General features: G+C 71.8%; 34 protein-coding genes and 1 pseudogene. 15 read left to right on the top strand and 20 right to left on the bottom strand.

Features of this window, described 5'->3' with window-relative positions:
- Positions 1–146 precede the first annotated feature (146 nt).
- On the bottom strand, positions 147–728 hold the full coding sequence (locus tag AB0M20_RS00175; RefSeq protein WP_364291232.1) for a cob(I)yrinic acid a,c-diamide adenosyltransferase: 582 nt from the start codon (positions 726–728) through the stop codon (positions 147–149).
- Positions 729–769: 41 nt separating this feature from the next.
- Between AB0M20_RS00175 and murA the strand changes: the two genes are divergently transcribed.
- Entirely contained in the window at positions 770–2,056 is a 1,287-nt protein-coding gene (murA, locus tag AB0M20_RS00170) for a UDP-N-acetylglucosamine 1-carboxyvinyltransferase (protein ID WP_364291229.1), read from the top strand.
- A gap of 71 nt (positions 2,057–2,127) precedes the next feature.
- Here murA and AB0M20_RS00165 read toward each other — a convergent pair whose 3' ends face one another.
- Entirely contained in the window at positions 2,128–2,487 is a 360-nt protein-coding gene (locus AB0M20_RS00165; RefSeq protein WP_364291226.1) for a hypothetical protein, read from the bottom strand.
- Between the two features lie 124 nt (positions 2,488–2,611).
- On the opposite strand from AB0M20_RS00165, the gene AB0M20_RS00160 reads away from it, so the two are divergent.
- Positions 2,612–3,460 (top strand): 3-hydroxyacyl-CoA dehydrogenase family protein, encoded by an 849-nt coding sequence (locus AB0M20_RS00160; RefSeq protein WP_364291223.1) that lies wholly within the window; start codon positions 2,612–2,614, stop codon positions 3,458–3,460.
- Between the two features lie 6 nt (positions 3,461–3,466).
- Here AB0M20_RS00160 and AB0M20_RS00155 read toward each other — a convergent pair whose 3' ends face one another.
- The 7 genes from AB0M20_RS00155 to AB0M20_RS00125 form a co-directional block, all read right to left on the bottom strand.
- Positions 3,467–4,243 carry an ABC transporter permease gene (locus tag AB0M20_RS00155; RefSeq protein WP_364291247.1) on the bottom strand — a complete coding sequence of 259 codons (777 nt, stop codon included), beginning with the start codon at positions 4,241–4,243 and terminating at the stop codon, positions 3,467–3,469.
- Between the two features lie 86 nt (positions 4,244–4,329).
- Positions 4,330–5,187, bottom strand: a complete 858-nt coding sequence (locus AB0M20_RS00150; protein ID WP_364291220.1) for an ABC transporter ATP-binding protein — start codon at positions 5,185–5,187, stop codon at positions 4,330–4,332.
- A 14-nt stretch (positions 5,188–5,201) separates the two neighbouring features.
- Positions 5,202–6,755, bottom strand: a complete 1,554-nt coding sequence (locus AB0M20_RS00145) for a right-handed parallel beta-helix repeat-containing protein (RefSeq protein ID WP_364291217.1) — start codon at positions 6,753–6,755, stop codon at positions 5,202–5,204.
- Between the two features lie 101 nt (positions 6,756–6,856).
- The gene (locus AB0M20_RS00140) at positions 6,857–7,588 is read right to left on the bottom strand and encodes a hypothetical protein (protein WP_364291214.1); all 732 of its coding nucleotides are present in this window, start codon (positions 7,586–7,588) and stop codon (positions 6,857–6,859) included.
- Positions 7,575–10,172 (bottom strand): FtsK/SpoIIIE domain-containing protein, encoded by a 2,598-nt coding sequence (locus AB0M20_RS00135; protein WP_364291211.1) that lies wholly within the window; start codon positions 10,170–10,172, stop codon positions 7,575–7,577. Before AB0M20_RS00135 ends, AB0M20_RS00140 begins: the two co-directional genes overlap by 14 nt.
- A 57-nt stretch (positions 10,173–10,229) precedes the next feature.
- Entirely contained in the window at positions 10,230–11,579 is a 1,350-nt protein-coding gene (locus AB0M20_RS00130; RefSeq protein WP_364291208.1) for a hypothetical protein, read from the bottom strand.
- A 25-nt stretch (positions 11,580–11,604) separates the two neighbouring features.
- On the bottom strand, positions 11,605–12,195 hold the full coding sequence (locus AB0M20_RS00125; protein WP_364291205.1) for a DUF4126 domain-containing protein: 591 nt from the start codon (positions 12,193–12,195) through the stop codon (positions 11,605–11,607).
- Between the two features lie 57 nt (positions 12,196–12,252).
- Between AB0M20_RS00125 and nucS the strand changes: the two genes are divergently transcribed.
- Positions 12,253–12,912, top strand: a complete 660-nt coding sequence (gene nucS, locus AB0M20_RS00120; RefSeq protein ID WP_364291202.1) for an endonuclease NucS — start codon at positions 12,253–12,255, stop codon at positions 12,910–12,912.
- Positions 12,913–12,919: 7 nt separating this feature from the next.
- Here the strand turns inward: nucS and AB0M20_RS00115 are convergent, their stop codons facing one another.
- From AB0M20_RS00115 to AB0M20_RS00105, 3 genes are read right to left on the bottom strand one after another with little or no spacing between them, the layout of a single operon-like run.
- On the bottom strand, positions 12,920–14,407 hold the full coding sequence (locus tag AB0M20_RS00115; RefSeq protein WP_364291199.1) for a DUF6297 family protein: 1,488 nt from the start codon (positions 14,405–14,407) through the stop codon (positions 12,920–12,922).
- Positions 14,404–15,039: an ABC transporter ATP-binding protein gene (locus AB0M20_RS00110; RefSeq protein WP_364291196.1), complete on the bottom strand. Its 636-nt coding sequence runs from the start codon at positions 15,037–15,039 to the stop codon at positions 14,404–14,406. Before AB0M20_RS00110 ends, AB0M20_RS00115 begins: the two co-directional genes overlap by 4 nt.
- Positions 15,040–15,052: 13 nt before the next feature.
- Entirely contained in the window at positions 15,053–16,540 is a 1,488-nt protein-coding gene (locus AB0M20_RS00105; protein WP_364291193.1) for an aldehyde dehydrogenase family protein, read from the bottom strand.
- 89 nt (positions 16,541–16,629) lie between these two features.
- Between AB0M20_RS00105 and AB0M20_RS00100 the strand changes: the two genes are divergently transcribed.
- Both AB0M20_RS00100 and AB0M20_RS00095 read left to right on the top strand, forming a co-directional pair.
- Complete coding sequence (locus AB0M20_RS00100; protein WP_364291244.1) at positions 16,630–16,911, top strand: hypothetical protein; 282 nt, start codon at positions 16,630–16,632, stop codon at positions 16,909–16,911.
- A 10-nt stretch (positions 16,912–16,921) separates the two neighbouring features.
- Entirely contained in the window at positions 16,922–17,722 is an 801-nt protein-coding gene (locus AB0M20_RS00095; RefSeq protein ID WP_364291191.1) for an alpha/beta hydrolase, read from the top strand.
- A 132-nt stretch (positions 17,723–17,854) separates the two neighbouring features.
- Here the strand turns inward: AB0M20_RS00095 and AB0M20_RS00090 are convergent, their stop codons facing one another.
- The 4 genes from AB0M20_RS00090 to mce all read right to left on the bottom strand — a co-directional run bounded on the left by AB0M20_RS00090 (position 17,855) and on the right by mce (position 22,695).
- Complete coding sequence (locus AB0M20_RS00090) at positions 17,855–19,012, bottom strand: AI-2E family transporter (protein ID WP_364291188.1); 1,158 nt, start codon at positions 19,010–19,012, stop codon at positions 17,855–17,857.
- A 19-nt stretch (positions 19,013–19,031) separates the two neighbouring features.
- Positions 19,032–20,459: a Laminin subunit beta-1 gene (locus AB0M20_RS00085; protein ID WP_364291241.1), complete on the bottom strand. Its 1,428-nt coding sequence runs from the start codon at positions 20,457–20,459 to the stop codon at positions 19,032–19,034.
- 205 nt (positions 20,460–20,664) lie between these two features.
- Entirely contained in the window at positions 20,665–21,981 is a 1,317-nt protein-coding gene (locus tag AB0M20_RS00080) for a DivIVA domain-containing protein (RefSeq protein ID WP_364291185.1), read from the bottom strand.
- A 249-nt stretch (positions 21,982–22,230) separates the two neighbouring features.
- Entirely contained in the window at positions 22,231–22,695 is a 465-nt protein-coding gene (gene mce / locus AB0M20_RS00075) for a methylmalonyl-CoA epimerase (protein ID WP_364291182.1), read from the bottom strand.
- A gap of 59 nt (positions 22,696–22,754) precedes the next feature.
- Here mce and AB0M20_RS00070 point away from each other — a divergent pair, with 59 nt between their 5' ends.
- Together AB0M20_RS00070 and meaB are read left to right on the top strand one after the other, a co-directional pair.
- On the top strand, positions 22,755–23,939 hold the full coding sequence (locus AB0M20_RS00070) for an acetyl-CoA C-acetyltransferase (RefSeq protein ID WP_364291179.1): 1,185 nt from the start codon (positions 22,755–22,757) through the stop codon (positions 23,937–23,939).
- Entirely contained in the window at positions 23,929–24,894 is a 966-nt protein-coding gene (meaB, locus tag AB0M20_RS00065) for a methylmalonyl Co-A mutase-associated GTPase MeaB (RefSeq protein WP_364291238.1), read from the top strand. Before AB0M20_RS00070 ends, meaB begins: the two co-directional genes overlap by 11 nt.
- Here meaB and AB0M20_RS00060 read toward each other — a convergent pair.
- Positions 24,877–25,473 (bottom strand): PadR family transcriptional regulator, encoded by a 597-nt coding sequence (locus tag AB0M20_RS00060; RefSeq protein ID WP_364291176.1) that lies wholly within the window; start codon positions 25,471–25,473, stop codon positions 24,877–24,879. The two genes, meaB and AB0M20_RS00060, sit on opposite strands and share 18 nt — an antisense overlap.
- Before the next feature lie 63 nt (positions 25,474–25,536).
- Here AB0M20_RS00060 and AB0M20_RS00055 point away from each other — a divergent pair, with 63 nt between their 5' ends.
- Positions 25,537–26,697 (top strand): NAD(P)/FAD-dependent oxidoreductase, encoded by a 1,161-nt coding sequence (locus AB0M20_RS00055; RefSeq protein WP_364291173.1) that lies wholly within the window; start codon positions 25,537–25,539, stop codon positions 26,695–26,697.
- 16 nt (positions 26,698–26,713) lie between these two features.
- On the opposite strand, the gene AB0M20_RS00050 is transcribed toward AB0M20_RS00055, so the two are convergent.
- Positions 26,714–27,544, bottom strand: a complete 831-nt coding sequence (locus AB0M20_RS00050) for a hypothetical protein (protein ID WP_364291170.1) — start codon at positions 27,542–27,544, stop codon at positions 26,714–26,716.
- Between the two features lie 47 nt (positions 27,545–27,591).
- On the opposite strand from AB0M20_RS00050, the gene AB0M20_RS00045 reads away from it, so the two are divergent.
- Entirely contained in the window at positions 27,592–29,259 is a 1,668-nt protein-coding gene (locus AB0M20_RS00045) for a methylmalonyl-CoA mutase family protein (protein ID WP_364291167.1), read from the top strand.
- Here AB0M20_RS00045 and AB0M20_RS00040 read toward each other — a convergent pair.
- The gene (locus AB0M20_RS00040; protein ID WP_364291164.1) at positions 29,256–29,816 is read right to left on the bottom strand and encodes a helix-turn-helix domain-containing protein; all 561 of its coding nucleotides are present in this window, start codon (positions 29,814–29,816) and stop codon (positions 29,256–29,258) included. The two genes, AB0M20_RS00045 and AB0M20_RS00040, sit on opposite strands and share 4 nt — an antisense overlap.
- 59 nt (positions 29,817–29,875) lie before the next feature.
- On the opposite strand from AB0M20_RS00040, the gene AB0M20_RS00035 reads away from it, so the two are divergent.
- The 4 genes and pseudogenes from AB0M20_RS00035 to AB0M20_RS00020 all read left to right on the top strand — a co-directional run.
- Positions 29,876–30,280: an SDR family NAD(P)-dependent oxidoreductase gene (locus AB0M20_RS00035; RefSeq protein WP_364291235.1), complete on the top strand. Its 405-nt coding sequence runs from the start codon at positions 29,876–29,878 to the stop codon at positions 30,278–30,280.
- Positions 30,277–30,768 (top strand): hypothetical protein, encoded by a 492-nt coding sequence (locus AB0M20_RS00030; RefSeq protein WP_364291161.1) that lies wholly within the window; start codon positions 30,277–30,279, stop codon positions 30,766–30,768. Before AB0M20_RS00035 ends, AB0M20_RS00030 begins: the two co-directional genes overlap by 4 nt.
- Positions 30,769–30,832: 64 nt before the next feature.
- Positions 30,833–31,765 (top strand): tetratricopeptide repeat protein, encoded by a 933-nt coding sequence (locus tag AB0M20_RS00025; RefSeq protein WP_364291158.1) that lies wholly within the window; start codon positions 30,833–30,835, stop codon positions 31,763–31,765.
- 14 nt (positions 31,766–31,779) lie between these two features.
- Positions 31,780–32,682 (top strand): annotated as a pseudogene (locus tag AB0M20_RS00020) (arginase family protein); the annotation flags it as partial.
- A 980-nt stretch (positions 32,683–33,662) separates the two neighbouring features.
- Here AB0M20_RS00020 and AB0M20_RS00015 read toward each other — a convergent pair.
- Positions 33,663–35,612, bottom strand: a complete 1,950-nt coding sequence (locus tag AB0M20_RS00015) for a penicillin-binding transpeptidase domain-containing protein (RefSeq protein ID WP_364291155.1) — start codon at positions 35,610–35,612, stop codon at positions 33,663–33,665.
- A 294-nt stretch (positions 35,613–35,906) separates the two neighbouring features.
- Between AB0M20_RS00015 and AB0M20_RS00010 the strand changes: the two genes are divergently transcribed.
- Both AB0M20_RS00010 and AB0M20_RS00005 read left to right on the top strand, forming a co-directional pair.
- A complete protein-coding gene (locus AB0M20_RS00010) occupies positions 35,907–40,853 on the top strand; it encodes an NAD-glutamate dehydrogenase (protein WP_364291152.1) in 4,947 nt (1,648 codons plus the stop codon).
- Between the two features lie 30 nt (positions 40,854–40,883).
- A partial coding sequence (locus AB0M20_RS00005; protein WP_364291149.1) for a cation transporter occupies positions 40,884–41,884 on the top strand: 1,001 nt, incomplete at its 3' end.

The following is a 41,884-nucleotide window of genomic DNA, read 5'->3' as shown; positions in this document are numbered from 1 at the left end:
TACAAGCTGCAATTAAAGAGACATCAAAATACTCGGTTAAGTCGTCCGATTATTTAACAGGAAACCATGAACCGCCGGGGTCGCCAGGGCGGGCCCAGCCGCGCCGTCAGGGCGGCCCGGCGCACAACTCGACCTGAGGCCGCTCACTAGGCCTGTCGTGTGCCCCCACCGGGGACCCACTTCACGTCGCCGTCCGGGTTCGCCGCGCGGGCCAGAATGTAGAGCAGGTCGGAGAGCCGGTTCAGATACTTGGGCGGCAGATCGCGGGTGCGCTCCGGGTCGGCCGCCCGCGCCGCCCACGCCGACCGCTCCGCCCGCCGTGCCACGGTGCGGGCCACGTGCAGCAGTGATGCGCCGGGGGTGCCGCCGGGCAGCACGAAGGAGTCCAGCGCCGGCAGCCCTTCGAGGTATTCGTCGCACCAGCCCTCGAGCCGGTCGACATACGCCTGGGTGATCCGCAGCGGGGGATAGGGCGGGTCGTCGGCGATCGGGTTGCACAGGTCGGCGCCCACGTCGAAGAGGTCGTTCTGCACCGCGGTCAGGACCGTCCGCACGTCGGGCTTGAGGTTGCCCAGCGCCAGCGCGACGCCCACCGCGGCGTTGCACTCGTCGGCGTCCGCGTAGGCCGCGATTCGCGGATCCGTCTTCGCGGCCACCTCGTTGTTGCCCAGCCTGGTTTCGCCGGCGTCGCCGGTGCGGGTGTAGATGCGGGTGAGATGAACGGCCATCCCTCCACCCTACGGACCGGCGGCGGCGACGCACCCCTACCATGGCGCGGGTGGATGTGATCCGTGTGAAGGGTGGTGTGCCGCTCGCCGGTGACGTGCGAGTCGGCGGCGCCAAGAACTCCGCGCTCAAGTTGATGGCGGTCGCGCTGCTGGCCGAGGGGCGCAGCGTGGTGGAGAACGTGCCCCGGATCACGGACATCGCGATCATGGCCGAGGTGCTCCGGCGGCTGGGCTGCGACGTCAGCCTCGACGGCGGTGTGGCGTCCATCGAGGTGCCGTCCGAGCCGGGCAGCGAGGCCGACTACGACCTCGTGCGCCGGCTGCGCGCGTCGATCTGCGTCCTCGGCCCCCTGCTGGCCCGCCGCGGCTACGTGCGCGTCGCCCTGCCCGGCGGCGACATGATCGGCTCCCGTGGCCTCGACATGCACGTCTCCGGCCTGGCCCGAATGGGCGCCGAGATCTCCGGCGAGCACGGCTTCGTGATCGCCTCGGCGCCGGCCGGGCTCCGCGGCACGAAGATCTGGCTGGACTTCCCGAGCGTCGGCGCGACCGAGAACCTCCTGATGGCGGCCGTGCTGGCCCGGGGCGTCACCGAGATCGACAACGCGGCGCGCGAGCCGGAGATCGTGGACATCTGCGAGATGCTCACCGCGATGGGCGCCCGGATCGACGGGGCCGGCACCTCGACGCTCGAGGTGGAGGGCGTCGACGCGCTCAAGCCGGTGCGGCACACCACGGTCGGCGACCGGATCGTCGGCGGCACCTGGGCGTTCGGCGCGGCGATGACCCAGGGCGACGTCACCGTGCACGGCGTGCGCCCCGAGTTCCTCGACATCGCGCTGGACAAGCTGGTCACCGCGGGTGCGGTGGTCGAGCCGGGCGACAACCAGTTCCGGGTACGCATGAACGAGCGCCCGAAGGCCGTCGACATCGTGACCCTGCCCTTCCCGGGCTTCGCGACCGACCTGCTGCCGATGGCGATCGGGCTGGCCGCGGTGGCCGAGGGCTCCTCGCTGATCACCGAGAACATCTTCGACGGCCGCTTCATGTTCGTGAACGAGATGGTCCGGCTCGGCGCCGACATCCGCACCGACGGCCACCACGCGGTGGTGCGCGGGCGGGCCCGGCTCTCCGGCGCGCCGGTGCGGGCCACCGACATCCGGGCCGGCGCCGGGCTGGTCATCGCCGGGCTGTGTGCCGAGGGCGTGACCGAGGTCGGCGAGGTGCACCACATCGACCGCGGTTACCCCGACTTCGTCGCCGACCTGGCCAACCTCGGTGTCGAGGTGGAGCGGGCGGACGTGCCGGAGCCCACGTTCGACTTCTGAGCCCCCCTGCGGGCGGCGCACGGCCCCTGCGGGCGGCGCACTCTCAGCTGAGCCCACGCGGCGGCGCACGCTCAGCTGTTGAGCATCCGCCGGCGGGCGGCTTCCAGCTCCTCGGCGAAGACGAGCACCGCCACCCGGCCGTCGCGCCGCGCGCCGGCGGTCGCCCGGATGCCGGCCTCCGCCAGCAGCAGCCGGATCTGGTCGGCCTCCTCCGGGTCGTCGGCGACCGCGGCGGCGCAGAGCAGTCCGAAGTCGTCGGGGTCCGCGCCCGGATCGGCGAAGATCGACAACTGGTCGTAACGCTCGCCCAGCGGGTCGTCGGCCCGCTCGATCCACTGCAGGCCCATCCGCCAGAAGACGAAGCCGAGAGCGGCCACGACACCGACGGCCAGCAGGGGTCCGAAGAGGTACCAGCCGTCGCTCGGGGCCATGGGCACAGTCTGGCATCGAAGATCACCGGAAACCCGAGATTTGCCCCGATCGAGGTGCTGAGCTTTCGTTAAGGCAGCCCACTAGGCTGGGTCTGCTCTGTCGGAGAAAAGGGGAGGACACACCATGGCGGGTCGGCTCGCGGTCATCGGGTCGGGCTTGATGGGTTCCGGTATAGCGCAGGTCTCGGCGCAGGCCGGCTGGCAGGTCACCATGCGGGACATCGATGACGCCTCGCTCAACCGGGGGCTGACGGCGATCCGCGACTCGCTGGGCAGGTTCGCGGCCAAGGGCAAGATCGCCGAGGAGGACGTCGAGGCGACGCTGGGCCGGATCAGGACGACCACCGATCTGGACGCCGCTGCGGACGCCGACGTGGTGGTCGAGGCCATCTTCGAGCGGGTCGAGGCCAAGCACGAGGTGTTCCGCACGCTCGACAAGATCTGCAAGGCCGGGGCCGTGCTCGGGACCAACACGTCGGCCATCCCAATCACACAGATCGCGGCGGTCACCAGCCGGCCCGAGGCGGTGGTGGGCATCCACTTCTTCTCGCCGGTGCCGATGATGAAGCTGGTCGAGCTGGTCCGCGGCTACCAGACCTCGGACGACACGCTGGCGGCGGCGCGCAACTACGCCGAGGAGGTCGGCAAGACCTGTGTCGAGGTGAAGCGGGACGTGGCCGGCTTCGTCTCCAACCGCCTCTTCTCCGCGATCCTGATCGAGGCGATCAAGCTGGTCGAGTCCGGCGTGGTGTCGGCGGCCGACCTCGACACGGTGATGAAGCTGGGCTTCGGCCACGCGATGGGTCCGCTGGCGACGGTCGACCTGACCGGGCTGGACGTGATGCTGAACGCGGCCACCAACATCTACCGCGACACGCAGGACGAGAAGTTCTTCCCGCCCGAGCTGCTGCAGCGCATGGTCACGGCCGGCGACCTGGGCCGCAAGACCGGCAAGGGCTTCTACACCTACTAGATCTACCTAGCCGTCGCGCTTGGTGGTCCAGCGGAAGGTCGTCAGGCACAACGCCAGGGCCACCAGGCACCAGACGCCGAGCACGATCGCGACCGTGCCCAGGTCGTAGGAGCCGCTGGGCTCGCGCGGCCCGAACGACGCGGGCAGGAACACCGATCGCAGCCCCTGGCACATCCACTTCAGCGGGAACACCGACGCCAGGTTCTGCATCCAGCTCGGCAGCTGGGTGAAAACGAAGAAGACACCCGAGATGAACTGCAGGATCAGCGCCACCGGCGTGACGACCGCCGGGGCGCTGCGACCGGTGCGCGCCAGCGAGGAGAAGGCGACCCCGCACAGCGTGCAGGCCGTGATGCCCAGCGCCGACACCCACAGGAAGGTCAGCCACTTGGTGCCGGTGTCCGGCAGGTCGAGCCCGAAGAGCAACGTCGCCACGGTCAGCAGGATCACCGTCTCCAGCACCGCGATGAAGGCGACCATCAGCACCTTGCCGACGAAGTAGACCCAGCGCGGCATCGGCGTGCCGAGCAGCCGCTTGAGCACGCCGCGATCGCGTTCCATCGGGATCTGGATCGCCAGCGCCTGGAACCCGGCGGTCATCAGCCCGGTGGCGATCATCCCGGTCACGAAATATTGCGTGAACTTCACGTCCCCGGCGATCGTGCCCTTGAAGATCGACCCGAACACCAGGATCAGGATCGCCGGGAACGCCAGCGTGAACATCACCTGCTCGCGGCTGCGCAGGAACTGCCGGATCTCCAGCCCGCCCTGCGCCAACCCCAGCTTGACCGCGTCCTGTGCCGGCCTGCGCTCTGCAACGCGGCGACCCTCCTCCGCCGTGGCCCCCGCCGTGGCCTCCCCGCTCCCGCTCACGCCGCACCGATCATCTCGAGGTAGACGTCCTCCAGGGTCGGCCTGGTGACGGTCAGGGCCGGTACCTCACCGCCGTAACGCGCGGCCAGGTCGGTGATCAGGGCCGTCGGCGCCGCGCTCTGCGCGCTCTCCCAGACCCCGTCCGGGGTACGCCACGAGACGGTCGCCAGTGCCTCGTCACGGCTGCCGAGCAGCCGGGGCGTGTCGACCGCGATGAGGCGACCGGCCGCGATCACGCCGACCCGGTCGGCCAGCGCCTCCGCCTCGTCGAGGTAGTGCGTGGTCAGGACGATGGTCGTACCCGACGATCGGAGGTCTTTGATCAGGCCCCAGAACTCGCGCCGGGCCTCCGGGTCGAAGCCGGTGGTCGGCTCGTCCAGGAACAGCAGCTCGGGCCGCCCGATGATGCCCAGTGCCACGTCGAGGCGCCGCTTCTGCCCGCCGGACAGCGTGTGGGTGCGCGCCCCGGCCTTGTCGCGCAGACCCACCCGCGTGATGACCGTGCCGGGATCGTCGGGCGAGGAGTAGAAGCGCGCGAAATGCCGCACCACCTCGCCGACCGTGAGCTCGTCGAACTCGCCGGTGCCCTGCAGCACGATGCCGACCCGCTGCCGGAAGGACTCCGTGCGACTCGCCGTCGCCGGGTCGGCGCCGAGCACCGTGACCTCGCCGCCGTCGCGCTTGCGGAACCCCTCGAGGATCTCGACGGTCGTCGTCTTGCCGGCGCCGTTGGGGCCGAGCAGGGCGAACACCTCGCCCCGCCCGACCTCGAGATCGATGCCGTCGACCGCCGCGCGGTCGCCATAGACCTTGCGCAGCCCCCGCACGACGATCGCGGCATCCCCGTTGTTCACAAGGCGAACACTACTCACCAGGTCTGACGAAAACCGATGTCCGTCCCGTCGGAGGCGGTGCCACGGGCCGGCGACCCCGGCTCGGTGTAGTAGTCGTCGGTGGTCCCGGCGCCGGACACGAACTCCGGGTTGATCACGCGGCTGTTCGGGTCGTGGCCGGCCGCCTGCCAGGCGCTCAGGCTCCTGGACGATCCGTTGAGCCGGAACCGGTCCTGGCTTCCGGTGGTGCCGTAGAAGATGTTGCGGTCGCTCGAGAAGGAACTGACCGTGGCCGTGTTCAGGTCCACGAAGCGCCCGGCGTCGCGAACGATGTTGTCGAACACGTCGAAGTCACCGATCTTGCTCTCCGGCGATTCGTTGCTGGTGCCGAACGAGACCGCCGAGCCGGGGATGCGGTCGATCGTGTTGTGGTGGATGTCCACGTGCTGGACGCGTTGCGTGAAGATCGCGTTGCCGCACTTGTCCCCGCTGTTCAGATCGAAGAAGACGTTGCGGCGGATGACCACCGACTCGGTGTCGGGCCAGGTGCGGTTGTGGTAGCCGACGTTGATGCCGAAGCAGCTGTTCCACACGCGATTGTTCGCCACCAGCACGTTGCGGGCGCCGACGTGCACCACCATCGCGCCACCGCCGCGGCCGCCGGTCACGTTGCTGAAGCCGTAGAACTTCTGGTTCGCGGCGTTCGGGTCGTCGGTCTGCGGGGAGACGCTGCCGGCGATCGAGACGTACCGGCAGCCCTTGATGTCGACCCCCTGCTCGACCTGGCCGTAGTGAGCCGGATCGGTCCAGAACCGGTTGTCCCGCACGATGATGTCGATCGGTGCGTCGGCGTCGGTCGCCGCGCCGGTGTATTCGCACTGCATGCCGTCGCCGCTGTTGTTGTAGAGCCGGTTGCCGGCGATCCGCACCCGGGACGCCTTCGCGACCACCGCGACGCCGTGCGCGTCGTCCAGCGCGCCGGTCGCGTCGTATCGGAAGTTGTCGCCGATCTCGTTGGTCTCGACGGCGACGTCGTCGCCGGCGACGTAGACGCCGGCGCCGCCCGCGCCGTCGTGCACCCGGCTGTTGCGGAACACGACGTGGTTCGCCGCCGCGGCGATCACGACCCCGCTGACCACCCGGTGGGCCAGGTCGAAGTCGAGGCCTTCGGCGATCCAGTAGGCGTGGTTGAACCAGAGCGCGGACTTGGTCGCGTTGAGATGCAGCCTGGTCGCGCCCGGGGTGCCTCGAATGACGATCGGCTCGTCCGCGTCGCCGGAGGCGGCCGTGACGGCCTCCGCGTCGTTGTAGTCGCCGGGCGCGAGGCAGGCGACCATGCCCTTGGTCAGGCGGGGCACCGCGAACCTGAGGGTGGCCCACGCACGGGACGGGTCGCGGCCGTCGCCGGAGTCGACGCCGTTCTCCGCGAGGTAGACGTCGCAAGTGGACTTCGCGTGCGCCACGAAGGCCGTGTCGGGCTCGGCGCGGGCGCCCGCCACGACGTCGGCGGTGGGCGGTCCGGGTGAGAACGCGGCGGTGGGTGTGGGCAGGAGCAGTGGCAGCGTGGCTGCGAGAACGAGAGCATTCATGCGCGCCCTGCTGCCCGAAGGATCACCCCGACTAACCGTCGTCTATCGGACGTATCGCATCGCCGTTCTGGTCGATCGGAGCAGGGAGGGCGTCCCGCCGCTCAGTGGGAGGCGGCGAAGGACAGCGACAGCAGGGTCGCCGCGATCATGCCGCCCAGCAGGGTCAGGCCGATCCCGCCCACGTCCAGCCGCGCCTGCAGGCGGCGGTGCGCCAGCGCCGCCGCGACCGGCACACCGGCCGAGGGTGCGATCAGGAAGCAGAGCCAGCCGGCGCCGCGGACCAGCGCGCCGCCCGGCACGTCGGCGCCGCCCATCGTCACCAGACCCGCCGCCAGCAGTCCCATCGCCCCCGCGATCAGCGCGCCCAGCACCGGCAGCAACGGCAGGACCCAGCGCGGCAGCGAGCGGCGGGACGGCGGGCGGATGGTGTCGTCGATCCGGGCCGACGCGCGGGCCAGCAACGCCCGGGCCGACTCGCGCGGCGGCTGCGCCTGGTCGGAGGGCCGGCGTTGCAGTGCCACCCGGGGCAGCGACTCGATCGCGGCCGGCTCGGGCATCTCGCCCAGTGCGCGTACCCGCAGGCCCCGCGCCCGGCGCAACTGGTCCCACAGCCGCGCCGCCTCGCGGTCCACATCCAGCACCTGGGCGGCGGCCGCGGCGGCCCACCGGTCGGCCGCCGCCGCCTCACCCTCTGCCCGGGCCAGCTCGCCCGCCGCCCGCGCGGTGCTGTCCTGATAGGCCTGTTCCGCGCTCTCCAGGTCGGCGTCCCGGCGGCGGGTGATGTCGGCCAGCGCGTTCATCATCAGCTGGTAGTCGCGATCACGTGTGGTCACTGTTCACCTCGTAAGGGACGATCACTTCGGGGACGCGGTGCACGGAACGGTCGAAGAACAGCGCGCGGCGGGGGCGGGGATACCAGGCCGGGCCGCCGGGTTGCGGGCAGAGCGGGCTGAGGTCGGCGCCCTGGACGTCGAGCGCGACCCAGGCGCCGATCGTGTCGAAGCGCGCCCCGACGCCGCCGAGGTCGTCGCGCAGCCGGGCCACCGAGCGCCACCAGCCCAGCACGTGGGTCCGCGATCCGGGGCCGTCGGCCAGCATGGTGCGCAGGCGGTCCTTGTGGTGGTGGTGCCCGATCGCGTCGAGCGCGTACCCGATGACGTAGTGCGGGGTGTCCGAGGGCGCCACCTCGAAGAGCTGGTCCACATCGGACTCGTCGTACCAGTCGGCCTCCGGCAGGGCGGCCACCAGGCGGGCGGCCGCGGAGGAGTCCACGGCGCGGGGACAGACGATGCTGAAGTGCGCCGGGCCCTGGGCGGCCAGCGAGAGGGCCGCCGACGCCAGGATGTCGCCGGCCTCGTCGCTGCGCGTACCCAGGATTGCGAGGTTGCGGCCCGGCATCCGGCCCAGGCGCAAGCGGGCCGGCCTGGCCGCCACATCGATCCGCTCGCCCAGCACCGCGCCGGGCGACGCGCCGCCCGTCTCCGACGACGAGAACGACGGCAGCCGGGGGATCGCGTCGCCGTCGAACAGGCGCGGCGGCTCGCAACCGTCCGGCCGGGAGTGCCACAGCCGGCGCTGGAGCGTACGCCAGGAAAGCCGGTCGGAAGCGTCCGGCAGACGCACGATCTGATTTGCTCCGGCAACGCCGGAGTCGACGTTGACCACCGCGTGGAACCGCGGGATGACCGCCGCGGCCAGGTTCTGGTCGGCCAGGATCCGCCGCGCCTTGGGCAGCGCGATCCGCAGCGTGAACTGCCCGATCAGGCCGGACCGGCCCCACAGCGCCTCGATCCCGGACACGTCCTGCGACGCCAGCACCAGATGGATGCCCTGCGAGCGGCCGCGGCGGGCGAGGTCCTCGAGCAGCGTGACCGCCTCGTCGGCGACCGCATCCCGCCCGGCCAGCAGCACCTGGAACTCGTCGATCACCGCGACGATCCGGGGCCAGTGCCCGTCCGGGTCCTCGGCCCGCAGCTCGGCCAGCTTCGACGCCTCGTGCCGCTTCGCCGCCTGCGCCCGTGCCCGCAGCTCGTCGCCCAGGTGCCGCAGCAGCGCCAGCCCGAACTCGCGGTCGTTGTTGACGTTCACACCGGCCAGCCGCACCTGCGGCAGCCAGCTCGGGTCGCGCGGCCCGGGGGCGAAGCGCGCGAACGAGACGCCCTCCTTGAAGTCGAGCAGGTAGAGCGCCAGCTCCTCGGGGCCGTAGCGGGCGGCGAGCGAACCCAGCCACGCGTAGATCAGGTTGGTCTTGCCGGAGCCGGACGGGCCGCCGATCAGCGCGTGCGGCGGGTCGTCGCCGAGCGGCACCTCGACCAGCTCGCCGTCCGGGCCCTCGCCGATCGGCGCGACCAGGCCGTGCGCCGACGACTCCGTCCACAACTTCTCCGGCTCGAGGTCGCTCAGCCGGGCCGGCGGCGGACCTTCGCGGAGGCGCTCGGCGGAGGCGCGGCAGAACGCCGCGATGCGGTCGGCCGGCGGGGGCGGGTCGAGGCGGACCGGCAGAGCGCCGGTGGTGTCGCAGGTCGCGGTGCCGTCGCGCACGGCGATGCGCTCCACCGTGGGGTGCGGCGCGAGGTCCCAGCCCCGGACGATCAGGTGTACGCCACAGGCGACGCCGGCGCGCACGATGCGGTCGAGCTGCGCCCGCTGCGCCGCGGTGATCTCGTCCGCGCTCGCCGGGTCGACCAGCAGCACGACGACCCGCCACGGCTCCGGCCGGGCGGACTGCGGCCCGGCGCCGGCCGCGGTCAGCTCGGCCAGCGACGCGTACTCGCCGGCCAGCACCGTCTCGTTCACCCGGCAGATGTGCTCGACCAGGTCGTCGAGCATCGCGCTGAGCCCGCCCGGTCCGACGAACGAGAGCCCGAGCGGCGCGAACGCGGCCAGTGTCCCGCCGAGCTGCTCGGGGTCGTAGACGGTGAGCCTGACGTCGCCCGGCCGGGTCGTGCCGAGCGCCCGCAGCAGCAGGCCGGAGATCACGCCGTCGACCGCGATCTGCTCGCCGCTCAGGTTGAGGTGGGCGGCGTCCAGCAGGGGGACCAGGCCGGGCATCGTGGTGTTCTCGACGGTCAGGGTGCCGATCCGCAGCAGGGCGGCCCGGTCGGCCTCGGTCGGCGCCCACATCCGCCAGGGTGATCCGGCGGCGCCCGGCGCGCAGAGCGCGGCCACCGAACCGGCGTTGCCGGCCAGCGCGCCGATCTCGCTCTGGAAGCGGCGCAGGACGCCGGTGCGGGCGGCGTCGCGGGCCTCGGCCAGCTGGTGGAGACAGGTCGCGTACGCATCCCGGACCAGCTTCTTCCGCCGCAACGCCTCGGCCCGCGCGGTCTCCGCCGCGGCCAGCACGGCGCGGGCGGTCCCGCGCGCCTCGGCCAGCTCATGGCGGACCGCGGCGACCAGCGCGTTTCGGTGGTTACCCACGAAGTGCCCCGAAAATCACGATGGGGGATTTTAACCGTTTTCGTGATTTCTAACCGTTTATGTGCTGCGTGTCGGCGGTGCGGCGAGCGAGCCCGCCCGGGTGAGCCAGCGGGGGTCGGTACGCATCAGCTCGTTCCACAGCCGCGCGGCGACCATCTCGGCGCCCTCCCGCTGCCACTCCCGCAGCGACGACCGCGGCACATACCGGCGGAACCAGTCGAGCGCCCGCCGCGCGTCCCGGTCCAGCCCGTCGGTCTCCGGGTGCCGCTCGTACGGCCGCAACCCCAGCACGCAGCAGTAGTACAGTGCGTTGTAGTGCCGCCAGTCCTCGCCGATCCCGAAGAGCCCGTCCGGCTTGATCCGCGCCACGCTCTCCTGCAGCACCGCCCGCAGCTCCAGCGCCCGGGCCAGTGGCTTCTCCGCGTTCTGCCCGGTCAGCCGGCGGTCCACCGTGGGCAGGTCGATCAGCGGGCTGCGCAGGAGCCGGCCCAGGTCGCCGTAGTCCTCCAGGGCCCGCTCGGTGAGCCGGCGGAACTCCTCCTGGTCCAGCGCGATCAGGGTGTGCCGTTCGCGCCGGCGCGGCATCGCCTCGGCGAGCAACAGCAGCGCCGCCCGGTCCTGCCGCAGCCGGTCGTCGTGCGGGAAGGCGATCCGGTCCAGGAAGCGGCGCGTCGGCCCGACCAGCCCGGAATACCCCATCACCCCGGCGACCAGCACGAACTGCAGGATGAGCACGAGCCGGTTGTCCCGCACGGCGAGCATGGTCAGGGTGGACAGCCCGCCGACGACCAGCGCGCCGGTCAGCGCGGACACCGCTGACCTGCGCAGATCAGGCAGCAAACGCTCTCCGGCGTCCAGCGCGTCGGCGGCCGCGACGAGGTAGCCGAGGATCATCACGTCGACCGCCATCGCGGCCAGCACCAGGGCGGGCGGGCCCAGGCTCAGCGGCAGCAGCAGGACGACCAGGCCCAGGGCGTAGAGCAGGGCGGCAACCGTCACGGCGAGCGGCATCGACCGTGGGCGCACCTTGTCGCGGAACCGCCAGAGCAGCACCAGCCCGCCCAGCAGCGGCGCCAGCGACACCAGGCGGCCGGCCGCGGGCAGCGCGATCACCACGGCCAGGAAGACCGCGGAGAGCACGATCCAGCCCCGGTCGATCTGCACCCGCTCGGGCATCTCGTCGGGCAGCATGCCGATCGCCACCCCGGCCCAGACCAGCGCGGGCAGGCAGATCAGGATCTCGGCGACCGTCCCACCCGGAGCGACGGTCCAGGCGGCGACCCCCACCGCGTACGCCACCAGGGTGGTCGCCGTGCGCCAGAGCACCCGGCGGCGCGGATCGCGGCCGATCAGGTAGCACGCCAGCCAGCACGTCAGTGCGAAGGCGGGTACGGCGATCGCGGGCACGGACTCCAGTCAACCAAACCAGGTCCTACGTGAGAACACCCCGGCGTGCCCGCCGCCTGCGGAACACCCAGATCGCGGAGGCGATCATCAGCACCAGCCCGAGCAGCACGAGGATCGGCAGCAGGATCGCCAGCACCGACAGGACGATGCTCGAGAGGTCCTCGGCGGTGCTGGCCACGGGCGCGCCGACCCCCGCGGTGGTCGCGTTGACGACCGGCCGCGACGCGGCCTTGACGCCGTGGACACAAAGGGCGATGAGTACGCCGGCCGCCACCGGAACCCACTGGTGCGAGCCGAAGAAGCTGCCCGGGTCGGACACGGTCACGGTCTGCGACGACGATCCGGCGCCGAACGCGAGCCCGCCGGCTGTCGGCCGCACGACGGTCTGCACGACGTCGTTGACGTGGTCGACCACCGGGATCTTGTCGGCCACGACCTCGATGGCGAGCAGCACGGCCAGGATCGCGACGACCCAGCCGTTGGACAGCCACTGCCAGCCCGACGGCAGGTCGATGAGGTCGGAATAGCGTGCCAGGAGGCCCATGGTCAGCAGGGGGATGTAGGCATTGAGTCCGGCGGATGCGGCCAGGCCGGTGCCGGTCAGCGCTTCGAGCACGATCTCAGCATGGCACCGCCACGCACGTCACGCTCCGTCGGCCGCTACCCTCGTCGGGTGCGCCTGGTCATCGCGAAGTGCTCCGTGGACTATGTCGGCCGGCTGTCGGCCCACCTCCCGCCGGCGGTGCGACTGCTGATGGTGAAGGCGGACGGCTCGGTGTCGATCCATGCCGACGACCGCGCGTACAAGCCGCTGAACTGGATGAGCCCGCCCTGCAAGCTGCAGGAGGCGCCGGGCGTCTGGAAGGTGGTGAACAAGGCCGGCGAGGAGCTGCGGATCACGCTGGAGGAGATCTTCCAGGACACCTCGTACGACCTCGGGGTCGACCCCGGCCTGGTGAAGGACGGCGTGGAGGCCCACCTGCAGGAGCTGCTGGCGGCGCATCCGGAGACGTTCGGCGAGGGCTGGGTGCTGGTCCGGCGCGAGTTCATGACCGCGATCGGCCCGGTCGACCTGCTGTGCCGCGACGCGGACGGCGGCGCGGTGGCGGTGGAGGTCAAGCGGCGCGGCGAGATCGACGGGGTCGAGCAGCTGACGCGTTACCTGGAGCTGATGAACCGCGACCCGCTGCTGACCCCGGTGAAGGGCGTCTTCGCGGCGCAGGAGATCAAGCCGCAGGCTCGGGTCCTGGCCACCGACCGGGGCATCCGCTGCGTGGTCGTCGACTACGACAAGCTCCGCGGCATGCAACGCGACGAGCTGACGCTCTTCTAGCGCTCTTCTAGCGTTTGGCGAGCTGGACGCGGTCCGCGCTGGTGGTGCCGGCGATGTAGGCGCGGGCGCCCAGGGCGCCGAACGCCGCCTGGACGAGGATCAGCGTCCAGCTCAGCTGCGTGTCCGACGCGATGGCGATCAGGGCCGGCACGCCCAGCAGCAGGGCGTCGAAGCCCGCCAGCGACGCCAGGGTTGGGCCGGTCGAGACCGTTCCCATCGGGGTGTCCAGCGGCAGCAGCGCGTTGTCCACGAAGCCGACGCGGGCCTTGCGCACCGCGGCCACCGCGCCCACCGGGCCCAGCACCAGGCCGAGCAGCCACCACGGGCCGGCGGGCAGCGCGTCCAGCAGCTGCAGCATGAGCAGCGCCGCGGACGACCACAGCCCGGCGATGACACCGGGGACCAGCAGGCGCTGGGTGATCGCCTGGCGGGAGGACAGGCCGAGCATGCGCAGCATGAACGGGTTCGCGGCGTCGGAGCGCACGGTGGCGGTCGACGTGCCGGCCGCCACGAAGCCGCCCGCCAGGATGCCCAGGCCCAGCAGCCAGGCCGGGGCGTGGGTCAGCAGCGCCGGCAGGGCCGTAGCGCCCAACAGCCACAGCAGGCGGCGCGGGCGGCGCAGGGCCAGGCGCAGGTCCTGAGCGGTCAGCACCGGCAGGCGACCCCAGAGCGGGGCCGAGCGCAGGCGGCGGCGGGCCCAGTAACGGCGCTCGATCATGTCCACGACGAACGACGGCTCCACGCCGAAGGCCGAGTCGGCCAGCGTGCCGGCCGTCTTGGCCGCCTCCAGGATGCGGTCGTTCGGGGTCAGGCCGATTTCGCGTACGCGGAGCAGGAAGAACGCCACGACGAGCACCGCGACCGCACCGGTCAGCGGGACCAGCAACGCGATGTGCGGCCACCCGCTCAGCGGGCCGGGCGCCGCCCACACCGAGTCCAGCACCAGGCCGGCCAGACCCGCCGCGACCAGCAGATAGGCGATCTGGTCGACGACCAGCCCCCACCACCGCCCGGCCTGCGCGCCCAGCGCGACCAGCAGCACCGCGAGGCCGCCCAGCGCCGCCAGCGCGAACAGCACCGCGGGGACCGGCCGCGGCCCGGCGTGGCCGAGGATCAGCGCACCGCCGAGCCCGCCGGCGACCAGCGCGGCAAGGGCGGTCAGCCGCAGTGACGGCATCAGCAGCTGGCGACGGCTGACCGGGCTGGTGAGCAGCCACGACGCCGCCGGCCGCCCGATCGCGAGGGGACCCAGCCGGCGCATCGCCAGGAAGAGCAGGCCGGTCAGGGACGCGGTGAGCGAGACACCGGCCAGGAACGAGAACGTGGGGGTGGCCGGCCAGATGAACTCGCGCAGCCGGTCGAACACCATCCCGCCGACGATCAGCACGAACAGCACGGCGAAGTAGAAGTTGCCGAGGCGCTCGCCGCGTTCGCGGTGCGACGCCTGGGTGCGGCGAATCCAGCGGCGGACCGGCGCGAGGGCGACGGTGGTCACTGCAGCGACTCCATCGTGGTGATCTCGGCGCCGGAGTTCAGGGCGAACGTGTCGTCGTGGCTGGCCATCAGGATCGAGCCGCCGGTCTTCAGGTATTCCGCCAGCAGCTCGGCGACCAGCAGCCGGCCGTCCCGGTCGAGGCGCTGCTCGGGCTCGTCCAGGATCAGCAGCGAGCTGGGCCGCAGCAGGGCGATCGCCAGGGTGAGCCGCTGCTTTTGACCCGACGACAGCGACGGCGGGATCGCGTCGCGGTGCCCGGCCAGGCCGAACCGGTCGAGGGCCTCGTCGATGCCCGCCGCGAGCGGGTCCTGGCCGTGGGCCCGGCAGACCAGCTCGGCGTGCTCGCGGGTGGTCAGGCCCGGATACCAGGTCGGCGGCTCGACGGTGGTGACGACCGCCCGCCAGAAGTCCGGTGTGGAGCCGGGCGAGCCGCCGAACACCCGCACCTCGCCGGAGTCCGGCTGCTGGAGCCCGGCCACGCAGCGCAGCAGGGTGGACTTGCCGATGCCGTTCTCGCCGGTGACGCAGACCCCCTCGCCGGCCGGGACGATCAGGTCGGCGCCGGTCAGCACGGGCGTCGAGCCGTAGCCGACCACCAGGTCGCTGACCTCGACCGCAGGGTGATCCGCCACGGTGTCGAACGTATCAGCGGCGATAAAGCATCTTGAGCGTCTTCACGATTCGCTGCACCTGGGCGGGCGTGCGCTCGAAGGTCATCGACGGCAGCAGCGAGGGCCCGCGGCGCACGGTCACCGCCTTGGGCCGGGCGAACTCGCGCAGCCCGTCGTCGCCGTGGATCCGGCCGAAGCCGGAGTCGCCCACGCCGCCGAACGGCAGGTTGGCCATGCCGACGAAGCTCAGCGTCGAGTTGACCGCGACCATGCCGCTGCGCAGCCGCCGGGCGATGCGGATCGCGTTCGCCTTGCCGAACACCGCGCCACCCAGGCCGTACGGGACCGCGTTCGCCTTCTCCACCGCCTCGTCCGCGTCCCGGACCTTGGTGATCGTCAGCGTCGGGCCGAACGTCTCCTCCCGGATCGCCAGCGCGTCGTCGGGCACGTCGACCAGGACGGTCGGCTTCACGAACGCCCCGTCGACCGAGTCCCGCCCGCCGAGCATCGCCTCGCCGCCACGGGACAGCGCGTCGTCGATGTGCCGGCCGATGATCTCGGTCTGCTTCGGCATGGTGATCGGGCCGATGTCCTCGCCGACCCGCAACTTCGCGGCCCGCTCGGTGACCGCCGCGACGAAGGCGTCGTAGACCGGCGCCACCACGTACGCCCGCTCGATGCCGATGCAGGTCTGGCCGGCGTTCGTCATCGCGCCCCACACCGCCGCCTCGGCCGCGGCCGGCACGTCGGCGTCGGCGTCCACGATCAGCGCGTCCTTGCCGCCCGCCTCGATGAGCACCGGGGTCAGCGTCTCGGCGCAGGCGGCCATCACCTTCTTCCCGGTCGCGGTCGACCCGGTGAACGCGAGCTTGCCGACCCCGGCCCGGCACAGCCACCCGCCGACGTCGCCGAGCCCGTGCACCGCCTGCAGCACCGGCTGCTCGGGCACCACCTCGCCGAACGTGTCGATCAGCCACTGGCCCACCACCGGCGTGTACTCGCTCGGCTTGAACACGACCGCGTTGCCGGCCGCCAGCGCACCCGAGATCGACCCGATCGGGGTCAGCACCGGGTAGTTCCACGGCCCGATCACGCCCACCACGCCGAGCGGCTGGTACTCCAGATGCCCGGAGTGCTCGAGCAGTGCCAGGCGGCTGCGGACCCGGCGTGGCCCGAGCACCCGCTTGGCGTTGCGGGCCGCCCAGTCGATGTGGTCGATCGCCGCGCCGACCTCCACGACCGCGTCCGCGACCGGCTTGCCGCCCTCGAGGCGCATCAGCTCGGCGAGCTCCTCGATCCGCTCGGCGATCAGCGCGCGCCAGCGCAGCAACCGTTCCTTGCGGCCGTCGAAGCCGAGCCCGGCCCACCATGCGGCGGCCGTGCGGCCCCGGGCCACCGCCGCGCCGACCGCGGGCTCATCGGCGACCGGCACGCGGCCGGCCTCCGCCCCGGTCGTGGGGTTCGTGGAGATCAGCAGGCCGTCCTCGATCGCCGGGACACCCGGCGTGCGCGTCGCCGTCATGAACGTGAGCTTAGTTCGCGGACGTATTCTTGGTAGCCGTGAGCCCTCGTCGAAATCGTCCCAAGCGCGCGGAGAAGAATCCGGCGCCGCTGACCGACGAGCGGGTCCGCAAGGGCGTCGAGGGCGTGCAGCAGTATCAGGACGGCGAGTGGATGGTCCGGTCGATCTTCGGCGGGGCCGCCTCGAAGGCGTACCGCTGCCCGGGGTGCATGCAGGAGATCCGCCCGGGCGTGGCGCACATCGTGGCCTGGCCGGTCGACGGGCGCGGCGACGAGACCGACCGCCGGCACTGGCACTCCGGCTGCTGGCGGGCGCGTGACCGGCGCGGCCCGGGGGTGGAGCGGTCGCGGAGTGCGCCGCGATATGGGTGAAGATGGCGGGGTGAGCAATCCGATCCGCGCCAACAGCGTGCTGCCCGCCCGGCGTACCGACATCGAGCTCGAGACGGCCGACGGCCTGACGCTGGTCGGTGAGCTGGCCGTCCCGCTCGACCGGCCCCCGTCGGCGACGGTGGTCTGCCTGCACCCGCTGCCCACCCACGGCGGGATGATGGACAGCCACGTCTTCCGCAAGGCCGCGTGGCGGCTGCCGGCCCTGGCCGGGCTGGCCGTGCTGAGGTTCAACACGAGGGGTACGAGCAGCGTCCGCGGCACCAGCGAGGGCGCCTTCGACAACGCGGTCGGCGAGCGGTACGACGTGGCCGCGGCGATCGAGTACGCGGAGTTCGAGGATCTGCCGGACATCTGGCTGGTCGGCTGGTCCTTCGGCACCGACCTGACCCTGATGCACGGGCTCGATCCGGCGATCTCCGGCGCGATCCTGCTGTCGCCGCCGCTGCGCTTCTCCGAGCCTTCGCATCTCGAGACGTGGGCGGCGTCGGGCAAGCCCGTGGTGGCCCTGGTGCCCGAGAAGGACGACTATCTGCAGCCGCCGGAGGCCACCGAGCGCTTCAAGGCGATCCCGCAGGCCGAGGTGATCGGGGTGCCGGGGGCCAAGCACCTGTGGGTGGGCGACGCCGAGACGGTGCTCGACGAGATCGTCCGCCGGGTGGCGCCGCAGGTCCCGACACCGCTCCCGGCAACGTGGGACGGCCCGATGGAGCAGGGCGACGCGAAGGCCTACGCCGACCGCACGGTCGCGTCCTTCGCCGACGTCCCGGTCCCGAGACCGCTCGCCGAGTAGTGGTAGCCCACGCACGTATTCGGGGCCTGGATGCGTGGCTGGGCTACCACTGTTTGCTTGCGCTCGGTGCCGCAAGCGAGAAGTGGTAGCTCACGCACGTATTCGCCGCCTGGATGCGTGGGTGGGCTACCACTATCTGCGTTCGGCGGCCGGGATGACGACCTCGCGGCCGATCAGCTGGATCGCGGCGACGATGGGGATCGCGGCCAGCGCGCCGATCACGCCGAAGAGCGCCGCGCCCAGCAGCGCCGCCACCACCGCGGCCACATCGCTGACCGCGACCGAGCGGCGCATCACGTTGGGATAGATCAGGTAGTTCTCCACCTGCTGGTAGACGAGGAAGAACCCGACGCAGACCAGGCCGGCGGTCAGCGAGTGGGCCAGCCCGACCAGGCTCACCACGACCGCGCCGAGCGTCGCGCCGATCTGCGGGATCAGGTCGAGCACGGCGACCACGACGGCCAGGGCGAAGGGGTACGCGAGCCCGAGGATCAGCACCAGCATCCAGGTGCTCAGCCCGGCCAGCAGCGCGATCATCAGCGCGCCCACCATGTATGCGCCGACCTTGGTCAGGATCTCGTCGGTGAGCAGCCGCACCCGCTCGCGCCGGGTGGCCGGCACCAGGCGGTACGCACCCTTCTTGATCCGCTCGAACGCGGCCATGAAATAGATCGTGAGGACCAGCACGGTCAGCACGTTGAAGATGGTCCCGAAGATGCGCCCGGCCACCCCCACCACGCCGCCCAGCGTGTTGCCGACCGTGCTGGCACTGACCGCACCGCGCACCTTGTCGACGACGTCGTAGCGCTGCACCAGATCGTTGATCGTCTCGTTGCGCTGCAGGCGCTGGATGTAGTCCGGGATGTTGTTGATCAATTGGCCGGTCTGCGTGACCAGCGGCGGCACCAGGGCGTAGAGACCGCCCGCCAGCACGGCCAGCCCGACCAGTGTGACGATCGCGACCGCGCCGCCGCGGGGAACGCCCCAGCGGGTGATCCGGGTGACCGCGGGGTTGAGTCCGATCGCGAGGAACATCGCCACGAAGATGAGCACCAGGATGGACGTGGCGTTGCGGATGCCCATGAACACCGCGTACGCCACCAGCACGCCGATCGCACCGACGAATCCGATGTAGAACGGATTGCGCCGGTCCATGGCCGGTCCCGACTCACCGAAACGCGGCGGCCGCTCGTCGGTCGATGCCTCCGGCGATGAATTGCTCGATCGGTCGTCCGCGTCGTCGGTGTTGTTCGGCGGCGGCGTCTCGTCCGGTGTCTTCGTCTCGGCCACCGGTGCCTCCAGGGCAAGGTCAGTCGGCGTCTGCCCCGACCCGGCTGGCCGCGGGCGGGACCGTCACCTTAGCCGACGCCGTGATCTTGGCGGGGGCGGCATGCTGCGCCGCCTTGGGCTCGGCCGGCACCGGCTCGGCCGCGGCGGCCGGCTCGGCGGCGGGCGGCGCATCATCGAAGTCGTCATCGTCGTCGTCCGGCGAGGCGGCCGCAGCGAGCACCGCGGCCGCGGCAAGCTCGGCCACCCGCTTCGCTTCCTTCTGCACCTGGCGGCGCACGTCAGCGGCGTGCCGCTCGGCGGCCTCACCCGCGCGCTTCGCGTCGGCGACCCGCTTGAGCTCGGTCTCGAGCTGCTTCTGCACCTCGGAGAGGCGCTGCTGCACCCGCTCGGTCTCCCGCTCGGCGCTTTTCGCGCGCTCGGCGGCGTCGTTGGCCTTCGCCTCCGCGGCGGCCACCTCGGCGTGCGCGGCCTGCAGGTCGGCCGCGGCCTTGGTCAGCTTCTCCTGCTGCGCCTCGATCTCCTTGCGGACCGCGGTGGCCTTCTCGTCGGACTTGCGGAGCACCTCTTCGGCGTACTTGTCAGCCTCGCTGCGCAGGTCGGCGCACTGCTTCTCGACGCCGGAGCGGAGCTGGCCCAGCTCCTGCACGACGGCCTGACGGCGCTGCACCATCTCGTGCTCGACGGACGCCTTCAGCTCGCCACGCTCACGCTCGGCGGCGGTCCGCTGTGCGGTGATCTCCTGGTGCGCCTTGTCCCGCAGGGCCTTGACCTCCTGGTCGGCCTGCAGGCGGGTGGACTTGGCGTATCCGTCGGCCTCGGAGCGGGCCTGCTGGGCCGCCTGTGCCGCCTTGTCGGTGAGCTGCTGAGCCTCGGCGCGAGCGCGGGACAAAGTGGACTCTGCCTCGGCGCGCATCTGCTCGGCGGACCGGCGGCTGGCGGCCAGCGCCTCCTCGGCGGCCTTGCGGCGGGCGACGTCCGCCTTCTGTTCCTCGGCGCGGCGGGCGGCCAGCGCGATCTCGAAGTCACGGATGCCGTTGTGGGCGTGTGCCTCGGCCTCGGCGCGGATCCGCTCGGCCTCGGCCAGGCGGGCGGCGATGTCGTCGGTCGCCGAGTTCTTGATGTCGGCCGCCACTTCCTCGGCCGAGGCCAGGATCTGCTCGACCTTCGGTCCGAGGTGACGGAACGAGACCTCTGCCCCCACGCCGCCCTGACGCCGGACCGCGGTGACCTCCTGCTGAAGCCGGTCGATCTGCCCGGCCATCGCCTGAATCTGCTGATATGCCTGCTCACGCTCGGCGGCGAGCGCGGCGATCTCGTTCTCCGCCCGGGTTACGTACCGTTCCACCTGCTTCTTCTCGTAACCCCGCAGGGCGGTCTCGAAGTTGGGCTCGGAGGCCGCATCCCCACCGAGACCGAAGATTTCACCGCCGTGCGACATGCTGTCCATCCTCACATACGCATCATCCGCTGATGTGCCGATAAACACCGCTTGGTCGGACTGTGCGCCGAGTTGTGATGTCAGGGGCACGGACATGCAAACGATCGGGCCGCACCGGAGAAACTCCGATACGGCCCGCATCGACGTCATGCCACCGAACTACCGTCCCGCACGGAACTCAGGTGTGCAAGCGCTGAGAACCGTGGGCAACGCCTCACGAATTCGTCTTGGCGGCCACCGGCTTGTCGCCGGCCTCCTCTTTCTCGCCGTTGCGCTGAGCCGGAGCTTCCGCCTTCTCGGTCGCGGCCGGCTGCCCCGTCTTGGCGTTCTCCACCGCCGCCTTGGCCGCGGCACCCACCGACGGCACCAGGCCGGAGAGGCCGGAGAGCATCTGGCCGAGCTGGTTGGTGACCGCGTCCTTCTGCCTCGTCAGGTCCTCGACCTCGCGGCGGGCGGCCTGCGTGGTCAGCTCGGACTCGGTGCGCGCCTCGCTGAGCAGGCGGTTGGCCTCGGCCCGGGCCTCGGTGACCGTCTTGTCGGCCAGCGCCCGCGCCTTCTCCACCGTCTCGGAGGCGCTGCGCTCGGCCTCGACGCGGCGGGACTCGGCGCGCTGCTCGATCTCCTTGGCGCGGTCCTCGGCGGCCCGGGCGCGCTCCTCGGCCTCGGCCACCATCTTCTGCGTCGCACTGACCTGGCCGGCGTGGCGCTGGGCCTCCTCGCGCTCCGACTTCTCCCGGCGCTCCGCGACCTCCAGCGCGAGGGCCTGCAGGTCCTTGTCGCGCTTGTCGCGGGCGTCGGTCAGCATCTTGGTCGCCTCGGCGCGCTTCTCCTCGGCCTCGCGGGCCGCCTTGGCGCGCTGCTGCGTGATCTCGCGCTCCGCGGTGGCGCGCAACGAGTTGACCTCGCGCTCCACGGTCGACTTCAGCTCCGCGACCTCGTGCGCGGTGACCGTACGCAACTGCTTGGTCTCACGGTCGGCGTCCGACCGGAGCGTGTCCGCCTCGCGCCGGGCCTGCACCCGCGCCTCGGCGGCCTCGCGCTCGGCGTGCGTGCGCAGCTGGCCGGCCTCGCGCTCGGCCGTCGCCTTCATCGCCGCGGCCTCGGCACGCGCCTTGTCGGTGATCTCGCGGGCCTCGAGGCGGGCCGCGGAGAGGATGCCCTCGGACTCCCGCTTGGCCTCGCTGCGGTGATCGTTGGCCTGCTCCTCGGCCAGCCGGAGAATCTGCTCGACCCGGGTGCCCAGCCCGGAGAGCGTCGGCCGGTTGTTCTCCTCCAGCTGTTTGTTGCTGTCCGCCAGCTTCTGCTCGAGCGCGTTGAGCCGCTGCTCGGCCTGACGCAGCCGGCGCTGCGCGTCGTTCATCCGCTGCTCGGCCTCACCACGGGCCTGCTCGGACTGGTTGAGCGCTGCGATCAGGCGGCCGAGGTGCGCGTCCACCTGTCCGCGGTCGTAGCCACGCAGAACGACGGTGAAGTCGGTCTGTGAATTCGCGGACTCGAAGAACGCCATATTCTGGTCCTGCTGCTGGGGCATTGCGCCATCCTTGCGAACCGCCTTGGGGCACGCAAGGGGCAGTCAGGCGTCGAAATGGCAAAGTGGTCAGCTTCGACCGCCCGTCGGGGTCGGCCTCGGCCGATCGGGCGGCCCGCGGTCCGCCCGCCCGACCACGGCCACTGCTGCGGCCTCACCTGCTGTGTCAGGGTTTGACCGTGGATCGTCCCATCAGGATGGCCGTTCGGTGCTCCTCTATGGGCACGATCCTGCCAGGCCACGCGGGTGCCGTCAGGACTTTTCATCCGCAAGAGGTACTAAAAAGGCAGGCTGGACCAATTCCATCAGGACGCCGCCGGCGTCCTTGGGGTGCACGAAGTTGATCAGCGAGCCGCCGGTGCCGCGCCGCGGGGTGTCGTAGAGCAGGCGCAGGCCGCGCTCTCGCAGGGCCGCGCTGCTCGCCTCGACGTCGCGCACCGTGTACGCCAGCTGTTGCAGGCCAGGGCCGTTGCGGTCGAGGAACTTGGCGATCGCCGAGTCCGGCCGCGCCGGGGCGAGCAGCTGGATGCGCGGGCCGTCGGGGTCGTCGCCGACGGCCAGCATCGCCTCGCGTACCCCCTGCTCGTCGTTGGTCTCCTGATGCACGCACTCGAGGCCGAAGGTCTCGGCGTAGAACGCGATGGCCTCGTCGAGGTCCCGGACCGCGACGCCGACGTGGTCGATGCGACACAATCCGACGAGGGGAAGCTCTGCCATGCCGGATAGTCTGGCACCCTGAACCTTCGTTAAGTCCGGCCATCGTTCAGGGAGGACCAGTGGCCAGCTCGGTCATCGTCAGTGGCGCGCGTACCCCGATGGGTCGTCTGCTAGGGAATCTGAAGAACCTGCCCGGCACGGCGCTCGGCGGCCACGCCATCGCCGGTGCGCTCGAGCGCGGCGGCGTCCGGCCCGACCAGGTGGAGTACGTGATCATGGGCCAGGTGCTGCAGGCCGGCGCGGGGCAGATCACCGCCCGGCAGGCCGCGGTCGCCGCCGGCATCCCGATGACCACCCCGGCGCTGACCGTCAACAAGGTCTGCCTCTCCGGGATGGACGCGATCGCGCTGGCCGACCAGCTGATCCGGGCCGGCGAGTTCGACATCGTGGTGGCCGGCGGCATGGAGTCGATGACGCTGGCGCCGCACCTGCTGATGAACCACCGCCAGGGCAGCAAGTTCGGCGACGTGCTGGTGCGCGACCACACCGCCATGGACGGCCTGTCGGACCCGTGGGACGGCGTGTCGATGGGCGAGTCCACCGAGCTCAGCGGCGCGAAACTCGGCATCACCCGCGCCGAGCAGGACGCCTTCGCCGCGCTCAGCCACCAGCGGGCCGCCGCGGCGCAGCGCAACGGCCACTTCGCCGAGGAGATCGTGCCGATCAAGGTCGGGCAGCGCGACGCCGACAAGGTCGTCGACACCGACGAGGGGGTCCGGCCGGACGCGACCGCGGAGTCGCTCGGCCGGCTGCGCCCGGCCTTCACCAAGGACGGCACGATCACCGCGGGCAGCGCATCGCCGATCTCGGACGGCGCCGCCGCGGTCGTGGTGATGAGCCGGGCCAAGGCCGAGGAGCTGGGCCTGAGCTGGATCGCCGAGATCGTCTCGTACGGGACGGTGGCCGGGCCGGACAACTCGCTGCAGTCCCAGCCGGCCAACGCGATCAAGAAGGCGCTCAGCCGGGCCTCGCTCACCGTCGAGGAGCTCGACCTGATCGAGATCAACGAGGCCTTCGCCCAGGTGGTCCTGCAGTCGATGCGGGAGCTCAAGGTGGACGAGGACATGGTGAACGTGAACGGCGGCGCGATCGCGCTGGGCCACCCGATCGGCATGTCCGGCGCACGGCTGGTGCTGACCCTGGCGCTCGAGCTGCGCCGGCGCGGCGGCGGTCTCGGCGCTGCCGGGTTGTGCGGCGGAGGCGGCCAGGGCGACGCATTGATCATCAAGGTGCCTGCCGCGTGAGGCCGCAAGAGTGAGGGACATCCCCACGCTGATCGAGCGGGCGCGCGCGGGCGAGGCGCGTGCCGTGGCCCGGCTGATCAGCCTCGTGGAGGACGGCGCGCCCGAGCTGCCCGAGGTGGCCGCCGCGCTGGCCCCGTACGCCGGGTCGGCCCAGGTGGTCGGGCTCACCGGTGCGCCCGGGGTGGGCAAGTCGACCACCACCAACGAGCTGGTCCGGGCGCTGCGTGCGGCCGGCCGCCGGGTGGGCGTGCTGGCCGTCGACCCGTCCAGCCCGTTCACCGGCGGCGCGATCCTCGGCGACCGGATCCGGATGCAGGAGCACACCGGTGACCCGGGGGTCTACATCCGCTCGATGTCCAGCCGGGGTCAGCTCGGCGGCCTGGCCGCGGCGACGCCCCAGGCGGTCCGGATCCTCGAGGGCGCCGGCTGCGACGTGGTGCTCGTCGAGACGGTCGGCGTGGGGCAGGCCGAGGTCGAGATCGCGTCGCTCGCCGACACCACGCTGGTGCTGGTCGCCCCCGGGATGGGTGACGCGATCCAGGCGGTGAAGGCGGGCATCCTCGAGATCGCCGACGTCTTCGTCATCAACAAGGCGGACCGGCCGGGGGTCGACAACACGTACCGTGACATCCAGGGGATGCTGGCGCTGGGCGAGCGCGGGCCCGGCGAGTGGCGGCCGCAGGTGGTGCGGGCGGTGGCGGTGCGCAACGAGGGCATCGACGACGTCGTCGCCGCGATCGAGAAGCACCGCGCGTGGATGACGGACTCGGGGCAGCTGACGGTGCGCCGCGAGAAGCGGGCCGCCGTCGAGGTCGAGGCGATCGCGCTGGGCACGCTGCGGGCCCGGATGGGTTCACTGCGGGAGGGTACGCCGCTGAGCGCGCTCGCCGGCCGGGTCGCCGCCGGTGAGCTGGACCCGTACGCGGCCGCCGAGGAGCTACTGAAAACGCTGTAGCGTCTCCAGCACCAGCGCCTGATCCCAGGCGATCCGGCCCTCGGCCAGGTCGGCGACCAACGCGCGCAGCCAGTCGATCTCGGCGCGCAGCATCGCGGCCCGATACTCGTCCTCGATCAGGAAGAGCCGCGGCAGCCCCGGCGGCGCCTGCAGCTCGATCGAGGACAGCTGTTTCTCCTGCTCCTCGATGCGGCGGGCAAGCTCGGTGCGGACCTCGGCCGGGCTGAGGATCGCCAGGAACGCCAGGGCGACCGGGAAGACCGGGAACTCGCGGGCCGGCACCGGCAGCATGTCGAGCACCCAGCGGCGCAGCGTCTCCCGCCCCTCGGTGGTGATCCGGTAGGTGGTGCGCTCCGGCCGCCCGCCGTCGCGGTCGGTGCCGGCCGGCCGGGCCAGGCCGTCCCGCACCAGCCGGTCCAGCGCCTGGTAGACGCTGTTGCGCTGGGCCACGTTGACCAGCTGGTCCTGGCCGCGCTCCTTGATCATCTGCTGCATCCGGTACGGGTGCATCGCGTCCTCGGCGAGCAGCGCGAGAAGCACCACGGACAGTGGTGATCGGCGCGCACCGGCGGTCGTCATGGGGGTCAGCCTAGGGGTGATCTCAGGGTTGTGGTCGATAGTCATGGGATGCATAGTCACCTTATGACTAAGACAGCAGTTGTCATCGGCGGCGGCATCGCCGGGACGGTCGCGGCGATCGCGCTGCACCGCGCCGGCTGGGAGCCGGAGATCCACGAGGCCCGGGCCGAGGACGCCGACGAGCGCGGCGCCTTCCTGACCCTGGCGGAGAACGGGCTGGCGGCGTTGCGGTTGCTCGGGCTCGACCCGGCCGAGGTGATGGCGGCCGGGTACCCGACGCCGCGCCTGCTGCTGGGCAACGGCGCCGGCCGGCACCTGGCCGACCTGCCGCTGGGCGGCAGCGGAACCGACGGGACCACCACCACGACCATCCGGCGCGGGGACCTGTACGCGGCGCTGCGCGCGGCGGCGGTCGAGGACGGCATCCCGATCCGGTACGGCCACAAGCTGGCCGGGCTGGACGGCGGCGTCGCCACGTTCGCCAACGGTGACCGGGCGGCCGGCGATCTGGTCGTCGGCGCGGACGGGCTGCACTCGCGTACGCGGAAGATCCTGGACCCCGGCGCACCCGGGCCGCGCTATCTCGGCGTGCTGAACGTGGCCGGCTTCACCGCCGGGCCGATCGACGCCGATCTGGACCCCACGCCCGGGGTGGTGCACATGACGTTCGGGCGGCGCAGCTTCTTCGGTTGGAGCCTGGATCCCGCCGGCTCGGCGTGGTGGTTCGCGAACCCGCCCGCGAAGCGCCCGCACACCGGAGCGCCGCCCGCGGGCTACCGGCAGACGATGATCGACCTGTTCGCGGGCGACGCCACCCCGGCCGCCGCGATCATCCGGGCGACGCCCGAGGTGCTGGGTCCGTGGAACACCTACGACCTGCCGCGGGTGCCGGTCTGGCACGACGACCGCACGGTGCTGCTCGGCGACGCCGCGCACGCCGCCTCCCCGTCCTCGGGGCAGGGCGCGTCGATGGCGATCGAGGACGCGGTGACGCTCGGCCGCTGCCTGGCCTCGTCGTCGTCGATCGCGGACGGGCTGGCCGACTACGAGCAGATGCGTCGCAAGCGGGTGCAGAAGGTGGTCGCGGCGGGCCGGCGCAACGGCAGCGGCAAGGCGGCCGGCCCGATCGGCGCGGCGATCCGCGACGCGATGATGCCGGCCATGATGCGGATGCTCTACCGCAAGGGAAACCCCCAGGCCTGGATCGTCGACCACCGGTTGTGAACGCCGATGGGCGCTTTCAAACGGCGTTGCGCAGCAGGAACGCCACCCAGCCGCGGTACGGCTGCCAGCCACGGGCGATCGCCTCCAGCTGCGGCAGCGCGGGCTCGGGCCCGAGGTCGTAGAGCTCGGCCATCGCCCGGTGGATCCGCGGTGTCTCGCGCGGGAACAGGTCGACCACGCCGACCCCGCGGTACAGGATCAGCTCGGCCGAGAACGGCCCGATGCCCGGCAGCTTCTTGAGGTGGGTGAGCGCCTGCTCGACGGACATGTCGCGCAGCAGGTCGACGTCGAGATCGCCGGCGGCGGCCGCCTCGCCCAGTGCCCGCAGGTTCTCCACCTTGCGGATCGTCATGCCGGGCATCGGATCGAGCGTGGCCAGCCGTTCCGGCGCCGGGAAGGCGTGCAGCGAGCCCGCCTTCTCGCCCAGCTCCTCGCACAGCCGCCGGCGCAGCGCCCCGCCCTGCACCATCGAGATCCGGTGGGTGAGCAGGGCCCAGGCCGCCGCCTCGTACGCGCTGGCGAACAGCACCGGCCGCAGACCGGGGAACCGGCGCCGGAGGTCGGCGACCACGTCATCCTCGATCTTGGCGAAGCCCCGGCCGTCGACGTCCAGCGAGAGGATGCGCTCGACGTGCGTCTTGATCTCCGCCTCGCCGAGCCGGCCGGGATCGGCGGTGACGTGGCCGGTCAGGTCGTCGTCGATCCGCACGCCCACCGTCTGCCAGGTGCCGTCGGCCGGGAATGCCAGCTCCAAGCCGTCGCCTGCTTGGGCGCCCGGAAAGGTCCCCTGCCAGCGGGCGGCCTCGGCAAGCGAGAACGGTCCCTTCGTCGACAACCGGAATGTCATGTCCGCACCTTAGTGATCGTTCAGTGAATGCCTCTAGGATGGGCGGCATGGATGAAGCCGACATCGCCGCCGGCCGTGAGCGCTGGCAGCAACGCTACGACGCCGCCCGCAAGCGGGACGCCGACTTCACCACGCTGTCCGGCATGCCGGTCGAGCCGGTCTACGGTCCGCGCGGCGGGTACGACGGATTCGAGCGGATCGGCTGGCCGGGCGAGTACCCGTACACCAGGGGTCTCTATCCGACCGGATATCGCGGACGCACCTGGACCATCCGCCAGTTCGCGGGCTTCGGCAACGCGCGGCAGACCAACGAACGCTACAAGATGATCCTGGCCGCCGGCGGCGGTGGGCTGAGCGTGGCCTTCGACATGCCGACGCTGATGGGCCGCGACTCCGACGAGCCGCAGTCGCTCGGCGAGGTCGGCCACTGCGGCGTGGCGATCGACTCGGCCGCCGACATGGACGTGCTGTTCGACGGGATCAACCTGGCCGACGTCACCACGAGCATGACCATCTCCGGCCCGGCGGTGCCGGTCTTCGTGATGTATCTGGTGGCGGCCGAGCGGCAGGGCGCGGATCTGTCCCGCTTGGACGGCACGCTGCAGACCGACATCTTCAAGGAGTACATCGCGCAGAAGGAGTGGCTCTTCCCGCCCGACCCCCACCTGCGCCTGATCGGCGACCTGATGGAGTATTGCGCGGCGGAGATCCCGCGGTACAAGCCGCTGTCGGTCAGTGGCTACCACATCCGGGAGGCCGGCTCGACGGCCGCGCAGGAGCTCGCGTACACCCTGGCGGACGGCTTCGGGTACGTCGAGCTCGGGCTCAGCCGGGGGCTCGACGTCAACCGGTTCGCGCCGGGGCTGTCGTTCTTCTTCGACGCGCACATCGACTTCTTCGAGGAGATCGCTAAGTTCCGGGCGGCCCGGCGGATCTGGGCGCGACACCTGCGCGACGACTACGGGGCGACCAGTGAGAAGGCGTTGTGGCTCAAGTTCCACACGCAGACCGCCGGGGTGTCGCTGACCGCGCAGCAGCCGGTCAACAACGTCGTGCGTACCGCGGTGGAGGCCCTGGCGGCGGTGCTCGGCGGGACCAACTCGCTGCACACCAACGCGCTGGACGAGACGCTCGCGCTGCCCACCGACGAGTCGGCCGAGATCGCCTTGCGTACCCAGCAGGTCCTGATGGAGGAGACCGGGGTCGTGAACGTGGCCGATCCGCTCGGCGGGTCCTGGTACCTAGAGGAGCTCACCGACCGCATCGAGGCCGAGGCGGAGGAGATATTCACGCAGATCCGGTCGCTCGGTGAGGACGGATCGATGACGGCCGGCATTCTGCGCGGCATCGAGGACGGCTGGTTCACCGCCAACATCGCGGAGGCCGCCTTCGTCTACCAGCAGGCGCTGGAAAAGGGCGACAAGAAGATCGTCGGGGTCAACGCGCACACCGGCACGGTCGCCAAGGAGCTCGAAATTCTGCGCGTCTCGCACGAGGTCGAGGTGGAGCAGCGGCGCGAGCTTTCGGCTCGCAAGGGCAACCGCGACGGGGTACGGGTCGAAGCAGCGCTGCAGGCCCTCGTGCAGGCGGCCCGCACCGAGGAGAACCTCATCGTCCCGATGCTCGAGGCGGCCCGCGCGGAGGCCACGCTGGGCGAGATCTGCGGCGCCCTCAAGCAGGAGTGGGGCATCTACCGCGAGCCGGCCCGCTTCTAGGGTTTCAGTCCGTCGAGGAGGATGCGCAGGTAGCGGCCGGTCTCGCCGGTGCCGGCCACCTCGGCGGCGTGGTGCACGCCGCACACCAGCGCGCGCAGATCGGCCGCGGTCACGTCCGCCCGCACAGCGCCGCCGGCCCGCGCCCGGTCCAGCAGCCCGGTGAGCGCGCCGAGCAGTTCCCGGCTGCGTCGCATGGTGTCGTCGCAGGCCGCGTCGCTCGCGCCGAGCACCAGCGCCAGCGCGGGGTCCCGGTCGAGCCGGCTCAGCGCGGCGGCCAGGAAGTCACCCAGCGCCGCCCCGGCATCCGCCGCTTCCGCCGCACGCTCGGCCGCGCCGGCCAGCTCCGCCAGGCTGTCGGCGGCCAGCGCCTCGAGCAGTTCCTGCCGGGTGGGGAAGTGCCGGTAGACCGTGCCGACGCCCACGCCGGCGTCCTTGGCCACGGCGTTCAGCGGCAGGTCGAGGTCGCCACCCTCGATCCTGCGCCGGGCCGCGAGCAGCATCTGCTCACGGACACGGGCGGAATCGGCGCGAAGGGACACACCCAGAGGATAACTCATCCGCTGCGTGCTACGGTGGCGGCGAGCGGATAAATGATCCGCTGAGTGGAGGCGTGACCATGCCAGTGACCTGGACCTTCGATGACATACCCGATCAGACCGGCCGCACCGCGGTGGTCACCGGGGCGACCAGCGGCCTCGGGCTGGTGGTCGCCCGTGAGCTGGCCGCCCGCGGCGCCGACGTCGTGGTGGCCGCGCGCAACGTGGCGAAGGCCGAGCGCCTGTTCCCGGCCGGCGTCCACATCCGCGCTCTCGACACCGAAGATCTCGACTCCGTCCGCGCCTTCGCCGCGGACTGGGGCGACCGCCCTCTCGACCTGCTGATCAACAACGCCGGGATCAGCGCCGTCCCGTGGCGGCTCAGCCCGCAGGGCGTCGAGTCCCAGTTCGCCACCAACTTCCTGGGCCACTTCGCGCTCACCGGCCTGCTGCTGCCGCACCTGCGCGGCGGTGCCCGGGTGTGACGGTCAGCTCGAGCCTGTACCGGCGGGCCAAGGCCCTCCCGCTGGACGACATGTCCGGCCGGGCGGGCTACACGCCGATGGGCGCCTACGCCGCCAGCAAGCTCGCCGATCTCCTCTTCGGACTCGAGCTGGAGCGGCGGCTGCGCCGGGCCGGGCAGCCGGTCCGCAGTCTGGTCGTGCACCCCGGGGTGGCCGGGACGCCGATGATGACGCACACCGTGGGCAGCGTCGCGCGGGCGCTCGTGCCGATCGTCCGGACCCTCGTCGCGCGCAGCGCCGCCTCGGGAAGCCTGCCGATCCTGTACGCCGCCACGAGCCCGGACGCGCCCACCGGAGTGCTGCTCGGCCCGCCGCTGCCGAAATGGGACCACCGGGTGCGATTCGCCGAGGTCACGCGGCCCGCGGACGAGCCCGCGCTCGCCGCCCGGCTGTGGCGCGCCGGACAGGAGCGCAGCGCCGTCGCCTACCTCGACGGGGTGCCCGTGTGACGTCCGATATCACCTGCCCGGCGGCTCGGCGGACGCCCTGCCCAGCGTGACAGACTAGGGAACCATGAGCGACCCACGGAGCACTCCGTCGATCTTCACCCGCGGCGCGGTCGATCTCAGCGCGCTGCGCCCCGCTCCGGCGAAATCCGCGGCGCCGGCCGCCGCTTCCCCGGGCGCCCCCGCGGCCGGTCCGCCGGCCGGGGTCCCCGGTGCCGCTGGTGCTCCCGGCGCCGCCGTCATCGAGGTGACGGAGGCGAACTTCCAGTCGGCCGTCCTCGAGCGGTCGATGAGCACGCCGGTGATCCTCGACTTCTGGGCCGACTGGTGCGAGCCGTGCAAGCAGCTGTCCCCGGTGCTGGAGAAGCTGGCGGCGGCCGGCGGCGGCAGCTGGGTGCTGGGCAAGGTCGACGTCGACGCCAACCCGCGGCTCGCCCAGGCGCTGCGCGTCCAGGGCATCCCGATGGTGGTCGCGGTGGTCGGCGGCCAGCTCGTCGAGGGATTCACCGGCGTGCTGCCCGAGGCTCAGGTCAAGCAGTACATCGACGCGGTGCTCAAGGCGGGCGGGATCGCCGTGGCGCCGGCCGAGGACCCGCGACTCGACGCCGCGGACGACGCGCTGATGACCGGTGATCTGGACGAGGCCGAGGCGGCGTACCGGAAGATCCTGGCCGAGTCGCCGCAGGACCACGCGGCCGAGTCCGGTCTGGCGCAGGTGGAGCTGTACCGCCGGGTGAGCGGGGTGGACGCGGCCGGCGTGCTGGCCAAGGCGACGGCGAACCCCGAGGACGTGGCGGCCCAGCAGCTCGCCGCCGACATCGAGGTGCTCAGCGGTGAGGCGCCGTCCGCGTACCGGCGGCTGGTCGAGCTGGTCAAGCGGACCAGCGGCGAGGAACGCGACGCGGTGCGCAAGCACCTGCTGTCGCTGTTCACCGTGGCCGGCCCGGATGATCCGGCGGTGTCCGACGCCCGGCGCGCGCTCGCCCGCGCACTCTTCTAGGCCGGAGGCCCCGCATGCGCCGCATCGCCATCCTGGACGCACCGTCCAATCTCGGTCTGCGCCCGCCGACCGCGACGTCGGTGCCGGGGTGCGCCAAGGCGCCCGGGGCCCTGCGGGACCACGGACTGCTCGACCGGCTGCACGCTCGTGACGCCGGCTGCCTGACGCCGCCGCGGTACGACCCGGGCGACTGGCGGCCGGGCGACGGCGTGTGCCACGCGGAGCAGATCGCCAATTACTCGCGCCGCCTGGCCGACCGCATCGGCGGGATCCTCGACGCCGGCGAGTTCCCGGTGATCCTGGGCGGTGACTGCTCGATCGTGCTCGGCTCCGGGCTGGCGATGCACCGCCTCGGGCAGGACATCGGCGGGCGCATCGGGCTGGTCTTCGTGGACGGGCACTCCGACTTCCGGCACCCGGGCAACGCGTCGTACGTCGGTGCGGCGGCGGGCGAGGATCTGGCGCTGGTCACCGGCCGCGGGCAGCCCGACCTGGCCGCGATCGAGGGCCGGCGGCCGTATTTCCGCGACGTCGACGTGGTGGTGCTCGGGATCCGCGCCCAGGACGAGTATCGGCTCGACCTCCAGGCGGCGGGCATCGTGACGCGGCCGGTGCCGGCGTTGCGGGCCGAGGGCGCGGCGCGCAGCGCGCAGTGGGCCCGCGACCAGCTGGTGGATTGCGCGGGCTACTGGGTGCACGTCGACATGGACGTGCTGGACCCGGCGGTGATGCCGGCGGTGGATGCGCCGTCGCCGGGCGGGATAGCGTTCCCGGAGCTCGAGTTGTTGCTGGCCGGCCTGGTGGACACGCCGCACTGCCTGGGCGTGGAGATCACGGTCTTCGACCCGGATTACGACAACGACGGCTCCTACGCCGACGAGATCACCTCGACGCTGGTGGCGGGCCTGACCCCGGTCCGCAACGTGGCCGCACGCCCCGACCTGGTGGCGGCCCGCCAGGACCTGTCAAGCCCCGCGGCCATCGCGACCGGCCAGGCCGTCCACGCGCCCACCCCTGCCTCTTCGGCGCTTAGCCCCGGGCAGGACGACTCCTCGTCTGGCGGTCGCGCCTCCGAGGGGTCCGCTTCTGACGGGCGCGGTTTGGACGAGCTCGACCGTGACGAGCCCGCCGGTTCCGCTCCGGCCGGCCAGGTCGATGGCTCCGACGGCCTTGGCGACGAGGATGCCGACGATGCCTCTGCTGAGGCTGACGACGAGCGCGAGGCCGCTTTCAGTCAGGCGGGTGACGAGGCCGAGGCCGCTTTCAGCCAGGCGGACGGCGAGCCCGAGGCCGCCGACGAGACGGAGTCGATCGAGAAGCGGCGCGCTGCGGCTGCGGCGGAGAGCGTGTCGCTGGCCGCCGCGGGGATGTCGGATCTTCCAGGTGCGCCGAGCGAGGTAGCCGTCCCCGTCACCACGCTGCACGCGGTCGAGGAAGCCGACGCTTTCCCGGGCGAGTTCGACCCGGCGCAGCTGGAGCAGTCCGGACCCGAAGCGCAGGAGTCGGAACCTCCCGAGCAGGCCGCCGACGACCCGGCCGTCTCCAGGGCGGACGGCGGAGAGCCGGTCGCCCCCGACGAGGCGGAACCCCCCGTCGCGGAAGCGGACGAGCCCGGCCGGCCGATCGTGCCGCGGCCGCTCGGCGCAGCGCCGCTGCTTGATTCCGAGCCGCTGCCGGCCACCCGCCCCGGCATGCTGCGCCCACGCGCGGCCGACGCACGCTTCTCTCTGCCGGCCCAGCGCCCGGCATTCGACTCAGGCTCGGAAGAGCCGGCCGACATCTCCTGACGCCCTCCCGCGGCCGCCTGTGGGCGAAGGCCCGAAACTGTCACACCCGGGCCCTGAAGTCATGCCCACCCAGTGCCGGGGTGGGGGAGGCGGCGGCGCGGCCGCGGCGCCTATTTCTTGTTCAGGGCCGTCAAGAAGCGCTCGACGATCGGCACTGCCGTGTCGGCGCCCGCGCCGCCCTTCTGGACCATGACCGCGAATGCCACGTCGCCCTGCCAGCCGATGAACCACGCGTGCGTGTCGGTCGAGCCCGTCTGGAACTCCGCCGTTCCCGTCTTGCCGCTGACCGGCGCGCCCGGCACGTCCTTGAGCGCCGTACCCGTACCCGTCGTCACGACCTCGCGCATCATCGCGCGCAGCGGGTCCACCACCGCCCGGTCGATCGCCGGGCCGTCCGCGGCCGGTGCGGCCGGCGCCGGGTCGAGCACCAGCTTGGGCTGCTGGAACCGGCCGCGCGCCACCGCCGCCGTCGCGCTCGCCATGGCCACCGGGCTGACCACCGTCTTGCCCTGCCCGAAGCTCGCCGCCGCCAGCTCCACCGCCGAATCGCCGGGTGACACCTTGCCGCTGAAGGCCGGCATCCCGATATCCCACTGGCCGCCCAGGCCGACCGCCGCGCCGGCCGCCTGCAGGCCGTCCGCGCCGAGCTTGGGCGCCACGTTCACGAATGCGGTGTTGCACGACTCCGCGAAGTCGGTGTGGAACGGCACCCGGCCGAGCGCCATGTTGTGCGCGTTCTTGAACTCGCGCGCGCCTACCTTCTTGGTCCTCGGGCAATCGACGACCGTGGCCGCCGTGACCGCCTTCTTCTGCAGCAGGCCCAGCGTCGACACCATCTTGAAGGTGGAGCCCGGCGGCACCTGCCCGGTCAGCGCCACGTTGTCGGAGCCGCCGTCGGGGCCGTTGGAGACCGCCAGGACCGACGAGTCGCTGACCTTGACGGCGACCAGGGCGCTCGGCTGTTTCTCCGCGGCCACGGCGGCGTCCGCCGCGGTCTGCGTACGCGAATCGATCGTGGTCTTGACCGGCGTGCCGGCCACCGCCTCGGTGCTGTAGACCTGCGGCGCCGACACCGAACCGTCCGGCGCCTTGCGGGCGATCACCACCGACTGCCCCGGCGTCCCGCGCAGCTTGGCGTCGTAGCGCTGCTGCAGCCCGCCGTGCCCCACCTGGTCGCCCTGCGCGACGGCGTTGGGGCTGGCGTCGATGTCCTCACGGGTGGCCAGGTCGACGGTGCCGAGCAGGGCGCGCGCGAAGGACCGCGTCGGGGCGAGGTCGAGGGTGGCCTCGGGGAAGATGGTGCCCGGCAGCGGGCGTACCTGCGGCCTGATCTTGAGATAGTCCTCGCGGCGCAGCGTCACCAGGTCGACCCGGCTGCCCGGCTGCGCGTCGTCGATGCGGGACTTGAGCTTGCTGAGGTCGACCGTCACCTTGATCTTCTTGAAGGCGGCGGTGAGGGCCGTGGTCAGCGCCTTGACGTCGGTGACGCGGGCCGGGTCGAGCGCGATCGTGACGACGGGGCGCGGGGTCACTATCGGCTTGCCCGCGGCGTCCAGGATGGTCGCCCGCTCGGCGGCCACCCGGCGCAGCTCGAACCGGTCGCCGCTGGCCAGCTCGGTGTGCACGATGGTGGGCTCCCAGATGACCCGCCAGCCGTCGCTGTCGCGCTTGGTCATCCGTACGGAGCTCTCATAGGACCAGGGCGAGCCGTTCGGCAGCGTCCAGTCGACCTTGATCGGGCTGGTCGCGATCTCACCGGTCTCCTTGGTCTCACCGACCCGGCTGACCACCAGCGTGGTGAGAGGCAGGTCACCGGCGAGACCGGTGAGCTCGGAGTAGACGTCGGCCGGCTTCATCGCCCCACCGGCCGCGTCGACGAAGCCGACCTTGGACAGGTCACCGGACTTCCAGCCGGCAAGGAAGGTGTCGAGGGTGTCGCCGGGACCGTCCGCGCCACAGGCGGCGACCGAGGCGCCGAGCAGCACGAACGACGCCGCCACCGCGGCGGCACGGCGGACCGTTGTGAAACGACCGCCCGCGGGTGGCGGGTAGCGGCGCATCACTTCTCCCTCCTGGGGTAACGGAATCGCAGACCAGGGTCCGTCTCGTCGATCACCCGCGATTGCCGGGAGATCCACGAGACAGACCCTAGCGCGGAGAAACTTAGCGAACGGTCAAGCGGGTTCGTCTGATGCGATGTCCGCAGCTGGGCGATCTGCGGCGAAATTTCGGCCTTGGATCGGCACGTTCGCGACCTCGGCGTGACCGAGGGCCGGGATTCGCCCCGCACCCACGCCGTAGGCTGTGCGGGACGCGTTAGCCCACAGAGTGGTGGGCTGAGGGGAGTGCCAGGCATGGCTGTCGCCGACGAGGCAGCAACCGAGTCCGAATCCGAGATCGACTTCGTGCCGGGCCCCGGGCTCGCCCTGACCGGCCGGCTGGGAGCGTCCGAGGACAGCGAGCTCGACGAGCCGTTGCCCAACGCCGAGCGGCTGGTCGCCGAGGCGGTGTCGCGGGCCGGCGACGACCACGTGACCGCGGCGCTGGTGAGCCGGTTCTGGCGGTTCGCGCCCGATGAGGAACTGGTCGGCTACACACCCGATGAGATGTACGAGGCCGCGCTGGAGCATCGCAGCCTCGCCGCCGAGCGGCTGCCCGGTCAGCTGAAACTCGACATCAGCGCGCCCGACGCGGCCGAGCCGCACACGGTCGTCTCGATCGTCACCGACGACATGCCGTTCCTGGTCGACTCGGTCGCGGCCCTGCTCACCGCCCATCAGCTCGAGGTGCACCTGCTGGTGCACCCGCTGATCGTGGTGCGCCGCGAGCCGCTGGGCGCGCTGGCCCAGGTGGAGGCCGACGTCGAGCCGGACGACGCGATCGACGGCGACCTGGTGGAGAGCTGGATCCGGATCGAGATCGACCCGGTCCGCGACCCGGAGGCGCGTGAGCAGCTGCACAACGAGGTGCGGCGGGTGCTCACCGACGTGCGCGACGCGGTGGAGGACTGGCCGCGGATGCGGCAGCGGGCGCTGGTGATCTCCGACGAGCTGGCCGCGGCGCGCGGCTCGGAGACGAAGCTGCCGGTGCCCGACAAGGACGTCACCGACTCGATCGAGCTGCTCAAGTGGCTCGCCCACGACCACTTCACGTTCCTCGGCTATCGCGAGTACAGGCTGGACGACGATGTGCTGCACGCGGTGCCGGGCAGCGGGCTCGGCATCCTGCGCGGCGAGGGCACACCGCGGGCGCTGTCCTCGATGACTCCGGAGGCCTACCGGCGCGCCCTCGAGAAGCGGCTGCTGGTGATCACCAAGGCGAACTCGCGGGCCACCGTGCACCGGTCGGCCTATCTGGACTACATCGGCGTCAAGGTGTTCGACGACCGGGGCGAGGTGGTCGGCGAGCGGCGCTTCCTCGGGCTGTTCTCAAGTTCGGCGTACCGGACGAGCGTGCGCGAGCTGCCGGTGGTCCGGCGCAAGGTGATGGAGGTGCTGGACCGCTCCGGCCTCTCGCCGCGTGGCCACTCGGGCAAGGACCTGTTGCAGATCCTCGAGACGTACCCGAGGGACGAGCTCTTTCAGATCAAGACCGATGACCTGTACGAGGCGGTCGTCGGCGTGCTGCGGATGGCCGGGCGCCGCCAGTTGCGGCTGTTCCTGCGCCGCGACGGCTATGGCCGCTTCATCTCGTGCCTGATCTACCTGCCCCGCGACCGGTTCACCACCGCGAACCGGCTGTCCATGCAGGAAATCCTGCTGCGCGAGCTGAACGGGGTCGGGGTGGACTACACCACCCGGGTGACCGAGCGGATGCTCGCCCGGGTGCACTTCGTGGTGCGTACCGACCCGGCCGATCCGCCCGGCGCGGTGGATCCGAACGAGCTGGCCGAGATGCTGGCCGACGCGACCCGGCTGTGGGACGACGACTTCGACCTGGTGCTGGAGCGCAAGCTGGGCGAGGAGCCGGCCAAGGACCTGTTCGGCAGGTACGCGACCGCCTTCCCGGACAGTTACAAGGACGGGCACACCCCCTACGAGGCGGTGCAGGACCTGGCCAAGCTGGAGCTTCTCGAGGAGCCGGGCCAGCTCGAGATGCACCTCTACCGCAAGCGGCACACCGGCCAGAGCGGCGAGCCTGAGCCGGACGACCTCGACGTGCGGTTCAAGGTCTACCGGTACGGCGAGCCGATGATGCTGTCCGCGGTGCTGCCGGTGCTGCATTCGCTGGGCGTGCAGGTGATCGACGAGCGGCCGTACGAAGTGCGCCGGCCCGACGGCACGGTCTACCTCTACGACTTCGGGTTGCAGCCGCCCACCGAGCACCGCGAGCTGTCCGAGGTGCGGCCGCAGGTGGAGAACGCGTTCGCCGCCACCTGGCGCGGCGAGGCCGAGGTGGACGGGTTCAACGAGCTGGTGCTGCGCGCCGGGCTGACCTGGCGGCAGGTGGTCGTGCTGCGCGCGTACGCGAAATATCAGCGCCAGACCGGGAACGTCTTCTCGCAGCGCTATGTCGAGTCCACGTTCGTCGCGTATCCGGAGATCGCCCGGCTGCTGGTGGAGCTCTTCGAGATGCGGTTCGCGCCGCGGCTGGTGATCGGCGAGCAGGAGCGGGCCAAGAAATCCGTCGAGATCGCCGAGCGGATCACCGAGCGGCTGGACGCCGTGGACAGCCTCGATCAGGACCGGATCCTGCGGTCGTACCTGACGTTGATCCAGGCCACCCTGCGTACCAGCTTCTTCCAGCGCGGCTCCGACCAGCGCCCGAAGTCCTACGTGGCCTTCAAGCTGGACCCGCAGGCGATCCCCGACCTGCCACAGCCCCGCCCGAAGTACGAGATCTTCGTCTACTCACCCCGCTTCGAGGGCGTGCACCTGCGCTTCGGCCCGGTCGCCCGCGGCGGCCTGCGCTGGTCGGACCGCCGTGAGGACTTCCGCACCGAGATCCTCGGCCTGGTCAAGGCGCAGATGGTGAAGAACGCGGTGATCGTGCCGGTGGGTGCGAAAGGCGGCTTCGTGCTCAAGCAGAAGCCGGGCGACCGCGATGAGGCGGTGACCTGTTACCGCCAGTTCATCACCGCCATGCTGGACGTGACGGACAACATCCTCAGCGGCAAGATCATGCCGCCGCGGGACGTCGTCCGGCACGACGGCGACGACCCCTACCTGGTGGTGGCGGCGGACAAGGGCACGGCCACGTTCTCCGACATCGCGAACGAGATCTCGGTGGCCAAGGACTTCTGGATGGGCGACGCGTTCGCCTCCGGCGGCTCGGCCGGCTACGACCACAAGAAGATGGGGATCACCGCGCGCGGTGCGTGGGAGTCGGTCAAGAAGCACTTCAGGGACATGGGTACGGACACCCAGTCGCAGGACTTCACCGTGGTCGGCATCGGCGACATGTCCGGCGACGTCTTCGGCAACGGGATGCTGCTGAGCGAGCACATCCGGCTGGTGGCCGCCTTCGACCACCGGCACATCTTCCTCGACCCGGCACCGGACGCGGCGACCTCGTTCGCCGAGCGGCAGCGCATGTTCGCCCTGCCCCGCTCGTCCTGGGCCGACTACGACAGCTCGAAGATCAGCGCCGGCGGCGGCGTCTTCCCGCGCACCGCCAAGTCGATCCCGATCTCGCCCGAGGTGCGGGCGGCGCTCGGCCTCGGCGATGCCTCGTCGGGCGGCCCGGTGTCGATGAGCCCGGCCGAGCTGATGCGCGCGATCCTGCTCGCCCCGGTCGACCTGCTCTGGAACGGCGGCATCGGCACCTATGTGAAGGCGGCCGCCGAGAACAACGCCGAGGTCGGCGACAAGGCCAACGACGCTATTCGCGTCAACGGCCGCGACCTGCGGGTCAAGGTGGTCGGAGAGGGCGGCAACCTGGGCCTCACCCAGCGCGGACGCATCGAGTACGCGCGCGCCGGCGGCCGGATCTTCACCGACTTCATCGACAACACGGCCGGCGTGGACTGCTCCGACCACGAGGTGAACATCAAGATCCTGCTCGGCGCCGCGGTGGCCGACGGCGAGCTGACCGTGCCCGAGCGCGACGAGCTGCTGGCCGCGATGACCGACGAGGTCGCCGCGCTGGTGCTGCGGGACAACTACGAGCAGGCCACCGCCCTGGGCAACGCCCGCGCGCAGGCGCACTCGCTGCTGCCGGTGCACCGCCGGATGCTGACCGAGATGGAGCGCTCCGGGCAGCTCAACCGCGAGCTGGAGGCGCTGCCGGCCGACGACGAGCTGGCCGCGCGGCACGAGGCGGGCGACGGGCTGACACCGCCGGAGTTCGCGGTGCTGCTCGCGTACGTGAAGATCAACCTGGAACGCGCGATCCTGACCGACAGCCTGGTCGACGAGCCGTGGACGACCGGCGTGCTGTCCCGCTACTTTCCGACGCCGTTGCGCGAGCGCTTCGCCACGCGGATGGCCGGGCACCGGCTGCGCCGCGAAATCATCTCGACGGTGCTGGTCAACGAGGTGGTCAACCGCGGCGGCACGTCGTTCGTCTTCCGCGCGATGGAGGAGAGCGGGGCGTCGGCGGCGGACGTGATGCGGGCGTACGTCGTGGTCCGCGACGTCTACGGCCTCGGCAAGCTGTGGGAGGCGGCCGAGCGGCTCGACCACGAGGTGCCGACCGACGCGCAGGTCAGGATCTATCTGGAGACCCGGCGGCTGCTCGACCGGGCAACCCGCTGGCTGGTCAGCAACCGGCGCTCGCCGATCGACGTGGCCGGTGAGATCGAGCGGCTCGGGCCGGGCGTCGGCGCGCTGCTGCCCGAGCTGCCCAACGTGCTGGTCGGCGTCGAACGCGAGTCGCTGGACAACCACGTCGCGCGGCTGGCCGCCCTCGGCATTCCGGAGGAGCTCGCCGAGCGCGTCGCCCGGGTGGTCTACGCCTTCGGGTTCTTCGACATCCTCGAGGTGGCGAAACACACCGAACGCGAGCCGATCGAGGTGGCCAAGGTCTACTTCGTGATCTCGTGCCGCTTCCAGATCGACGCGCTGCTCTCGCAGATCTCCAGATTGCCGCGCAACGACCGATGGCAGACCCTGGCCCGGATGGCCCTGCGCTACGACCTGTACGCCGCGCTGGCCGGGCTCACCTCCGAGGTCCTGCAGTCGACGCCGGCCGAGGACTCCCCGGAGGACCGGGTGTCGGAGTGGGAGCAGGTCAACGCCGCTTCGATCGCGCGGGCCGGCAACGCGATGGGCAGCGTCGAGGAGTCGCCGGCCGACCTGGCGGCGCTGTCGGTGCTGCTGCGGCAGATCCGCACGTTGGTCAAGACTTCGTCCAATCGCTGACTAGTACCCCCGAGGGGTATGCTCGGGGGTATGGAACGGTTGATCGAGCTCGAGATCGGCGGGATGACGTGTACGGCGTGCGCCAACCGCATCGAGAAGAAGCTCAATCGGCTCGACGGTGTGACCGCCACCGTGAACTACGCCACGGAGAAGGCGCGCGCCCGGGTGCCGTCCACGGTCTCGGCCGACGACCTGATCGCCGTGGTGGAGAAGACCGGCTATTCCGCCGCGGTGCCGTCGGAGGAAGCGCCCCCGGCGGCGCCGGCTGACCCGCTGCGTACCCGTCTGATCGTCTCCGCCGTGCTGAGCGTGCCGGTGATCGTCCTCGCGATGGTCCCGGCCTGGCAGTTCGACTACTGGCAGTGGCTTTCGCTGACCCTGGCCGCGCCGGTGGTCGCCTACGGTGGGTGGCCGTTCCACCGGGCGATGGTGCTCAACCTGCGGCACGCCGCGGCGACCATGGACACGCTGGTGTCGATCGGCACGCTGGCGGCGTTCGGCTGGTCGGTGTGGGCGCTGTTCCTCGGCGACGCGGGCACGCCCGGGATGACCCACCCGTTCTCGCTGACCGCCCGCGGCGGCGACGCCGTGTATCTCGAGGCGGCCGCCGGGGTGACGACGTTCCTGCTGGCCGGGCGCTATCTGGAGGCGCGGGCGAAGCGCCGGGCGGGCGACGCGCTGCGCTCGCTGCTGTCGCTGGGCGCGAAGACGGTCACCGTGGTCCGCGACGGCGTGCCGCGCGAGATCCCGGCCGAGCAGCTCGTGGCCGGCGACGAGTTCGAGGTCCGCCCGGGCGAGAAGGTCGCCACCGACGGCGTGGTGGTGGACGGCGCGTCGGCGATCGACCAGAGCCTGGTCACCGGCGAGTCGGTGCCGGTCGAGGTGCGGGCCGGGGACCCGGTGATCGGCGCGACGGTGAACGCGGGCGGCCGCCTGCTGGTACGGGCGACGAGGGTCGGCGCGGAGACGCAGCTGGCGCAGATGGCGAAGCTGGTGGAGGCGGCGCAGGACGGCAAGGCCGCGGTGCAGCG

It is taken from the genome of Actinoplanes sp. NPDC051633 (assembly GCF_040681735.1).
GTDB lineage: Bacteria > Actinomycetota > Actinomycetes > Mycobacteriales > Micromonosporaceae > Actinoplanes.
Note: the sequence above shows the minus strand (reverse complement) of the source record. Positions and strands in the feature narration are given on the sequence as shown.

Bases quoted from the DNA above. Each gene is read 5' to 3' on its own strand.
- AB0M20_RS00175 (WP_364291232.1), bottom strand. From the start codon at position 728: ATGGCCGTTCATCTCACCCGCATCTACACCCGCACCGGCGACGCCGGC.
- murA (WP_364291229.1), top strand. From the start codon at position 770: ATGGCGCGGGTGGATGTGATCCGTGTGAAGGGTGGTGTGCCGCTCGCC.
- AB0M20_RS00165 (WP_364291226.1), bottom strand. From the start codon at position 2,487: ATGGCCCCGAGCGACGGCTGGTACCTCTTCGGACCCCTGCTGGCCGTC.
- AB0M20_RS00160 (WP_364291223.1), top strand. From the start codon at position 2,612: ATGGCGGGTCGGCTCGCGGTCATCGGGTCGGGCTTGATGGGTTCCGGT.
- AB0M20_RS00145 (WP_364291217.1), bottom strand. From the start codon at position 6,755: ATGAATGCTCTCGTTCTCGCAGCCACGCTGCCACTGCTCCTGCCCACA.
- AB0M20_RS00105 (WP_364291193.1), bottom strand. From the start codon at position 16,540: ATGACGGCGACGCGCACGCCGGGTGTCCCGGCGATCGAGGACGGCCTG.
- AB0M20_RS00085 (WP_364291241.1), bottom strand. From the start codon at position 20,459: ATGGACAGCATGTCGCACGGCGGTGAAATCTTCGGTCTCGGTGGGGAT.
- AB0M20_RS00080 (WP_364291185.1), bottom strand. From the start codon at position 21,981: ATGCCCCAGCAGCAGGACCAGAATATGGCGTTCTTCGAGTCCGCGAAT.
- mce (WP_364291182.1), bottom strand. From the start codon at position 22,695: ATGGCAGAGCTTCCCCTCGTCGGATTGTGTCGCATCGACCACGTCGGC.
- AB0M20_RS00060 (WP_364291176.1), bottom strand. From the start codon at position 25,473: ATGACGACCGCCGGTGCGCGCCGATCACCACTGTCCGTGGTGCTTCTC.
- AB0M20_RS00055 (WP_364291173.1), top strand. From the start codon at position 25,537: ATGACTAAGACAGCAGTTGTCATCGGCGGCGGCATCGCCGGGACGGTC.
- AB0M20_RS00050 (WP_364291170.1), bottom strand. From the start codon at position 27,544: ATGACATTCCGGTTGTCGACGAAGGGACCGTTCTCGCTTGCCGAGGCC.
- AB0M20_RS00045 (WP_364291167.1), top strand. From the start codon at position 27,592: ATGGATGAAGCCGACATCGCCGCCGGCCGTGAGCGCTGGCAGCAACGC.
- AB0M20_RS00040 (WP_364291164.1), bottom strand. From the start codon at position 29,816: ATGAGTTATCCTCTGGGTGTGTCCCTTCGCGCCGATTCCGCCCGTGTC.
- AB0M20_RS00035 (WP_364291235.1), top strand. From the start codon at position 29,876: ATGCCAGTGACCTGGACCTTCGATGACATACCCGATCAGACCGGCCGC.
- AB0M20_RS00025 (WP_364291158.1), top strand. From the start codon at position 30,833: ATGAGCGACCCACGGAGCACTCCGTCGATCTTCACCCGCGGCGCGGTC.
- AB0M20_RS00015 (WP_364291155.1), bottom strand. From the start codon at position 35,612: ATGCGCCGCTACCCGCCACCCGCGGGCGGTCGTTTCACAACGGTCCGC.
- AB0M20_RS00010 (WP_364291152.1), top strand. From the start codon at position 35,907: ATGGCTGTCGCCGACGAGGCAGCAACCGAGTCCGAATCCGAGATCGAC.